This is a genomic window from Stenotrophomonas aracearum, assembly GCF_031834615.1.
GTDB lineage: Bacteria > Pseudomonadota > Gammaproteobacteria > Xanthomonadales > Xanthomonadaceae > Stenotrophomonas > Stenotrophomonas aracearum.
The window spans coordinates 2723988-2781658 of sequence record NZ_CP115543.1; the positions used below are offsets into that span (position 1 = coordinate 2723988).

Genomic DNA, 57671 nt, shown 5'->3' on the forward strand with positions numbered 1-57671 from the left:
TGGCGGTCAGCAGCAATATCATCCAGGCTCTGGAAGAACGCGAATGGATCCGCGTGATCGGCCACCGCGACGTACCCGGCAAGCCGGCCCTGTTCGGTACCACCAAGGGCTTCCTGGATTACTTCGGGCTCAAGCGCCTGGACGAACTGCCGCCGTTGTCGGAACTGCGCGACCTGGGCGAACTGGAACCGCAGCTGCCGCTGGACACCGACGGCCAGCCGGCCGGCCGGATCACCGCAGGTGCAGCGACTCCAGACGCCGAAGGTGACACCGACGTAGAGCCGGGCTCTTCCCGGCTGCCGGACGCCGACCAACCTTCCGACGCCGATTCCGAACCGGAACCGCCGCTGGACCCCAACGCGGCCCGTGCCGCCGCCCGTGCCGCCCTGATGTCGGCCCGACTGGCGGAACAGGACGACACGCAGGACAATAGCGACGCGCCCGCACCTGCGGAAGTCGCCGACCATGCTTCACCCGCCAGCGATGGCGAGCCCGATTCCGTGCCGGTAGACCGCACGGCGCACCATCCAGAAACCGAAGACAACGCCGTCGCGACGACGACCGTGGCTGTTGACGAAGCCGATCCCGAACCAGAGGCCGACGAAACGTCGCCGGCCGGAGCCAAGTAGATGAGTGACACCCCCCGCAAGCTGTCGTTGAACAAGCTTTCGCTCAAGCGCGAAACCGCCACCGAACAGCCCAAGCTCGAAGAGCGCCTGCACAAGGTGCTGGCCCAGGCCGGCCTCGGTTCGCGCCGCGCGCTGGAACAGCGCATCGCCGACGGCCTGGTCAAGGTCAATGGCGAAGTGGCCAAGACCGGCCAGTCGATCAAGAGCGGCGACAAGGTCGACCTGGACGGCCGTGGCTTCGTTGCCACCGCGCTGACCGAGACCTCGCGCGTGCTGGCCTACAACAAGCCCGAAGGCGAAGTGACCACGCGCGAAGATCCCGAAGGTCGCCCGACCGTGTTCGAAGCGCTGCCGGCCCTGAAGGGCGCGCGCTGGATCGCGATCGGCCGCCTGGACATCAACACCACCGGCCTGCTGCTGGCGACCACCGACGGTGAGCTGGCCAACGCGATGATGCACCCCTCCTACGAGGTCGAACGCGAATACGTGGTGCGCGTGCGCGCCCCGGAAGGCGAAGAGAAGGTGCCCGACAACATCGTCGACCGCCTCGCCCGTGGCGTGGCGCTGGAAGACGGCCCGGCCAAGTTCGACGAGATCGAACGCATTGGCGGCACCGATTCGCACGACTGGTTCCGCGTGGTGGTCAAGGAAGGCCGCAACCGCGAAGTGCGCCGCCTGTGGGAATCGCAGGGCTGCCAGGTCAGCCGCCTGAAGCGTACCCGCTACGGCAAGATCACCCTGCCGCGCGAACTGCTGCGCGGTCAGTCGCAGGAACTCACCGCCAAGCAGGTCGAGCAGCTGCGCGCCGAACTCAAGCTGGAAGAAGGCGCGCCGTCGGCGCTGACCCTGCAGCCGGTGATCGGCCAGCGCCGCGCCGCCAAGACGACCGTGCGCGTTTCGCGCGAAGGTGGCCGTGGCAATGCCTACGTCAACGGCCACAACCAGGCCGATGAAGGCCGCGAGCTGCGTCGTTTCGACAACGTGCGCGAAGAGCGCGGCCGCGGTCGCGGTGGCAAGGGCGGCGGTTTCAAGGGTGGCCTGACGGTCACCGGCGAAGCGGCGGCCAAGCAGTCGCAGCGTCCGTTCAAGCAGCGTCCCGATAAGGGCAACCGCGCGCTTCCCGAAGGCAACCCGGCCGCGTTCCGCAGCTGGTACGTGCCCGATGGCGTGAGCACTGGCCCGAGCAACCACCGCAATGCCGGTCCGGGCGCTGCCCGTGGCCCGGGCGCGCGCGGTCCGGGTGCCGGCGCCGGCGGCCAGGGGCGTCCGTACGGCAAGCCGAAGGGTCCGGGCGGCGCAGGCGGCCAGGGCCGTGGTGCGTACGGTGAGCGCAGCGGCGGCGGTTTCGGTGGCGAAGGCCGTGGCGGCGAAGGTCGCGGCGGCTTCGGCGGCCAGGGTCGTCCGGCCCGTGCTGGCGCGGGCAACCGCGGTGGCCAGGGCGCACAGCGCCATCCCTACGGTCACCCGGGCAATGCCCCGAGCTTCCCGTCCGACCATGCCAACCCGGGCGCCAACCCCTACGGCAATGCGCGCCCGAGCGGCCGTCCTGCGGGCAACCGCGGTCCGGGCGGCCCGGGTGGCAACCGTGGCCCGGGTGGTCCCGGCGGCAATCGCGGCCCCGGTGGTCCGGGTGCGCGCGGTCCGGGCGGTCGCCCCGGCGGCGCCCGTCCGGGCGGCAACCGCGGCCCCGGCGGCGGTGGCCATCGTGGCGGCGGTCCGCGTGGCGGCTGAGTGAAGTGAAAAAACCCGGTCATTGATCGGGTTTTTTCGTTTGGAACATGCGTTTTTCGTTATCGGCGTTCGATCGTGAATCGGCTGCCGGCCACGCCCAGGTCCCACCCTTTACCGGTGCCGGCCAGGGCCAGTGAGACGTCGCCCTTGGTGACGACCTGCGCGCTGCTGGATTTGTCGGCGCCGGCATGCGCCTCCACCGACGCGTACGAGCCGATCAGGTCGTTGAGCGAATAGGCGCCACTGAATCTGCCCTTGCCGTCGGTGATCTTCGACTTGCCCACGGTGAGGCCGCCGCCCTTGACGGTGATCTTGACCGGAATACGCGCGCCGTTGTCGCAGGTGATGGTGCCGGTGCCGGAGGCGGTCTTGTAGAACACCGACCACCCGGCCAGGTTGTACTGCAGTTCGCAGTCGATGTTGCCGGCCGCCTGGGCGGCCGGAACCGCGCCCAGGCTGGCCAGCCCGATCAGAACCAGGAAACGCTTCTTCATTGCGGTGACCCCATGCCGGTGGATGATGAGGGCGAATCTAGCTCATTTGGCGGGCTCCTCGTCCAGGCGGCGGTTCATCGTTTCAGCGGTCAGCAAGGTAGACGCCAGCTTGCGCACGTCGCCATCCGTCAGCAGCGTGTCGCGCGCCTTCGACACCGTCTTCAGGCTGGACTTGTCCGGCCGCGCGCCCATCGCGTAGCGATAGAAGCCGCTGGCCAGGCACATCATCGCCTCCCGGTTGTCGGCGACGTGCTCGGCAATGCCGCGCACATCGTCGATGTGGTCCACCCAGTTGCCACCGGAGGTGTCGATGAACTCTCCGGAGGCGTCGATGGGCACCTCCTGGTCGGTGTAGCCCTCATTGATGCCCAGCTCGGTATCGCGAAGCTTCGCAAGCTGGTCGAAGTGCTCCATCGACGCGCCGGTGTCGTTGAAGAACTTATGGCAGGTCCAGCAGGTGCCTTCCGATGCGGTTGGGCCGGTGTTGATATGCCACTTTTCGCGCTCGCCGATCGGCCGGTCCGGGTACGGATCCGGGTCGGGACGAATGGCGTTGGATGCAAAGGTCTGGCAGAAGAGGCTGTTGCGGATCACGAAGCCGCGCATCACCAGCGCGGTGGAATGGTTGTTGGCATATTTGACCGGGAATAGAGCGGCGTTGAGCACGCCACCGCGCCAATGCGCCTGCTCGGCCGTCAGCGGGATCTTTTTCAACGCGCTGCCGGTGACCCCGCCGATTTCATAGTGGCTGGCCAGCGCCTCGTTGAGGTACGTGTAGCCCGGGTTGAACGCCTCGCGCACGGTGCCGGAACCTTCGCGGAAATTGTCTTCCAGGGTCATCCGGAACTCATCGCGCATCGCCGCGATCATCGTTGCGTCCAGGCCGGGGCGCGGCGATACCGGAATACCCGGGGCCAGGCCCGCGTAGAACGAGATGAATCGCGTCAGCTGCTGCGCCGATCGCGGGTCGGCCACATGCTGTCGATCACCGCCTGCACCTGCGGCGCCGTTTCCAGTTCGCCATTGCCCGCCTTGTCCAGCAGCGCCGCATCCGGCGTGGTGCCCAGCAGCGTGAACGACAACGCGGTGGCCCGCTCATACGGGGTCAGGGTGAACAGCGCATCGTCCGCGTCCTTGGTGCCCATCTCCGAGCGGTACAGGAAATACGGCGAGGCCAGCATCGCCAGCGCCACGCCCCGTGCGCCACCCTCCGGCTCGCCGTACACGGTTTCGTAGCGGGTTTTCTCGGTGGCGGACAACGGGCGCCGGAACAGCTCGCGCCCGAGGTTCGCCACGAAATCGGCCGCCGTGCTGCCAAAGCGCGTGGCCAGCGCGGCCTCGTCGATCGCGCCGCCCACCTTCAACGAGGTGTCGTAGTACTTGCGCACGTCCTCGGCGGTGAAGGTGCTGGCAATGGCCTCGACCGGGTAGATGAAGTCCGGGCCGTCGGCCTTGTTGTCGGGCAGGTCTTCCGGATCCACCGTCACCCCCAGCACGTCGTGCACCGCGTTCGCATACTCGGTGCGGGCCAGCATGCGCAGCTGGCGCGGACCGGCCTGCGGACCGGGATTGCTGTATTCGCGCCACACCGTGTTCATCAGGTAATCCGAAATTTCAGACGCGCAGATGCCATCGCAGTGGGTGCCGTTGGCGGTCATGTTGGTGCTCATGCCGATGATCTTCTCTTTCAGCGCATCGACGTTCTCCACCCAGCGCATCGCCTTGACCGGGTCGTTCCAGCTGGTGGCGGAGTGGCAGCCCACGCAGCCGTTGGGGTCGTCCAGCAGCACCTGCTTGCCCAGGTCCTCCACCACCGTGTAGGCGGTCGTGCGGGTCATCGGCGCGGTGTCGTAGTCCACCTGGATGCGTTCGCGCATCGGCTCGGGATACGCTGTTTCGGTATACGGGTAATGCACCACGTAATCCCCATACTCCAGCGCCACCTTGGCCTCCCCACCCCAGGCCACGTCCACCGGCACCCAGCCCTGGTTGCCCTTGCGCAGCTGCACCTGCCAGGTCTCGGCCAGCGCGCCGGCCGGCTTGGCCGGGGCCTGCAGGGTGAGCTCGACGTTGACCTCGGGCCGTTCGATATAGGCGGCAGCGACCTCGGCGTCCGGCGCCCCTGCGCCGAGCGTGGCCTGCATCTCACGCTGTTCGGGCACCCACTCGTCGAACGGCTTCCATTCCACCTTGTAGTCGCCGTGTGGCAGGCCGGTGAGCACCAGCCTCTTGCCCCAGGCGAGGCCGAAATCGCGACGATCCCCGTCCGGGCCGGTCAGGAAGCCGACCACCTGCTGGCCGGCAACGTCCGCCGAAGGCGCGGCCGGCGCCCTCAGCGTCAGCGTGGTGGCCGGCAATCCGTCGGTGACATACGTGAGCCGATAGATGTTGCCCGAGATGTCGTCGCTGACCAGCAGTGAGCCGTCCGGCATCGGCAGGAACTCCACCGGGCTGCCGATACAGCCGTTCTCCTGCATGCAGCCCGAGGGCGTGGTCGGGCCGGTGCCACGCCAGCCCTGCACCAGCGGAATGGACGCTTCCACGGTGTCGCCCTCCAGCGTGAACACCGTGATGTTCATGCCCGGGCGCTCGTCGCTGCCCTTGCTGTGCACGGCGGCCAGCAGGTACTGGCGTCCGCGCTGCGGCGCGTAGGTCTTCCAGAAGCGGATACCCAGCGGCGCGAAGTTGCTGCCGAAATCGAAGGCGGGCGGCGAGAAGTGCAGCGTATTGATGTCCGAAGGCGCCTTGTCGCTGAGGATGGCGCCCTGTGGAATCCGCAGCGCATCCAGCTCCTCGCGGCGCTCCCACTCCGAGTCGGTGATGCCGACGGTGTCGCGGCCGAAGACGTAGGGTGCCCCGTAGTGCCGCGGCGCGCGCATCATGTTGAACACGTTCAACTCATCGGGATTGTCGTAGCCGTCGCGGTTGTTGTCGCCCGACCAGACCGTGCCGGTGGCCGGCTGCCAGTCCATGCCGACCGCGTTGCGTATGCCGCGCGCCAGCACTTCGGACGCGCCGGTGGCCGGGTTGACGCGCAGGATGGTGCCGTAGCGCGTGTCCTTGGTGGTGATGCACACGTTGCACGGAATGCCCACGTCCGTGTAGATCCACTCGTCGGTGGGGTCGAAGGTGTTGAAGTGCAGCGAGTGCTTCTGGTGGTACCACCGCCACGGCGGTACGTCCGGCATCGGGAAGGCGGTGTCGTCGGCAGGGAATTTCCAGACCTCGGTGCCGATCAGCGCACCCGTGCGGTACTTGCTGTCGATGTCGTCGATGCGCCGCAGGCTGCCGCTGGTCGCGTAGTACAGCGTGCCGTTGCGATAGGCGACGCCGTGCGGCTCCTCCAGTCCGGTACCGATCACGTAGGTGGCCGAGGTCCCGGTCTTCTGTGCGTTCAATTCCAGCGCGTACAGCACCTGGGCGCGACGATTGGCGGTACTGCCCTCGCCCACCGGCACGTCCGCCCAGTGCGGAATGGCACTGCTGCCGACGTACACCACGGTGCCCGCGTCGTTGAGCGCCATCTGCCGCGGCTGATCCAGGCCCGAGGCGAACAGTTCGACCTTGATCCCCGGTAGTCCTTTGAGGCGGGTCACGTCGGGCAGCCGGCGGAAGCGCGGTTTGAAGATGACGTTCTGGCCGGACGGCTCGGTGATGCGGAGGATGCGGCCGGTATCCATCGACGCGCCGGTGCTGTTGCTGTCGAGGATCAGCACGTAGTTGCACTGCTTCAGCTCCTCGATGGCGACGGTCCGGCCCCAGCTGCCCTGGATCGGGTGGACGTCCTCGCCGCACTGGAGCTTGCCGGTGATCTCACCGGTGGCCTCGCCGCTGCCGTATTCGATGTTCGACGGCAGTTCGAGGGTGATGCGGTTTCCCTGCGGGTCAGGATCGGGATCGGGGCCCATGCAGGCGCCCAAATGTTCCCAGGTTTCCTCCCAGGGGCCGCCACTCACCCCATTGGGTTCGTAGGCAGCCTGGTTGCACCAGCCAGCCGCCTTGAAACATTGGTACCGCTGGCCCAGGTTCTGCACCGTGTCCCCGATCGCGTAGCCGCTGTCGGCCGCCCACTGAGGGTCATCGCAGGCCATCCTGACGGAACCGGACCCGTCTTCCTCCCGGCGGCATCCACCCAATGCAAGCGCCATCATCAGCGCAACCACCGCGATCCCGGCTTTCATCGGAGGTCCCCAATGTGTGAATTCGACCCCCGTTGAATTCATGCTGCAAGCCGCACCCGCACCCGCACCCGCACCCGCAGCCTGTCACAGCACTCAGCCGATGCCTCTGAAAATCCCACTGATCGGCGTGTTGAGCCCGTAATCGCACTGCACGCCCATCGACTGCGCCACCGTCGCCCATATCCGCTCGATACTGACCTTCTTGCCCATATAGTCCTCTCTGTCGCCTTGATCCCCGGCATGCAGGAAGCGACCGGTGTTGCTGTTGCCTACGTTCAAGCCATGCGACTTGGTGCCACCGATCATCACCATCGGCAGGTCATGACTCGTCTCGGGCCGGCCGTCGGCCAACTCACTGGTGACCACTACCAGGGTATGGTCAAGCAGCGAATCTTCCGGAACGTCCGGATCCTGGTGGCGCGCCAGATCGTCCAGCAGCGCCTTCAGACGATTCACATACCAGATCCGCGACTGCTGCCACAGGATTCGCTTTTCCACCGGACCGCTGCCGCGATTCAGATGCGCAGCCTCATGCGCGTTGTCGGTGAACTTCGGTCCGGTGCCGTCGCCGTAAGGGTCGAAGTAGATTGCCTGGTTTTCCGAACTGGCACCGATCTGGAAGGTCGCCACCCGCGTCGCACCGCAGGCCAATGCCGTCGCCAGTACGCTTGACGTGGCAGCCAGCACGTCGGCCCTTCGGCTGTAATCCGGGAGCCACGCCTCATCGAACTCGGGCAGTGTGGGATCGCAGCCGGGACCCGGCTCCACCGGGCCGCTGTCCAGATCGTTCTGCACCTGCTCGATGGCATCCAGATGCGACTCCAGCTTCTGCCGCTCGCGTGGAGACATGCCTTCCCTCAGTTCGCGCAGATCGGCCAGCGCCGGGTCGAACACGTGCTTTCCACCGCTTCTGCTTCGGCCGGCCTGGTCTGGGAACAAGCTCGCGAACAGCCGGTGCGGATTACTCTGCATGTCCCTGATCGACGTGCCTCCACCGGAGTAGGAGACCCGAAAATTGGGGTTATGCGTGATATGGCCACAGAACACCGCCTTCTGCGTGGCCGTATAGTTCGGAAGGCCCTGCCCGATGATGTGGTCGATGCTGGCGTGTTTCATCTGGCCATCGCGCAGAATGCTGGTCCACCCGTTATGCGCGATGAAGTTCGCGCTCAGCGCAGCACTGCGGATGTACAGCGAACGCGAACGATAGGCCTCCAGTTCGCTGCTTACCATCGCCAGCAATGGGTTCTCAACGTCCAGCCCCGGAAAACCGTAGCTTTCCTTGCCGACTTCTTCATGCCATGGATGCCAGAGCTGTCGGTCGGCTGGATCGGCGGCGTCGTGGCCCGGTTCTTCGCCAGTGGTTTTCATCGTTCCCAGCCCATCGGCCAGGATCGCAAACACCACCTTGGGCTTTCCGCCCTGCAGCGCACCCTTCAACTCGCGACCGTCCACCGCCCAGCGCGCCAACGATGCACGATTGAGGTAATACGCGCCTGCGCCCAAGGCGCCCAGGCCGCCTGCGGCAGCAAGCCCCAGCAATAATCTACGGCGGGAAATTGAGATGCTCATCGGGCGTTCTCCTGCTCCACCCTGCAGGAAATAACCACTGCGGTGTACAGGTTCTCAAACGCCGACGGAATGGCCGCTGCGCAGGTCTTCATGGGAGGTCCCCAACGTGAATTCGACCCCCGTTGAATTCAAATTCCACTGGCCGTGCACCGGCGCAGTGGAATTGGCCGCAGGTTGCGCCCGGTCCTATTAAGACCGGGTGAAGTCAGCCCTGCAGGTTGGGACCACCCAGGGTGAACGCATCGGCATCCAGCATCGCCGGGAAGCGTGCGCGGTGCGCGGCCAGTGCTGCAGCAGACACCGTAGTGGTCACCACCTGCTCGGTGCTGCGCACTTCGAGCTGCGGCTGGCCCAGGAAGTCGATCACCGCGCTGTCGCCGTCGTAGTGCAGCTCGTTGCCGTCCACGCCCACGCGGTTCACCGCTGCGACGTAGCACAGGTTTTCGATGGCGCGCGCACGCAGCAGCGTGCGCCACGGATACGCACGCGCCGAGGGCCAGTTGGCCACGAAGATCTGCAGGTCGAAGTCCAGGTCGTCGGCGCGTTCGACGTTGTAGCGATTGCGGCAGAACACCGGGAAGCGCAGGTCGTAGCAGACCAGCGGATTGATCCGCCAGCCTTTCCATTCCACGGTTAGGCGTTCGCTGCCGGCGGCGTAGCGCAGGTGCTCGTCGCCGTAGCGGAACAGGTGGCGCTTGTCGTAGTACTGCAGTTCGCCGTCCGGGGTCGCCCACAGCAGGCGGTTGTACACGCCCTCGCCTACCCGCAGCTGCACGCTGCCGGTCACTGCGGCGCCCAGCCGCGCGGCCTGCTCTCGGATCCAGGCCACGGTGGGGCCGTCCATGCCTTCGGCACGGAAGATGGCGTCGTTGGAGAACCCACTGGTGAAGGTCTCCGGCAGGATCACCACATCGGTTTGGCCTGCCAGCGGCGCCAGCAACGCGGCGTAGTGTTCGCGGTTGCCTTCCGGGTCGTGCCAGCGCGTGTTGCCCTGGACCAGGGTGATGCGCAGGTCGGGGCGGAGCTCGGCGGTCATCAGAGCACCTTCAGGCGTTCGATCGCCGCGTCCATGGTGGCATCGTTCTTGGCAAAGCACAGTCGCACGATGCGCTGGCCCTGCGGCGGCGTTTCATAGAACGGCGACAGCGGAATCGCGGCCACGCCCTTTTCGATGGTCAGCCACTTCACGAACTCATGGTCCGGCAGGTCGCTGACGTCCGAATAATCGACCAGCTGGAAGTATCCGCCCGGCACCGGCAACGGTTTCAGCCGGGTGCCCAGCAGCTGCTCGCGGAAGCGGTCGCGCTTGGCCTGGTAGAACGCGCCCAGCTCGAGATGGTGTTCCGGTTCGTCGCGGATCATTGCGGCGAACCCGTACTGGGCCGGGCCGAAGCTGGTGAAGGTGTTGTACTGGTGCACCTTGCGGAACTCGGCGCTCAGCGCCGGCGGCGCCACCGCGTAGCCGATCTTCCAGCCGGTGCAGTGGTAGGTCTTGCCGAAGCTGGAGATGACGAAGGTGCGCTCGCGCAGTTCCGGGTAGCGCAGCGCCGACTCGTGGCGGCGGCCGTCGTAGATGATGTGTTCGTACACTTCATCGGAGATCAGGTAGATGCCGGTGCCGCGCAGCAGGTCGATGATGGCCTGCATGTCGTCGGCGTCGAGCATCGCGCCGGACGGGTTGTGCGGGGTGTTGACCATCAGCAGGCGGGTCTTCGGGGTGATCGCCGCGCGCACGCGGTCCCAGTCGACGCGGAAGCTCTGCGGGTCCAGCGGCACGTGCACGGCACGCGCGCCGGCCAGGTCGATGGCCGGCTCGTAGCAGTCGTAGGCCGGGTCCAGCACGATCACTTCCTCGCCCGGGCGCACCACGGCGTGGATGGCGTTGAAGATCGCTTCGGTGGCGCCGCTGGTGACGGTGATTTCGGTGTCCGGATCGACCTGCGCGCCGTACAGGTCCAGCGACTTCTGCGCGATGGCCTGGCGCAGTGGGGCCACCCCGGTCATCGGCGGATACTGGTTCAGCCCGCCCTGCATGGCCTTGATGGTTTCATCGATGAGCCGCTGCGGCGCGGAAAAGTCCGGGAAGCCCTGGCCCAGGTTCACGGCGCCGTGCTCGGCGGCCAGCTGGGACATCACGGTGAAAATGGTGGTGCCCACCTTGGGCAGCTTGGTCTGGATGGTCATTCGGACAGTCTAAACCGTACACTGGCGGGCATGCTCAATTCCCCGAATACCCCGCCGTTGCTGGTTGCCTCCGGCCTCGCCTTCAGCCGCAACGATGAACCGGTGTTCGGACCGCTCGACCTGCAGGTCGATGCGGGCGAGGCGCTGCTGGTGCAGGGCGACAACGGCGCCGGCAAGACCACCCTGCTGCGGGTGCTGGCCGGGCTGCTGCGGCCCGGCAGCGGGCAGATCCAGATCGACGGGCGCCCGGCCGGGCGTGCCGAGCGGGCCCGGTTCGTGGCCTACCTGAGCCACCTGCCCGGCCTGAAGCCGGACCTGGACACGCTGGAGAACCTGAACTTCCTGTGCGGCCTGCATGGCCGCCGCGCGCGGCAGATGCCGGGCAACGCGCTGGCCATCGTGGGCCTGGCCGGGTACGAGAACACCTTGGTCCGGCAACTGTCGGCGGGTCAGAAGCGACGTCTGGCGCTGGCCCGGATCTGGCTGTCGCCGGCCCCGTTGTGGCTGCTGGACGAGCCGTACGCCAATCTCGACCTGGATGGGATCAACCTGGTGAACCGGATGATTTCCGCGCACCTGCGCGGTGGTGGGGCGGCGCTGGTGACCACCCATGGGGCGTATGCGGCGCCGCCGGTGCGGACGCGCTTGCTCCAGCTGGGAGTGGCCGGGCAGCTTGCGGGCGATGACACGGCCGGGCAGAGCCCGGCGCCACGGGGGAATGCATGATCGCACCGGGTACCCAGCCGGGCCTGTGGCAGACCGCGCGCGCCTTGGCCGTGCGCGACCTGCGCCTGCTGTGGCGGCGCCGTGGCGATGCGCTGCAGCCATTGCTGTTCGCGCTGCTGGTGGTGGTGCTGTTCGCACTCGCGCTGGGCCGCGACCCGCCGCTGATGGCCAAGGTGGCCGCCGCCGTGCTGTGGCTGGCCGTGCTGCTGGCCGGGCAGCTCGCGCTGGACAGCCTGTTCCGCAGCGATGCCGAAGACGGCTCGCTCGAACAGTGGCTGCTGGCGCCGGTGCCGCTGGCCTGGCTGGTGCTGGTACGGGTGCTGGTGCACTGGGCCACCACCGCCCTGCCGATGATCGTGGTGAGCCCGCTTCTTGCCGAAATGCTGCATCTGCCACATGACCAATTGCCGATACTGCTGGCATCGTTGCTGCTCGGCACGCCGCTGCTCAGCCTGATCGGCGGCGTGGTTGCGGGGCTGACGGTGAGCATTCGGCGCTCTGGTATTCTCGTTGCGCTGCTTGCATTGCCGCTGTTCGTACCGGTGCTGGTGTTTGGTGCAGGCAGCGTGGCCGCCGCCGCGCGCGGACAGGATCCGGTCGGCGCGCTGCTGCTGCTCGGCGCCGGGCTGGTGGTCGCGCTGGTGCTGGCCCCGTTGGCCACCGCCGCTGCGATACGGATTTCGTTGAGTTGAGTTGTGTTTGCCGGTTCATAGCCCTCCGCTGGATAGCCATCGCCGCATGAATGCCCTCGTTCGCTGGTTCCATCAACTCGGTTCGCCGCCCACCTTCGACCGCTTCGCCTCGCGCTGGTCGCGGGTGTTCTACCTCGCTGCGATCCCGGTGCTGCTGATCGGCATGTGGCAGGGGCTGTGGGTGGTACCGGCCGAGCAGAACCAGAACGACGCCTTCCGCATCATCTACATCCATGTGCCCAGCGCGTGGATGAGCCTGTTCGTGTTCGCGCTGATGGCGCTGTATTCGGCCATCGCACTGGTCTGGCGGATCAAGATCTGCGAGATCCTGGCGATGGCGTGCGCGCCGATGGGCGCCGGGTTCACCCTGATCACCCTGCTCACCGGCAGCATCTGGGGCAAGGGCACCTGGGGCACCTGGTGGGACTGGGACCCGCGCATGACCAGCGAGCTGATCCTGCTGTTCCTGTACCTGGGCGTGATCGGCCTGTACCACGCCATTGAAGACCGCCGCAGCGCCGCGCGCGCGGCCGGCCTGCTGGCCATCGTCGGCGTGGGCCTGCTGCCGATCATCCGCTACTCGGTGGACTGGTGGGGCGGCCTGCACCAGCGCCAGTCGATCAACGTGTTCGGCGACAACGCGGTGCGCTCGGAACTGATCGCGCCCCTGTGGTGGATGGTGGTGGCTACCAAACTGTGGTTCGTCGGCTCGCTGCTGGGCAAGGCCCGCGCCGACAACCTCGCACGCGAGGCCGGCAAGGCCTGGGTGGCCGAACGCCTCGGCACTGCCGAAGGCACCGCACTGCAGGAGCCGTCCCGATGACCCATGTGCCCTTCCTGATCGCCGCCTATGCGGTGTTCGTGCTGGTCCTGGCCGCCGACCTGCTGGGTTCGCGGCTGCGCCTGCACGCGGCGCGCAAGCAGGCCCTGCAACGCCAGCAGCGGCAGCAGGCGCGCGACAGTCGCGGTACGACCGCCCCGTTGGGCACGGAGCTGAGCCGATGACCCCCGTGCAACGGCGCCGGCTGGTGTGGGTGCTGCTGGTGCTGCTCGCCTCCGGGCTGGCTACCACGCTGGTGGCCTTCGCGCTCCAGCGCAACATCGCCTACCTGTACACGCCCTCGGAAGTGCTGCGCGGCGAGCATGGTACGCAGTCCAACTTCCGCCTTGGCGGCATGGTGGTCAAGGGATCGTTCCAGCGCGCGGAAGGCTCGTTGGACGCGCACTTCGTGGTCACCGACGGCGACGCCACCCTGCCGGTGAGCACCTCGCGGATCCTGCCGGACATGTTCCGCGAAGATTCTGCCGTGGTGGCCTTGGGTCGCCTGCAGGACGGCGTGTTCGTCGCTGACGAAGTGCTGGCCAAGCACGACGAGAACTACATTCCCAAGGAAGTGGCCGACAAGATGGGCAAGGCGCACACCAAGCACGACGTACCGATGCCCGCCGTGGAGACCCGCTGAGTGCTGCCGGAACTGGGGCAGGTATTGCTGCTGTGCGCACTGCTGGCCGCCCTGCTGCAGGCGGTACTGCCGCTGTGGGGCGCGCAGCGCGGGCAGGCGGCGTGGATGGCGGTGGCCCGCCCGGCCGCCTTCGCCCAGCTGGTGCTGATCGCCGGCGCGTTCGTGCTGCTCACCGTCGCCTTCGTGCAGCAGGACTTCTCGGTGGCCTACGTGGCCGAGAATTCCAACAGCCTGCTGCCGCTGGCCTATCGCTATTCGGCGGTGTGGGGCGCGCACGAAGGCTCGCTGCTGCTGTGGGTGCTGGTGTTGGCGCTGTGGGGCGGCGCGGTCGCGCTGTGGTCCAAGCGCCTGCCCGACACCGTGCGCGCGCGCGTGCTAGGGGTGATGGGCGTCATCAGCCTGGGCTTCATCGCGTTCCTGTTCTTCACCTCCAACCCGTTCGCGCGCCTGCTGCCGGCACCGCTGGAAGGGCGTGACCTCAACCCGCTGCTGCAGGACCCCGGGCTGATCATCCACCCGCCAATGCTGTACGTGGGTTACGTGGGCTTTGCGGTGCCGTTCGCGTTCGCCATCGCCGCGCTGCTCGACGGCCGCGTGGATGCACGCTGGCTGCGCTGGACCCGGCCGTGGACAAACGTGGCCTGGGGCTTTCTCACCCTCGGCATCGCACTGGGCAGCTGGTGGGCGTATTACGAACTGGGCTGGGGCGGCTGGTGGTTCTGGGACCCGGTTGAGAACGCGAGCTTCATGCCGTGGCTGGCCGGTGCGGCATTGATCCATTCGCAGGCGGTCACCGAAAAGCGCGGCAGCTTCGCCAGCTGGACCCTGCTGCTGGCCATCGCCGCGTTCGCGCTGTCGCTTCTCGGCGCGTTCCTGGTGCGCTCGGGCGTGCTGACCAGCGTGCATTCGTTCGCGGCCGATCCCTCGCGCGGTGCTTTCATCCTGGTGTTCCTTGCCCTGGTGGTCGGCGCGGCGCTGCTGCTGTACGCGTTGCGCGCCGGTGCACTGGGCAGCGACGATCCGCGCAGCGGCTTCATGCCCACCTCGCGCGAAACCCTGCTGCTGGCCAACAACCTGCTGCTGGCCGGCGCCTGCGCGATGGTGCTGCTGGGCACCCTGTACCCGCTGCTGGCCGACGCGCTGGGACTGGGCAAGGTTTCGGTGGGACCGCCCTACTTCGGCACGCTGTTCATCGTATTGATGGCGCCGCTGGTGGCGCTGCTGCCGTTCGGGCCGCTGGTCAGCTGGCAGCGCGACCAGGCCTCGAAACGACTGGCGCTGCTCGCGCCGTGGGCCGTGTTTGCCCTGCTGCTCGGCGTGCTGGCCTGGTTCATGGCCCCGCAGGGCAAGCTGAAAGCCGCTGCAGGTGTTGCGGCGGCGGCCTGGGTTGCATTCGGCACTGCACGCTTTGTGTGGACGCGCCTGCGCGGCAATGGCCGCTTCAATGCGGAAATGGTCGGCATGCTGCTCGCGCACAGCGGCGTGGCGGTGTTCCTGGTCGGCGCGTTGCTGGTGGAAGCATTGAACGTGCAGCGCGAAGTCGCGCTGGCGCCCGGCCAGACCCTGGAAGTGAGTGGCTACACCCTGCGCTTCGAGGGCGTGGACCACCAGCAGGGCCCCAACTACGTCGCCGACCGTGGCCATGTGCGCGTACTGCACGGCGGCCGCGAGCTGGCGCTGTTGCATCCGGAAAAGCGCGCGTATGCCAGCGGCGGCCAGGTGATGACCGAGGCCGGCATCCATGCACGTGTGCGCGGCGACGTCTACGTAGCGCTGGGCGAGCCACTGGGCAACAATGCCTGGGCCGTCCGCGTCCATGTCAAACCGTTCGTGCGCTGGGTCTGGTTCGGTGCCCTGCTGATGGCACTGGGTGGCTTCGTCACCGCCGCCGACCGCCGCTTCCGTCGTTTCCAGGAGTAGTTCCGTGTCCGATCCCCGCCCCGCCTCCCGCCCGCTGCCGCCCGTGGCCATAGTCATCGGCGTGCTGTTCTTCTTCGGGCTGCTCGGGTTGATGGTGTACGGGGTGATGAAGTCCGGCGCGCCGGACCGCGACATCCTGCCTTCGGCGTTGATCGGAAAGCCGGCCCCTGCCTTCGATCTGCCGGTACTGCACGATCCCGACATCAAGGTCAGCAGCAACGAACTGCGCGGCGCGCCGTACGTGCTCAACGTGTGGGGCAGCTGGTGCGCGGCCTGCCGGGAAGAACACCCGATCCTGACCCGCTTCGCCGAAACCAAACGCGTGCGCGTGATCGGCTACAACTGGAAGGACGAACCGGCCGACGCGCTGCGCTGGCTGGAACAGCTGGGCAACCCGTTCGTGCTGGTGCTGACCGACATCGAAGGCCGCACTGCGATCGACTGGGGCGTGACCGCCGCGCCGGAGACTTTCCTGGTCGATGCCAGCGGCGTGGTGCGCTGGAAGTACAGCGGCGCGCTGAGCCAGCGCGTGATCGATACGCAGTTGTTGCCGGAACTGGACAAACTGGAGCGAGCGCATGCTCAGCCGCGTACTACGCCGCCGCCTGCGGAGTGATTCCGACGCTGCGTGCCGCACGACCAGCGGTCGTGCGCTACCGGTGTGGGTTGTCGCATTTTTCTTGATGGCGCCGCTGTTGGCGCTGGCGCAGGCCGTGTCCGACCCGACCCCGCTGCAATACCGCGATGCCGCGGAGGAAGCGCGCTTCCATGCGCTGGCCGCCGAGCTGCGCTGCGTGCAGTGCCAGAACCAGTCGCTGGCCGACTCCAACGCGCAGATCGCGCACGACCTGCGTCGTGAAGTGCTGACGCTGATGCAGCAGGGCCGGAGCGACGCAGAGATCAAGCAGTTCCTGGTGGATCGCTACGGCGAGTTCGTGCTGTACCGCCCGTTGATGGACACCCGCAACAGCGTGCTGTGGTTCGGGCCACTCGTGCTGGTGCTGGCCGGTGCCGGCGTGCTGTTCTGGGTGGTGCGGCGTCGCAGCCGCCAGGTACAACCGATGGGCGACAGCGAGGAACGCTGGTGAGCGCGTGGATGCAGGTGATTGCCGGGCTGTGCGCCGCAGTGGTGGCCATGGTGGTGCTGTGGCCGTTGCGCCGCAGTGGTCGGCGTGGACCGTTCCTGGCCGCGGTGATCGCCCTCGGCGTGGCCGGGGTGGCGCTGTACATGCTGGTGGGCACGCCGAAGGCGATGGATGCCGTGGCCGAACCGGGCCCCGCATCGCTGGAACAGGGCGTGCGCGAGCTGGAAGCCGCGTTGGCGCGCGAACCGCAGCGTGCCGATGGCTGGGCCCTGCTGGGTCGCTCGGAACTGGCGCTGGGCAACACGGAAAAGGCCAACCAGGCGTTCGCGCGTGCGGTGGGCCTGGCGCCGGATGAAGTGCCATTGCTGGTGGAAGCCGCGCAGGCGCGCGCCCAGGCTGACCCGTCGAAACGTTTCGACGATGTGGCCCTGCAATGGCTGCGCCATGCCCAGCAGGTCGATCCGAGCAGCGAGCGCGCCGGTTGGTTGATCGGCATCGCGCAGCGCCAGCGTGGGCAGGATGCGGAAGCGGCGGCGACGTGGGAAGCGTTGCTGCCGCGCCTGGAACCGGCTGCGGCGAACGCGCTTCGGGAGCAGATTGCGGTTGCGCGGAGCAAGGCGGGAGACTCGCCTGCCCCGGTGCCGGCCGAACCCCGCGCCAAGGCATTGAACATCTCGGTGACGCTGGGCAAAGGCATCGACAAGGCCACGTTGCCGGCGGACGCCACCGTATTCGTCATCGCCCGCATGCCCAACGGCCCACCGATGCCGGTAGCGGTGCAGAAGCACCGGCTGGCCGACCTGCCGCTGCAGGTCACCCTGGGCGACGGCGACAGCCCGATGCCGACGGCGAAACTGTCGTGGCTGGAGGAGGTCGAAGTGTTCGCCCGGATCTCCGCCAGCGGCCAGGCGAACCGGCAGGAGGGAGATATCGATTCGCCGGTAGTGCGAGTGAAGCTGCCGCATGACGGCAGGGTCGAGATAACCCTGTAGAGACACGCCATGCGTGTCCCACGTGGTGCCGGATACCCCTTGGGACACGCATGGCGTGTCGCTACGCGCCTGCACACACCATTCCAACCGCCCGCACGGCACCCCCACCCACCCCGGGTAGAATGCCCGCATGACCGAATTCATCCCGCCCGGCACCCGTTACCACGCCCTGCCCTCGCCGTTCGCGTTCAAGCGCGGCGGGGAACTGCTCGGCGGGCACGTGGCCTTCGAAACCTGGGGCACGCTCAACGCCGATGCCAGCAATGCCGTCCTTATCGTCACCGGCCTCTCGCCCGACGCGCATGCGGCGGCCAATGATGCCAACCCGGCACCGGGCTGGTGGGAAGGCATGCTCGGCCCGGGCAAGGCGATCGACACCGACCGCTGGTTCGTGGTGTGCGTGAACTCGTTGGGCAGCTGCAAGGGCTCCACCGGGCCGGCCACGGTCAACCCGGCCACCGGCGAGCTGTACCGCCTGCAGTTCCCGGAACTCTCCATCGAAGACGGCGCACGCGCCGCTGTGGACGTGGTGCGTGCATTGGGCATTACCCGGCTGGCCTGCGTGATCGGCAATTCCATGGGCGGCATGACCGCGCTGGCGGTATTGCTGCTGCACCCGGGCATCGCCCGCAGCCACGTCAACATCTCCGGCAGCGCGCAGGCGTTGCCGTTCTCCATCGCGATCCGCTCGCTGCAGCGCGAAGCGATCCGGCTGGACCCGCAGTGGAACGGCGGCCGCTACAGCGACGAGCATTACCCGGAATCGGGGATGCGCATGGCGCGCAAGCTGGGCGTCATCACCTACCGCTCCGCGCTGGAATGGGACGGCCGCTTTGGCCGCGTGCGACTGGATTCGGACCAGACCGACGACGATCCGTTCGGGCTGGAGTTCCAGGTGGAAAGCTACCTTGAAGGCCATGCGCGTCGCTTCGTACGCTTCTTCGATCCCAACTGCTATCTGTACCTCAGCCGCTCGATGGACTGGTTCGACCTGGCCGAATACGCCGACGGCGACGTGATGGCCGGGCTCGCCACCATCAAGGTGGAGAAAGCACTCGCCATAGGCGCCAACACCGACATCCTGTTCCCGGTACAGCAGCAACAGCAGATCGCCGACGGCCTGCGTGCCGGCGGTGCCGACGCACAGTTCATCGGGCTGGACTCGCCGCAGGGCCACGACGCCTTCCTGGTCGATTTCGAGCGCTTCGGCCCCGCCGTGCGCACGTTCCTGGACGCGCTCTGAGCCATGCGCCAGCAGGGGAAGCTATGCGAGTGGAACGATGCGCGCGGCTTCGGCTTCGTGTGGTGGGTGTGCATCCTGCGGTAGGGTCGCATCCCAATCGACCACCGACACCTGATCCGCGTTCTGTTGTGGCATGAACATCGGCGGGGAATGCGCTCTCTTTGACGAAGGTCATGCGTTACAGAACGTTGCACCGCTATCGGCGGTCGTTTGGGAACCGACCCTACCGATGATTGCGTGCTTCACTGCGGGCCGGTGTCGATGCGCCGTGATCCGTGGCCCGCGCCCAACCTCCTGCCTACTCCCGTCCCCCTCTGCACATGACGAGCACACGGCGGGGCCGCGACCTTTACCAATGCTTCGGCACAGTGGAACCTCCCTGATGCAACGGAGTTCCCGCCGATGGCCGTGCCCAATTACCCCAAGCCGCCGTTCAAGACCCAACAGCAGACCTTCCCCGGCAAGACCGACAAAATGGATCCGCGCCCGGATCACGGCGAAGACAGCTACGAAGGCCACGGCCTGCTCAAGGGCAAGAAGGCACTGATTACCGGCGGCGACAGTGGCATCGGCGCAGCAGTGGCCATCGCCTACGCCCGCGAAGGTGCGGACGTCGCCATCGCTTTCCTGAAGGGCGAAGAGAAGGACGCGGCCTCCATCGGTGCACTGATCGAGAAGGCGGGCCAGAAGGCCGTGCTCGTCCCCTGCGACATCAGCGACGACGCGCAGGCGAAGGCGCTGATCGAAAAGGTGGTCGCCGAACTCGGCGGCCTCGACATCCTGGTCAACAACGCCGCCTACCAGCGCTACTACGAGTCGTTCGATGACATCACCCTGGATGACTGGCGCAAGACCTTCGAAACCAATGTCCACGCGGTGTTCAACCTCACCCGACTGAGCGTGCCGCACCTGGAGGACGGCGGTTCGGTGATCAACACCGCGTCGGTGAATTCGAAGAAGCCCACGCCGAACATCCTGCCCTACTCCGCCACCAAGGGCGCGCTGGCCAATCTCACCATCGGCCTGGCCGGCCTGCTGGCCGAGAAGGGCATCCGCGTGAACGCCGTCCTGCCGGGTCCGATCTGGACCCCGTTCATCCCCGCCGGCATGGCGGCCGAGGAAGTCGCACAATTCGGCAGCCAGACCCCGTTTGGCCGCCCGGGCCAGCCCGCCGAGCTCGCCTCGGCTTATGTGATGCTTGCCGCCGACGGCGCCAGTTACACCTCGGGTGCGCTGCTGACGATTTCCGGCGGCGCGGTCACCCTATAGGGCGTGTTGATGCCTGTGCCCGCTGAACAGATCTCTTCCGGGCGCGATGCCGAAGGGTACGCGCCCATCCATTCCTATGCGGCCATCGGCGATGGTCGCTCCAGCGCGTTGATCGCACCGGACGGCAGCATCGACTGGTGGTGCGCGCCGTGCATGGACGCACCGCCGTTGTTCGACCGGTTGCTGGACGCCCCGCATGGCGGACGCTTCGTGCTGCAGGCAAACCATGTGACGTCGATCAGGCGCCGCTACCTGCAGGACAGCAACGTACTGGAGACCGAAGTAATAACGGCGGCTGGACGCGCCCGCATCACTGAGTCGTTGAACAGCGGTCCGGCTGGGCGCCTGCCGTGGTCCGAGCTCGCGCGACGGGTGGAGGGACTGGAGGGTGAGGTGGTGTTTGACCTGCTTTACCAGCCGGGCACCCGCGCGGGCACCTGCTCACCGTGGATGAGCGACACCCCCAATGGCTGCGTGCACCATGTCGGGCCGGTGATGACGATGCTGCGCTACCCGGAACGCACCCGCATCGCCGTATGCGACGACCGCGAGGTGCGCGGCACGCTGCGCGTGCAGGCCGGCGACCGTGAGCTGGTCGCGTTGCTTGCCTCCCAGGATGAAGTGCTGCCTGTTCCGCCTTTGATCGACATCGACACCCGCATCGACCGCTCGCATCGCGAGTGGCAGCAGTGGGTGGACGACCTGGACTGCGGCGCCACCCGCCGCAGCGAGGTGATCTGCTCGGCACTGGCCCTCAAGTTCCTCTGGTTCGCCCCCACCGGCGCAATTGCCGCAGCGGTCAGCGCATCGCTGCCGGAGCGCATCGGCGGGGACAAGAACTGGGACTACCGCTACGCCTGGGTACGCGATGCCGCGTACGTCATCAAGACCTTCCTGCGGGTGGGCGCCCTGCCCGACGCCAAGGCCGGCTTCAGCTGGCTTATGACCACCATCGGCAAACACCGGCCCGGCGTTGCGCCCTGCTACACCCTGCGCGGCGAACGGGTAGAGGAAGAGCGCTGCGTCGACGTGCCGGGCTACCGCAACAGCCAGCCGGTGCGGGTCGGGAACACCGCGACCGACCAGCTGCAGACCTGCGCTTACGGCGACATACTGGAAATGGCCAGCCGCATGATCGAAGCCGGGCACATCCTCGATCCCAACACCGCCCGCCTGTTGTTCGAACTTGCCGACGAGTGCGCGGACAGTTGGATGCGCAAGGACAACGGGTTCTGGGAGCTGGAGGACCTGCAGCACTACACCATGTCCAAGGTGGAATGCTGGATGGCGCTGCGCCGCGCCTGCGAGCTGGCCGAGAAGGGCCACCTCACCACCGCGCGCCTGCCGCGTTGGCAACGCGAGCGCGATCGGATCCTGGAATGGATCGATTGCCACTGCTGGGACGACGCCCGCCAGGCGTACCTCATGCACCCCGGCAGCGACCGGTTGGACGCCAGCCTGATGCTGGCCTCGCGCTTCGGCTTGGCCGAGGCACGGCCGGAGCGCTTTGTCGCGACCCGCGAGGCGATCCGGCAGGAGCTGAGCGACGCCACGGGCGACCTGCTATGGCGCTACAGCGGCATGCAGGACTGCGAAGGCACCTTCATAAGCTGTGCGTTCTGGATGGTGGAGGCGTACGGTCTGCTGGGTGAACGCGATGAGGCTGCACGCCTGTTCGACCGGCTGCTGGCCAGGGTCCGGAACGACGTCGGGTTGATGCCCGAGGTGTGGGACCCCCACACCGATTCCGGACTGGGCAACACGCCGCAGGGATTGAGCCACCTGGCATTGGTGCATGCAGCGCTTTCATTGGATGGCGACTGATTCCCTGCGCCTGTCTACATTATCCACCGACGACAGGCTATGGAAACGTCCGACAAAATGACGTATCCAGTCGAGAAACATTTTTACATGGTATTTACAACAGTAGAACTACGGTAGCGCGAATCCAGGGAGGATTCGCGTGAGCCAGCCGTCGTGCCCCAAAGCCGCCCTGAATGACGAGTCCCGGCAGTTCGCACTCCTGGTCAACTCCGTCACCGACTACGCCATCTACATGCTGGACACGCGTGGGATGATCCGCACCTGGAATCCGGGTGGCCAGCGGATCAAGGGCTACCGGGCCGACGAGGTGATCGGCACCAACTTTTCCCGCTTCTATCTGCCCGAGGACGCCGCAGCTGGCGTTCCGCAGCGGAACCTGCACACCGCTGCGGTGGAAGGCCGCTGCATCGAGGAAGGCTGGCGGCTGCGCCAGGACGGCTCGCGCTTCCTGGCCAGCGTGGTAATCGACCCGATCTGGGACGACGGCGAGCTGATCGGCTTCGCGAAAGTGACCCGGGATATCACCGAGCGACACAGGGCACAGGAGCGCTACCAGAAACTGCAGGCCAACCTGTTGCAGGCGCAGAAGATGGAGGCCATCGGCAAGCTCACGCTGGGCTTGGCGCATGACTTCAACAACCTGCTGACCATCATCGTCAACTGCCTTGAACTGATTGGCACGCGGGTGAAGGACGGCGCGGTGGCCAAATTGATTGAGACCGCAATGCGCGCCGCCGAGCGTGGCGCCCTGCTCTCGCGCCAGCTGCTGACCTTCGGACGCGGCCAGACGTTGTCGCCGGAGCGGGTGAACCTTGCTGATGCGATGCGCGAGTGCCAGGAGCTGCTGCAGCGCTCAGCGGGCGACCGGGTCACGGTCGTCTTTGCGCTGCAGGACAAGCTGCCGCACGTGTCGGTCGACAAGGCACAGCTGGAGGCCGCAGTGCTCAACCTGGTCTGCAACAGCCGCGACGCGATGCCCAATGGCGGCACCATCACCATTACCGCGAGTGCCAAAAAGACGCATGACCCGGCGGCCGACGCCCAGGCAGCGGCCCCGCATGTCTGCCTGAGCGTGGAAGACGATGGCGAAGGCATTCCGCTGGCCGACCAGGCCCGGGTGTTCGAGCCGTTCTTCACCACCAAGGCGGTGGGGCGCGGCAGCGGGCTGGGGTTGAGCCAGGTGTTCGGGTTCACTACCCAGTCCGGCGGCTTCCCGCAGTTGAGCAGCGTGCCGGGGCAAGGAACCCGCGTCGCGCTTTGCTTCCCGGCCAGTGAGGGCTGACATGGCGATCACCCTGTTGCTTGTGGATGACGAAGAGGACCTGCGTGCGGTGATGACCGAGGGCCTGTCGCTCTACGGCTTCGACGTCACCACCGCCAGCGATGGAAGCGAAGCGCTGGTCCAGCTGCGCGGGGACACGCAGTTTGCGGTGGTGGTCACCGACGTCAGCATGCCGGGCGATGTGTCTGGCCTCCAGGTGGCCGCCGAAGCGACCGCCCTGCAGCCCGAAGCGCTTGTGATGGTGGTGTCCGGCCTGCAACGTTCGCAGCTGCCGCCGATGCCGCCGTCCGTGGAGTACGTTTCCAAACCCTATCGGCTGAAGAACCTCGTCGATCTCATACGCAAGCAGCTGACGTGAGGCGGAGCGGCCGGGCAGAGCCCGGCGCTACGCTGCCTGCTGGCCGGGCAAGGTCCGGCGCAATCCCGGCATCACGACGCCTGCAGGCGCTCGCGTTCGAGGCGTGCGAGCTGCAGGCGGCCCATCTTGCGGACCTTTGGGACGTCCGGCTTCGGCGGCTCCAGCAGGGTGAGCATGACGCAGCCGCGTTTGACGTGGACCTTCAGGCGCGCGCCTATGTCCAGGCCGGCGGCGGAGAGCCACATGCCGCGTACCTTGACGCAGGGGATGGGGTCTTCGCCGAGGTCTTCCCGGCTGCCCGGGTAGCCGAAGGGCTCCACGCGGAGCGTGTCAGGTTGGCGGATGTAGTATTGGCGGTTCGGCGGATTCGACTTCAGGCAATGTGGTTTGCATGTTGGACCTCCGATGGAAGTCTCCTTCACCGGATGGTGAGGGAGTCGGGAGGTTGAAAACCGTAGAGAGGAACCGGCGTGGCGTATTTCCGCGAGGGTGTTGTATTGACCACCCTCCCGACATTGAGCGTCCAACTTGCTGATCCTCTCTGGAGTTTTCAAGCTCCTGCGAAGACCATGCGCCATCTTGGCAGACAGTGGAAGTTGATTGTTTCTTTCGATATGGAGGGTTTGGTTGGCGGTGCCTATGATTGTCGCGAATGGCTTCGGCCGGGTTTACGTGGGACACGCATGGCGTGTCGCTACGCGTAAGGAGCCAACGATTCGCAGGCAAAGCCGGCACATCCCACGTAGCGACACGCCATGCGTGTCCCACGCAACGCCGGTAACGCTACGCCAACCCCAACGCACCCTCATGCAACCGATAACTCCGATGCACAATCCCATCGGGCAACGCGTCATGCGTAATCATCACCAGGCTACGGCCATTCAACGCCGCGACCATGTCACGCAACAACGCATGCGCGGTATCCACATCCAGCCCTTCGGTAGGTTCATCCAGCAACAGGATCGGTGAGCCACGCAGCAACGCACGCGCCAGCGCCAGCCGTCGCGCCTGACCGGCCGACATGGTGGCGCCGTTCTCGCCCACCCAGGCCTGCAGGCCGCCCAGCCGTTCGGCCCAGGCGTGCAGACGCACGTCCGCCAGCACCTGCCACAGCTGTTCGTCGCTGGCCTGCGCGTCACCCAGCCGCAGGTTGTCGGCAATGCTGCCTGCGAACACCGGCGCGTTCTGCGGCAACCATGCAATCTGCCGGTGCCAGTCGGCCTGCGCCAAGCTGCGGATGTCCTGCCCGCCGTACAGCACGCGCCCGGCGTCCGGGTCCCACAGGCGCAGCAGCAGCGACGACAACGTGGTCTTGCCGCTGCCGCTGTCACCGCGAATGGCCATGCGTTCGCCCGGTTCGAGCCGCAGCTCCACGCCATCCAGCAGCGCGCGCGCCTGCCCCGGCCAGCGGAAGCTGACGCGTTCGAACGTCAACGTTGCCGGCTGCGCTGGAACCGCCACCGGCACCTCGGCGTCGGCCACGCCCGCAGGCTGGTCGACAATGGCCTCCAGCCGTGCGGCGGCAACGCGCCCGGACAACCAGGACTGCCACGCCAACCCGATCCCGGCCCACAGTTCGATCAGGGCGACAGTGAGGAACACCAGCGCCGCCGCCAGCGCCGCATCGATCGCGCCACGTTCGAATCCATGCAGCGCCACCCACAGCATGCCGACCAGGCCGCCCCCGGCGCATACGCCGTGCAGCGCATTGCCAGCCACCAGCCGCCACCGGCGGCGACGATCGCGCGAGCGCAGCTGCTTGGCGGCCACCAGCACGCGCAGGTTCCAGTCTTCACGGGCGTGCAGCGCGGTCAGGTCCGCCGCGCCTTCCAGCCCTTCGAACGACTGCGCCCGCAGCTGCGCGCGATGCAGCGCGCGGTCGCGCTCATGGGCACCGGCGCCACGCACCGTGAGCCACGGCACGCCCACGCCGATCACCAATGCGAGCACGGCCAGCAGCAGTGCGGCGGGCGGGTAGATCAGCCACGACGAGAGCACCGCCACCAGCGACACCCCGCCCAGCGCCAGCAGCGGCCCGATGGCGCGCACCAGCAGGCCGTCCACTTCGCCGATGTCCGACATCAACCGGGCCAGCAGCTCACCGGTGCGCACCCCCGCCAACCGCGCCGGCGCCAGTGGCAGCGCGCGACGGAAGAACCACACACGCAGGTCGCGGGCGATGCGCAGGGTGACGTCATGGCCGACCAGCTTCTCGAAATAGCGCGAGACGATGCGCGCCATGGTCAGGCCCCGGATACCGGCCGAGGGCGAGAAGAAGTTGAAACCGCTGCCCAGCCCGGCCGCACCGGCCAGCGCGGCGGCGGTCAGGAAGCCGCCGGACAGGCCGAGCAGCGCGGTGCCCGCCAGCATGGTGGTCCACAGCAGCAGCACGGTCAGCAGCAGGCGGCCGCGATGGCGGGTGAACACCTGTTTCAGGGAATCGTCGCGCACGTCGTTCATGCCGGCTCCTCCGTGACCTGCGTGCGCCCGGCCGAAGTCAGCACCAGCCGCGTGTCGGCCCAGCGCATCGCGGTCTCGCTATGCGTGGCAATCACCACCGCGCGGTCACGCGCGAACGCGGCCAGGGTCTGCAGCAGGGCGGCCTCGGTGTCCGGATCAAGGAAGGCGGTCGGCTCGTCCAGCAGCAGCAGCTGCGGGTCGCGCAGCAGCAGGCGGGCCAGGCCGATACGGCGCGCTTCGCCTCCGGACAGTCCGAACCCGCGCTCGCCGATCACCGTGTCCAGGCCCTGCGGCAGGTGCGCGGCAAAGCGCATCACCTGTGCCGCTTCGGCCACCGCGCGCAGGCGCGCATCGCTCACGCCGGGGTCGGCCAGGCGCAGGTTGTCGGCGATGCTGCCGTGGAACAGGTACGGGCGCTGCCCGGCGTAGCCCACCTCCAGCCCGGGACGCAGCACGATGCTGCCCGAACGCGGCGGCAACCAGCCGGCCAATGCTTCCAGCAGGGTGCTCTTGCCGCTGCCACTGGGACCGACCAACGCCAGGCGCTGGCCCGCTTCAATCTGGAACGAGAGCTGCTGCACCACGTCGTGATCAGCGCCCAGCGGACGCAGGACCAGATCCCGCACCACCACCGGCGGCGCATGCTGTTCCAGCAGCTCGGGCGCGCGTGCCGGTTGGGAAAACACATCGGCCGCGTCCCCCTGCTCCGGCAGCTCGCCCAGCAGGCGCTCCACCTCGGCCGCCGCCGCAAGCGCATTGGCGCGGTCGTGGTAATGCGCCGCCAGGCGGCGCAGCGGCGCATAGAACTCCGGCGCCAGCAGCAGGCAGAACATGCCGGCGCCCAACGTGGGCACCGCCGCATGCAGCGACATCAGCCCCAGATAGCTCAGGCCCAGGTACAGGGCGACCATGGCCACGCTGACCGAAGCGAAGAACTCCAGCACTGTGGACGACAGGAAGGCGATGCGCAGCACCTTCATCGTCCGCTCGCGCACGCCTTCGGCCGCAGCCGCGACGCCTTCCAGCTCGGCCTCGCCCCGCCCGTACAGGCGCAGCAGGCCCAGGCCCTTGATGCGGTCGGCGAAATGCCCGCTCATGCGCGCCAGTTCGCCGAGCTGGGCGCGGCCGGCCGCTTCCGCGCCCCAGCCCACCAGCATCATGAAGAACGGCACCAGCGGCGCGGTGAACAGCAGGATCAGCGCCACCACCCAGTCCACGCAGGCCACCGCCAGCAGGATCAGCAGCGGCACCACCACCACTTCGATGCGCACCGGCTGGTAACCCGCGTAGTAGCTCTCCACCGCATCGGCATGGGCCAGCATCAGTTCGCCGAGCTCGCCGCTGCGCTGCTGGCGCAGCCACAACGGGCCGCGCCCGAGCAGGCGGCGGTACACCCGTTCGCGCAGGGCCAACCGGGCGGTATCGGCCACATCGCCCGCCGCCGCTTGGGTAAAACTACTGAGCAACGCGCGTACGATCAGTATTAGCATGAGTCCCAGCAGCACCCCGGTGGCTTCGGCCAACGGGCGGCGCGCCACCAGCACGGCCTGGATGAGCCAGGCAATGGCGGCCGCCTGCCCGATCAGCAGGGCGCCCGACGTGCAGATGGACAGCGCGGCCAGGCGCTGGCGACCACGTGCGCCAACGGCGAGGCTGTCCAGCCAGCGCAGGCGCTGGCGACGCAGGTCGGGGGTTTCAACCGCAAGCACGTCCGGGGGCTGGCTCAAGAGGATTCACTGGCGCCACAGAAGAGATGCCTGACATTGTAATGGCTGCCGACGTACCCTTCCGGTGCGGCGCACGGTCGCAGGGGGAGGTCGTACGATGCCTCCCATCACCGCCACCTACATTGATCTGAATCAAGGCTGTTTGAAGTTGCAGGTCACAGAATTCATCCCGTAGACCCCCCTTCCCGCCACCTGAAACGGCAGAACCCCACGAGGTAGCCAGGCCATGATCGATTCGACAGTCGTAGAACTGTCGCGGCTGCAGTTCGCTTTGACCGCGATGTACCACTTCCTTTTCGTCCCCCTCACGCTTGGCCTCTCGTTCCTGGTGGCCATCATGGAAAGCGTGTACGTGATGACCCGCAAACAGGTCTGGCGGCAGATGACCCTGTTCTGGGGCACGCTGTTCGGGATCAATTTCGCCATCGGCGTGGCCACCGGCCTGGTGATGGAATTCCAGTTCGGCATGAACTGGTCGTACTACAGCCACTACGTGGGCGACATCTTCGGTGCGCCGCTGGCCATTGAAGGGCTGATGGCGTTCTTCCTGGAAGCCACCCTGATCGGCCTGTTCTTCTTCGGCTGGAAGCGGCTGAGCCCGGTCAAGCACCTGGCGGTGACCTGGTTCATGGCGCTGGGCACCAATCTGTCGGCGGTTTGGATCCTGATCGCCAACGGCTGGATGCAGAACCCCACCGGTGCGGTGTTCAACCCGGACACCATGCGCATGGAGGTGGTGGACTTCGCCGCGGTGCTGTTCAACCCGGTGGCGCAGGCCAAGTTCGTGCACACGGTGAGCGCGGGCTACGTGACCGGCGCGATCTTCGTGATGGGCATCAGCGCGTTCTACCTGCTGCGCAACAAGCACCAGGACATGGCGCGGCGTTCGTTCGCGGTGGCGGCTGCGTTCGGCCTGCTGTCGTCGCTGTCGGTGGTGGTGCTGGGCGATGAGAGCGGTTATGCCGCCAGCGAGCACCAGAAGATGAAGCTCGCCGCCATTGAAGCGATGTGGGAAACCGAGCGCGCGCCGGCCGACTTCACCGCGTTCGGCATTCCGAACCAGCAGACCCAGCAGAACGACTTCGCGATCCGGATTCCGTACCTGATGGGCCTGATCGCCACGCGTTCGTTCAACCAGCCGATCCCGGGCATCCTGGAACTGGTGGACCGCGCCGAGCACCGCATCAAGGGTGGGCAGCTGGCCTACGGTGCGCTGGAACGCGTGCGCAAGGACAAGAACGACGTGGAAGCGCGCGAGATGTTCGACCGCCACTGGCAGGACCTGGGCCACGGCCTGCTGCTGAAGCGCTACCGCGACGACATCCTCAATGCCACGCCCGAGGAAATTTCCCAGGCGGCGATGGATACCGTGCCGCGCGTGGCCCCGCTGTTCTGGACCTTCCGGATCATGGCCGGGCTGGGCTTCTACCTGATCGCGTTCTTCGCGGTGGCCTTCTACTTCTCCTGCCGCAACAACTTCCAGGACAAGCGCTGGTTCCTGCGCCTGGCGGTGTGGTCGATGCCGGCGCCGTGGATCGCGATCGAATGCGGCTGGTTCGTGGCCGAGTACGGCCGCCAGCCGTGGGCGGTGGACGGCGTGCTGCCCACCTTCTACGCAGCCTCGGGCCTGGCCCTGCATGAAATCCTGACCACGCTGGCGGTGTTCACCGCGCTGTACACGGTGCTGCTGATCATCGAGGTCAAGCTGATGCTCAAGGCGATCCGCACCGGCCCGGCCGACATTCTTCCGTCGCTGCAGCCCGCGCGAAAGCCGCTTCCCCACACTGCCGCCCCGGCTCCCGGTCAGGCATAAGGCAGGAGAAACCACATGGACATTCTTGGACTCGATTACACCACCCTGCGCGTGATCTGGTGGCTGCTGCTGGGCATCCTGCTGGTCGGCTGGGCGGTGATGGACGGCTTCGACCTGGGCGTGGGCACCCTGCTCCCGTTCGTGGCGAAGACCGATGAGGAACGCCGGCTGGTGATCAACACCGTGGGCCCGGTGTGGGAAGGCAACCAGGTGTGGCTGGTGCTGGGTGGCGGTGCGATCTTCGCCGCGTGGCCGCCGCTGTATGCGGTGAGCTTCTCCGGCTTCTACCTGGCGATCTTCGCGATGCTGTTCGGGCTGATCCTGCGCCCGGTCGGTTTCAAGTACCGCAGCAAGATGCCGAGTGCGCGCTGGCGGAATACGTGGGACTGGGTGCTGTTCGTGGGTGGGCTGCTACCGGCGTTGATTGCCAGCGTGGCGGTGGGCAACGTGCTGCTCGGCGTGCCGTACCACTTCGACGACAGCATGCGCATCTTCTACACTGGTTCGTTCTTCGGCCTGCTCACCCCGTTCGCACTGCTGGCCGGCCTGGTTGGCGTGGCGATGATGGTGTCGCACGGTGCTGCGATGCTGGTGTTGAAGACCGACGGCCCGGTGGCCGAGCGGTCGGCGCGTTACGGCAGCATTGCCGCGCTGGTGAGCTTCGTGCTGTTTGCTGCCGGTGGTGCGTGGGTGGCGTTCGGCCTGCCGGGCTATGAGATCACCTCGCAGGTGGTCACCGACGGCCCGACCAATCCGCTGCTGAAGACCGCTGCGGTGGGTGCTGCTGCCGGTGGCTGGCTGCGCAACTACAGCAGCATGCCGCTGACCCTGGTGTTCCCGCTGGTCGGCCTGGCCGGTGCACTGGCCAGCTTCGTGCTGCTGCGGGCACGACGTGGCATGGCGGCATTCCTCGCCTCGGGCGCGTCGATCGCCGGCATCATCCTCACCGTGGGCTTTGCGATCTTCCCGTTCCTGCTGCCCTCTTCCAGCCAGCCCAGCGGCAGCCTGACCGTATGGGACGCCTCGTCCAGCCAGCTCACGCTGTTCATCATGCTGGTGGCGACAGTGATCTTCCTGCCGATCATCCTGGCCTACACCAGCTGGGTGTACCGGGTGATGCGCGGCAAGACCACGTCGGAAGACATGGCCGACAACCCCAACGCATATTGATAGGAGACAACCATGTGGTACTTCGCCTGGATTCTCGGCACCGGCCTGGCTTCGGCCGCAGCCATCCTCAACGGCATGTGGTTCGAGGCGCGCGAACAGACGCTCGCAGACCGCAACGCCGGACGCTAAAAAAAGGTTGCCGATACTCTCTTCACACCGTATCCTTGTCGGCTCCTTCGGGGTGTAGCTCAGTCTGGTAGAGCGCTACGTTCGGGACGTAGAGGTCGCAGGTTCGAATCCTGTCTCCCCGACCACTCCGGTGGTCGCATTGAAGCCTGGAATCTTCATTTCCAGGCTTTTTTGTCCCCGAAGGTGAACAACGGTCCCCCTTGCCGCCGAAGGGTGGGATCGATACAATAGGCGGCTCCTTACGGGGTGTAGCTCAGTCTGGTAGAGCGCTACGTTCGGGACGTAGAGGTCGCAGGTTCGAATCCTGTCTCCCCGACCATACAAGTGGTCACATTGAAGCCTGGAAGACGCATGTCCTCCGGGCTTTTTTGTATTTTCATTCCAGAGGCCCCCATGTCTCCCAGCTCTGCCGATTCCACCTCCATGCTTCGCGGCCGCGTGCTGGCGTTCAGCGCCATCCTGCTGGCCGCGCTCAACCTGCGCACGGCGGTGACCTCGGTCACGCCGCTGCTGGACCAGCTGGGCCAGACCTTCGGCTTCGGCACCACCATGACCGGCGTGCTGGGCATGCTGCCGACTGCGTCGTTCGCGCTGTTCGGGGTGACCACGCCGATGGTGGCGCGCCGCATCGGGCTGGAGCGCACCGCGCTGCTGGCCATGCTGCTGGCGGCGGTGGGCCTGCTGCTGCGTTCGATGGCCGGCGGCGTGGGCAGCCTGCTGTTCGGTTCGGTGGTGGCGCTGGCCGGCATGGGCATCGGCAACGTGGTGGTGCCGCCGCTGGTGAAGCGCTACTTCGCCAACCGCGTGGGCACGGTAAGCACGCTTTATATAACGGTGCTGCAGCTGGGCACGATGGTGCCGGCGCTGCTGGCGGTGCCGCTGGCCGAACAGGCCGGTTGGCGCGTGTCCCTGGGGATCTGGGCGATCCTGGCAGTGGCTGCCGCCCTGCCCTGGATCGCGCTGGCCCGCCGCCGCCCGCATCCGGACCCGCTGGACACCGCCGCCGATCCGGCCGCGCAGCCGCACGGCAAGGTGTGGCGCACGCCGCTGGCCTGGGGCATGGCGCTGATGTTCGGCATGACCTCGCTGATGACCTATTCGATGTTCACCTGGCTGCCGCGCATCGTGGTGGAAGCCGGGGCCACGCCGGCGTTCGGCGGGGTGATGGTGGCGATCTTCGCCGCGCTGGGGCTGGTGCCGTCGTTGACGATGCCGGCGCTGGCAGTGCGCCTGCGCAATCCGTTCCCGCTGGTGGTTGTCGGTTTCAGCGCGTTCTTGATTGCGTTCGCGGGGCTGTTGTTCGCGCCGATGAAGGCACCGTGGTTGTGGGCGGTGCTGTTGGGCATTGGGCCTTCCACGTTCCCGTTGGCGCTGACGCTGATCAACCTGCGCACGCGTACGCCGGCCGGGTCGGCCGCGCTGTCGGGGTTCATGCAGGGTGTCGGGTATGCCTTCAGCTGCCTGGGACCGTTCCTGTTTGGTTGGCTGCATGCGATCAGCGGTGCGTGGTACCTGCCGTTCGGGTTCCTGCTGGTGTGTGCGCTGGTGTTGATCAGTGCCTCGTGGGTGGCGTGCAAGCCGCAGAAGCTTGAGGACGTCTGGTAACACCAAATTTCGCACCTGCGTCACACACCGTGCGCATCTTGTGACGTAGCGTGTCGGAAAATGACCTGTAACCAGATCGGGTCGTTGGAAGTGGTTCCCGCTCGCATCCCGCGCCCGGGTTCCATGAACCGTTTCAGGGTGTACAGACCCCCGGAACATCGCCGTGGCGGCGGCCGGATGGTCTTTGAAATCAATAAGTTGAAGTATTGATCGCGCCTGTTTCCACAGCTGCGGAGGCCATCGTGCGTCTTAACAATTTGTCAACAAACCGCCCTTCGGGCACCATTGGCATGTGATGTGCGTCACGTTTTGCGCACAAACAGACATTTTTGAAGGGATGCTCCCGGGGGTTCCATGTACAACCACAGGCCGCTGGCGCTCTGCGTCAGCCTGGCATGCGCCACGCTTTGCTTGACGGTTCCGGCCGCTTTTGCCGCCACCTCGCGAGCGGACCATCTGGCTGAAATCAGCACCTACCGCGACCAGGCCCGCTGGCTGGACGCGCTTGCCGCGATCGAACGCGCCCAGGTGGACGTGCCCAATGACGACCTGCTGTACCGCCTGCAGGTACTGACCCTGTCGGACATCGGCAACGCGCACCGTGCGTGGCAGCTGTACCAGGCGCGCCCGGAGCTGTTCGACGACGCCCAGAAGCAGCGCTTCGAAGCCAACTACCTGGCCAAGCGGGTCGGCTGGAGCCTGGCCTATGGCGCCAGCGAAGACACCCGCCTGGACGAAGCCGAGAACGCCTTGGCGGAGATGGAACGCATCCTGCAGCGCGACGGCCAGACCGTGCAGACCGCGCCGCTGCGCATCCGCTACGACCGCCTGATCCTGCTCAACCGCCTGGGCCGGCACGAGCAGGTGCGCTCCGAGTACCGGCAACTGCTGGCCGAAGGCCACGAGGTGCCGGCCTACCTGATGGCCCCGGTCGGCGATTCGCTGATGGCCAGCCAGCATCCGGATGAAGCGATCCCGGTCCTGGAAGCCGCGCTCAAGGCCGACCCCGGCCGTTCCGAAGTGCATTCGGAGCTGGCCTACGCGCACCTGGAAAGCGAGGAGGCCGATACGGCCATTGGCGTGCTTACCCAGTGGCAGAAGCAGGAACCGGCCTGGCGCTGGGCCAACGGTGCGCGTGCACCGTATGCGAACTGGCCGCGTTACGAAGCCGACCTCAACCTGGCGATGATCCGCGCCTACAGCGGCGACCTGCCCACCGCGCAGCGCGAGCTGGAACACATGGTGGCGATCGCCCCGGCCAATGGCGGCACCCAGTCCTCGCTGGGCAACATCTACATGATGCGTGGCTGGCCCCGGAAGGCGCTGGAGCGCTACAGCATGGCCAACACGCTGGACCCGCGCGACGTCTCGGCGCGCCTGGGCCAGTACGACGCCTACGTGCAACTGCAGCGCGACGACCTGGCCCGGCCGATCCACGACACCCTGCTGGAACGCTACCCGAACCAGCCGTCGGTGCAGCGCATGGACCGCAGCTGGAAGGCGCACCGCGGCTGGCAGCTGCATGCCTACGCCGAAGGCGGCCGCAGCGAAGGCGGCGGCGGTACCTCGCCGCTGGGCAACGACGACGGCCGCTATGGCGTGGAAGTGCAGTCGCCGGTGATCGACGACCGCTGGCGCGTGGTGGGCTTCGCCGACCGCCGCAGCGTGGATTTCCAGGAGCAGACCATCCGCCCGCTGTGGGTGGGCCTGGGTACGCGCTATCGGTTCGGCCGCGCCGATGCCGAAGCATTTGTGTACCGCGCCAATGACGATGTCGGCGAGACCGGACTGAGCGCGGGCTTCGGCTGGCAGTTCAGCGACACCTGGCATGCCGGGGTCACCGCCGCACGCAACGCCGCCGATGCCTCGCTGCAGGCGCGCGTGTCGGGCATCACCGCCGACAGCGTGGCGCTGGCGGTGGACTACCGGCGCAACGAGCTGACCCACTGGAGCGCCGGGCTCAGCCAGTTCCGCTACGACGACGGCAACCGCCGCGACACCTTCACCACCGGTATCGAGCAGCGCCTGCTGACCCGCCCCACCCTGCTGCTGGACGGCCTGGGCACGCTGTACGCCAGCCGTGGCAGCCGCGACGACGTGCCCTACTTCAATCCGAGCGAAGACCGTTCGGCGGAGATCGGCCTGCGCGTGGACCAGCAACTGTGGCGCCACTACGAACGCCACTTCCGCCATCGCCTGACGGTGTCGCTCGGCAACTACTGGCAGCAGGGCTTCGGCAGTGCGCTGGTGCCTTCGGCCGAATACCGCCACGAGTGGCAGCTGGCCGACGGCCGGATCTTCGAATACGGAATCAGCTGGTCGCGACCGGTCTACGACGGCAACCGCGAACGCCATATCGGCCTTGATGCCGGCCTGCGCTGGGGACAATGAGATGCGACACATGGATTTGAAGCGCTTCACCACCTGGCTGCTGCTGGCCCTGGTCGCCGCGTGCGGCACTGTCTTCGCGGCCGCACCGCCGGAACCGGATGCGGCCGACAATGGCCTGCTGGTGCTCAGCTACCACGACATCCGCGACGACGTGGCCACCAAGGGCGACCCGGACGCCTATGCGGTGAGCACGCAGAACTTCGCCGCGCACCTGGACTGGCTGTCGGCGCATGGTTACCACCCGGTGTCGCTGTCGCAGCTGATCGCCGCCTCCCAGGGCGGCGCGCCGCTGCCGCCCAAGCCGGTGCTGCTGACCTTCGATGACGGCCTGCGCAGCGTGTACAGCAAGGTGTTCCCGCTGCTGCGCGCCTACAACTACCCGGCGCTGGTGGCGGTGATCACCGACTACGTGGACCTGCCGGCCGAGCGCAAGGTGGACTACGGCTACCGTCCGTTCACCCACGACGACTTCCTGACCTGGGACCAGATCCGCGAAATGCAGCGCAGCGGCCTGGTCGAACTGGCCAGCCACACCGACAACCTGCACCACGGCGTGCAGTCCAACCCGCAGGGCAATTCGACCCCGGCGGTGATCACCCGTGCCTACGATCCGGCCACGCAGCAGTACGAAACCGAGGCGCAGTACCAGGCGCGCCTGCGTGCGGACCTGGCGCTGAGCGTGAAGCGCATCCAGGACAACGTCGGCGTGAGCCCGAAGGCGATCGTGTGGCCGTACGCGGCCTACAACGCGATGAGCAACCGCATTGCCGAAGACCTGGGCATGCCGGTGTCGTTCGACCTGGAAGGCCGCAGCACCCCGGTGACGCGCGACCTGCACGGGCTCGCCCGCCTGCTGGTGACCGGCAACCCGGCGGTGACCCAGCTGGCCTATGAGCTGCGCCGCGACGTGGAACGCGACGGCATGCGCGCGTTGCAGATCGACCTGGACGCGGTGTATGACACCGATCCAGTACAGCAGGCCAAAAACCTGGACGCGCTGATCGACCGGGTCAAGAAGATCGGCCCCACCCATGTGTTCCTGCAGGCCTTCGCCGACCCGGACGGCAATGGCTCGGCCGACGCGCTGTACTTCCCGAACCGGCACCTGCCGATGCGCGCGGACCTGTTCAACCGCGTGGCCTGGCAGCTCAAGACCCGCGCCGGGGTCAAGGTGTTTGCCTGGCTGCCGGTGCTCGGCTTCGAGCTCAAGGACCCGAAGATCCGCAGCGCGCTGGCGATCGAGAGCCCCGAAAGCGACGGCATCTTCCGCCTGGACTTCACCAACCCCAAGGTGCGTCACATCATCGACGACATCTACGAAGACCTGGCGATCAACTCGTACTTCGAGGGCCTGCTGTTCCACGACGACGCCTACCTGCGCGACACCGAGCTGGCCAACCTGCCGCAGGAAGGCAGCGACGGCGCGCGCACCCAGGCGCTGATCGACTTCACCCTGGAGCTGCGCAACGCCGCGCAGCGCTGGCGCCCGAAGCTGGCCACGGTGCGCAACCTCTACGCGCAGCCGGTGCTGCAGCCGCAGAGCGCGAGCTGGTTCGCGCAGCGCCTGGACCTGTTCAACAAGGCCTATGACCACACCGCGCTGATGGCGATGCCGTGGATGGAAGGCAGCCGCAACCCGGAGAAGTGGCTGGACCGGCTGGTGGTGGCCGTGCGCGCGCACGACCCGCAGCTGTCGCAGACGATGTTCGAGCTGCAGACGGTGGACTGGCGCACGCAGAAGCCGATTCCCGGCGACCGCCTGCGTGCGCAGATCCGTCGCCTGCAGGCGCAGGGCGTGCGCCATTTCGCCTGGTACCCGGACGACTTCATTGCCGGCCGGCCCTCCACCCAGGACGCGCGCGCCGCGATGTCGGCGCGCACATTCCCGTACGAGGAAAAGTGAGGCCGCCATGCATCCGTTCCTTTACGCACTGTTCCAGTTTGCCTTCTTCTACCCGATGGTGATGGCGTTCTTCTGGATGTCCGGCGGGCTGTATTACTTCTTCCGGCGCGAGCGCAAGGCGCGCCTGCGCGACGACCCGCCGCCGATGCAGGAGTACCCGTTCGCCTCGATCCTGATTCCGTGCCACAACGAAGCGGACAACCTGGCCGACACGCTGGGCGCGGCGCTGGCACAGAACTACCCGGACTTCGAAGTGATCGCCATCAACGATGGCAGCCGCGACGACACCGGGGCGCGACTGGATGCGATGGCCGCGCAGCACCCGCGCCTGCGCGTGGTGCACCTGGACCGCAACCTGGGCAAGGCCAATGCGCTGCGCATGGGTGCCCTTGCCGCACGTTCGGAGTACCTGATCTGCATCGACGGCGACGCGATGCTGGAAGAGCACGCCACGCACTGGATGGTCTGGCACCTGACCTCGGGCCCGCGCGTAGGCGCGGTGACCGGCAACCCGCGCATCCGCAACCGCTCCACCCTGCTGGGCCGGCTGCAGGTGGCCGAGTTCTCCTCGATCATCGGCATGATCAAGCGCGCGCAGCGCGTGTACGGGCGAATCTTCACCATTTCCGGGGTGATCGCCGGCTTCCGCCGCACCGCGCTGCACCGCATCGGCTACTGGTCCGATGACATGATCACCGAGGACATCGACATCAGCTGGCGGCTGCAGCTGGACCATTGGGACATCCGTTACGAGCCCAACGCGCTGTGCTTCATCCTGATGCCGGAAACGCTGAAGGGGCTGTGGCGGCAGCGCCTGCGCTGGGCCCAGGGCGGCGTGGAGGTACTGCTGCGGCATGGTCGCTCGCTGTTCGACTGGCGCAAGCGGCGGATGTGGGGGGTGTTGCTGGAGTATGTGTTCAGCGTGCTGTGGGCCTACACCATGCTGACCATCATCGTGCTCTGGGCGCTCGGCAAGTTCATGCCGTTGCCGCAGGAGCTGTACATCGACACACTGCTGCCGCAGTGGCATGGAGTGATCCTGGCGCTGGTCTGCCTGCTGCAGTTCGCCAGCAGCCTGATCATCGACCGTCGTTATGAAACGCATATTGGCCGTAACTACTTCTGGGTGATCTGGTACCCGATGGCGTACTGGCTCATCAGCCTGTTCACGACCCTGGTGGCCCTGCCCAAGACGCTGTTGAAGCGTCGCGGCAAGCGGGCGATCTGGGTCAGTCCTGACCGGGGTATCCGATGAACGCCGCCAAGCCGAACCGCCGCTACGACTCCCGCCTGATCCGCAAGACGCGCCAGCAGCCCAGGTTGCAGCGCACGGCGTGGGGGTTCGTCACCATTGCCTTCTGGGGTTTCTACTTCTACCTGTGGGCGCCACTGATCACCGCACTGTCGTGGTTGCTGGGCGGTCGGTTGGCGTTCCTGCAGCTGTATGAGTACAAGCAGAAGGTCGATCCCTTCATCGTCATCGCGCTGCCGGTGATGCTGGTGTGCTGCTCGCTGCTGCTGATCACCTGGGCCGAGTACAACCGCATGCGCTTTGCCGGCAAGGACCGGCGCAACCCGCGCCAGGACGTGTCGCTGGAAGAGATCGCGCACAACCTGGGGGCGACCCCGGCGCTGGCGCAGCAGTTGTCTGCCGGCAAGTCGGTAACCCTGCACATGGACGATCACGCACGCCCGATCGGGTTGACGGAACAGCGGTTGGAGTGATGTGAAATACCCTTCACATCGCTGACCCCGCCGAGGCGTACGCTCCGCTTCGGAGACATCCCGCACATTCATTTGTGAGGGGATACGACATGTCGACGTTCGATACGGTGGTCCAGCAGATCGCCAAGGCCACTGGCCTTGGTGAGGGGGCGCAGCAGTTCATCAAAGTACTGGCCGGTTACATCTTCAAACAGTCCGGCGGCGTTTCAGGGTTGCTGCAAAAGTTCGACAACGCGGGGTTGGGGGACATCGCCAAATCCTGGACGGCAGGCAACGGCACCCTGCGATCGATTGATGCCAACCAGATCCGCAGTGTCATCGGCAACGAGGCACTGGAGGAAATGGGACAGAAGTCCGGGGTCAAACAGGGACTGGTCGCCACTTATGCAGCATCCGCGCTGCCGCTGCTGGTACGCTCCCTCACCTCCGACGGGGCCATGCCCGCGACCATGCCCGCCAGCTTCGCCGGCTTGATCAACGCAGCCCCACGCCGGAAAAAGACGTTCCATCTGTGGCGTTGGCTGCTGCCGCTGCTCGCCCTGCTCGCCCTGGCGTACTGCGGCTGGCAGAAACGCAACCTGCTCACGCCGCCGCCGGTGGCCACGCCGAGCGCGAGCCTGGCGCCTGCCGTGACGGTGCCCTCGCTTTCGTTCAAGAACACCGGCGGCAAGGTCGATCTGAGTGGTGCGGTGAGCACCGCCGCGGAAAAGGCCGGTGCCATCGGCGCCCTCGCCGGCGTGTTCGGGCAGAAGAACGTCACCGCCAATGTCGCCGTCAATCCCGATCTCGCGCCAGCGACGTGGATGGACTCACTCAAGGCGGTCGTCTCCGCGCCGGCAGTGAAAGCCGATGGCCTCGCGTTCAAGTTCAACGGCGACAAGCTCGATCTGGATACCTCCAAACTGCCAACCGACGTGCGCACCCAGGTCAGTGAGCTGTTCCAGAATCGCTTCAGCAATGTGGAAATCGCGGGTCTTTACCAACCCGGCCTGGAGGCGTTGGGTGAACTCCAGCCTGGCTTTGGGGCAAATGACCTGACCAAGGCGCTGAACCAGACGTCGATCACCTTCACCAACAACTCGGACGCCATCTCCACCAGCAGCCTGGCGGTTGTTGCGGGGGCCGCCAAGGCGATCAAGGCTGCGCCGTCGGGCATGAAGATCGATGTCGGCGGGTACACCGACAGCAACGGCCCGGACGCGGCAAACCTGGCACTCAGCGAACGCCGCGCCAAGGCGGTGGTGGCGGCGCTGGTGGCCAACGGCGTGTCGGCGGGGCAGCTGAAGGCCACCGGACACGGCGAAAGCAATCCAGTCGCCGACAACAGCACCGAAGCAGGTCGGGCCGCCAACCGGCGGACCGTCTATACGGTGTATTGAACGGGCAGGCAGGTGTGGCGGTTCAGCGCCGCACCTGCCCCTGCCCCCGCACCACGAACCGTTCCACCGTCAGCGCTTCGAGCCCCATCGGGCCGTAGGCGTGCAGGCGCGTGGTGGAGATGCCGATCTCCGCACCGAGGCCGAGCTCGCCGCCGTCGGAGAAGCGCGAGGACGCGTTGACCATCACCACGGCGGAGCTCAGGGCCTGCACGAAGCGTTCGGCTGCGCCCGGATCTTCGGTGACGATAACTTCGGTGTGGTCGGAACTGTACTGCTGGATGTGGGCCAGCGCCTGCTCCAGGTCGTCAACCATGCGCACGGCGAGGATCAGGTCCAGGTACTCGGCGGCGTAGTCGTCGTCTGTTGCCGCAGTGGCGTCAGGCAGCCACTGGCGTGCGCGGTCGTCGGCGCGTAGTTCGACGCCGCGCTCGCGCAGCGCCGCTGCCGCCTGCGGCAGGAACGTGGCCGCGACGTCGACGTGCACCAGCAGCGTTTCCAGCGAATTGCAGGCGGCAGGCCGGCTGGTCTTGCCGTCCACCAGCAGGGCAACGGCTTTATCCAGGTCGGCAGCACGGTCCACGTACAGGTGGCACACGCCTTTGTAGTGCTTGATGACCGGTACGCGCGCGTGTTCGGCGACGAAGCGGATCAGCCCTTCCCCGCCGCGTGGAATGGCCAGGTCGACCAGGTCGCTGAGCTGCAGCAGCGCCAGCATGGTCTCGCGGCGCAGGTCTTCGACCAGGGTCAACGCGGCATCGGGCACGCCGGCATCGCGCAGCGCGCGCTTGAGCGCATGGGCGATGGCGGTGTTCGAGTGGATGGCTTCGGACCCGCCGCGCAGGATCACCGCGTTGCCGGCCTTGATGCAGAGTGCGGCGGCGTCGGCAGTCACGTTCGGGCGCGCTTCGTAGATCATCGCGATCACGCCGAGCGGTACGCGCACCTTCTGCACGCGGATGCCGTTGGGGCGGATGTCGTCGCGGGTGACGGTGCCGACCGGGTCGGGAAGCGTGGCGACCTCGCGCAGGGCGGCGCTGACCGCGGCCAGGCGGGCCGGGTTGAGCGCGAGACGGTCGAGCATGGCGGTGCCGGTGCCTTTTTCCTGCGCGGCGGCGAGATCGCGGGCGTTGGCGGCCAGGATCGGTTCCGCGTCAGCATCCAAGGCATCAGCCATGCCGAGCAGGAGCGCGGTTTTGGCCTTGGGGGAAAGTTGGGCGAGGACCTGCGCGGCGGCGCGGCAGTGTTGGGCGTGTTCGCGGATGTCCATGTTTGGGTTCCTTGCCTGAGGGGTGTTACGTGGCGATCAGCGATCCGTGGGACACGCGTGGCGTGTCGCTACGCGGGTATGCAGGGTCCGGTGGATCATGGGGTAGCGACACGCCATGCGTGTCCCACGCACCGCCCGAACGAAACCGAACACATCACACCAGCACCAGATCATCCCGGTGGATCACGTTGCCACCGTAGTTGTACCCCAGCACGCTTTCGATGTCGCGCGAATGACGACCGGCGACGCGGCGGATGTCGCTGGCGGAATACTGGCTGACGCCGCGCGCCAACGTGACCTCGCCGTTGGCACCGCGCACGCGCACCTGCACCATGTCGCCGCGACGGAACTCGCCTTCGGCACCGGTGACGCCACCGGGCAGCAACGAGGCGCCCTTGTCGCGCAATGCAGCGGCCGCCCCTTCGTCCACCAGGATCGCGCCCGCCTCCAGCGGTGCATGCCGCAGCCAATACTTGCGCGCCGCATCGCGGGTCTGCCCGGCGTGGATGCGGGTGCCAAACAACCGGCCCTGTGCGAGCGCGCGCACCACATCACCATCGCGGCCGTTGAACAGGCAGGTGTCGATGCCCACGCGCCCGGCCTTGGCCGCTGCTTCGAGCTTGGTGTGCATGCCGCCGGTGCCGGCGCCACTGCCGGCACCGCCGGCCATGGCCAGCACCTCGAGGCTGAGCTCGGGCACGTCGTGGATCGGACGGGCCTGCGGGTCGCGGCGCGGGTCGGCGCTGTACAGGCCGTCGATATCGGTGGCGATGAACAGGATGTCCGCGTCGATCAGCGCGGCCACGGTGGCGGCCAGGTTGTCGTTGTCGCCGAGCTTGAGCTCATCCACGGACACGGTGTCGTTCTCGTTCACCACCGGCAATGCGCCCAGCCGCAGCAGCTCGTTGAGCGTGGCCCGTGCGTTGAGGTACCGGCGGCGGTTGCGCAGGTCGTCGTGGGTCAGCAGTACCTGCGCCACCGGGCGCTCGAAGAACCGCTGCCACAGGCCGATCAGCTGCGCCTGGCCGAGCGCGGCCAGCGCCTGGCGTGCGGCCATTGCCGCACCGGCTTCAATCGCGCGCGGTACGATGGCACGGCCGGCGGCAACGGCGCCGGAGGAGACGATCACCACCTCACGCCCCGCCAGCACATGGGCGGACACGAACTGGGCCAGGCCGAGCGCATGACGCGGCGACAACCCGCCGCCATCGGCTGCCAGCAGGCTGCTGCCAACCTTGAGCACGGCACGTTTCCAGTGCGGCAACGGCTGTTCGGGGAACGGGGACTGCACGCGGGTGGCGGTCATCGCGGGGTTCGCCTCAGCGGGTGGACCATTCGTGGACGGTGGCGGTCGCGCTGCCCAGCACCAGCAGCGGATCGGCGTCGACGATAGCCTGCGCCGCAGCGCGGTCGGCCACGTTGTGCAGCACGTACGCGCCGCCGGTTTTATCGGTGAAGCCACCGGTGATCAGCAGCTGGTCACGCGCACGCACCTCATCGAGGAAGCGCACGTGTTCGGTGGCCGCGTGGTCGGTGAAGTTGGCGGTGCGGGCGACCAGTACGAGATAGCAGATCTTCATGGGGAGTCCGTGTGCAGGGAGATCGACACATGCGAAAACGGCGGCCATTGGCCGCCGTTCCCGGTTACACCAGCGCAGCCCAGCGGGCGCGCAGTTCGTCCAGCCGCAGGTCGGCGGCCGCGCCGGGCGAGACGCGCGCGGCCAGGCTGCCTTCGGGGGTGCGCCCCTGCCCGGCGGTGTCCGACGCCGCCGCTGCGGCCTTGTAGGCCTCGCGGAACGGCACGCCGGCCACGGCCGCTTCCACCGCGACGTCGGTGGCGTACATGCCCGAGTCGATCGCCGCGCGCAGCTTGTCTTCGCGCCATTCCAGGTTGGCCAGCAGCGCCGGCAGCAGTTCCAGCGCGGCCAGGCCACGGCCGAAGCCGTGGAAGATGGCGCCCTTGCTGCCCTGCAGGTCGCGGTGGTAGCCCGACGGCAGCGACAGCAGCTGCTCGATCTCGGTACGCGCGGCGGCCACGCTGGCGTGGGTGGCGCGCATCAGTTCGATCACGTCCGGGTTGCGCTTGTTCGGCATGATCGAGCTGCCGGTGGTGTACTGCGCCGGCAACGCGACGAAGCTGTACTCGCCGCTGGTGAACAGCGACAGGTCCCAGGCCAGCCGGCGCAGGTCGAGGGTGGCTCCGCCCAGCGCTTCCAGTGCGGCCAGTTCGAACTTGCCGCGCGAGAGCTGCGCGTAGATCGGCGAGATCTGCATGCGCGCGAAGCCCAGCGCCTGGGTGGTATGGGCGCGGTCCAGCGGCAGGTTCACGCCATAGCCGGCGGCGGTGCCGAGCGGGTTGGCGTCGACCAGCGCGAAGGTGTCGTGCGCACGCACCGCGTTGTCGATGAAGGCCTCGGCCCAGCCGGCCCACCACATGCCCGCCGAGGACACCACGGCGCGCTGGATATGGGTGTAGCCCGGCACCGGCAGGTGCTGTTCGGCTTCGGCACGGTCCAGCGCGACCTTGGCCACTTCGCGGCTCAGCGCGGACACCTGCAGCAGCTTGTCCTTCAGCCACAGGCGGGTGGCGACCAGGATCTGGTCGTTGCGGCTGCGGCCGGTGTGGATCTTGCGGCCGGCGTCGCCGAGGCGCTCGGTGAGGCGCGCTTCGATCGCCGAATGGCAGTCTTCGAAGCGCTCATCCAGCACGAACGCGCCGCTGCGGAAATCGTCGGCCAGCACGTCCAGCTCGCGCTGCAGCGCTTCGCGCTCGGCGCCGTCGAGGATGCCGATGTTCTCCAGGCCCTGCGCGTGGGCCTTGCTGGCCTGCACGTCGTACAGGAAGAACTCGCGGTCGAGGATGACGTCATCGCCGGCCAGGAAGGTCTGGATCTTTGCGTCTACCGCGACGCCGGGCTTCTGCCACAGAAGGTCAGCCATGGGGTGCTCCAATCAATGCGGAATCGAGGTCAGTTCGTCCAGGCCCAGGGCCAGGTTGAGGTTCTGCATGGCCTGGGTGGCCGCGCCCTTGAGCAGGTTGTCCAGGGTCGCCACCACCACCACGCGCTTGCCGCCCGGGGCGACGGTGAAGCCACCGATCTGCACGCCATGGCGACCGGCAATGCGGCTCACCCACGGCGCTTCGTCGATCACTTCGACCAGCGCTTCGTCGGCGTAGAAGCGGCGGTAGGCGTCCACGATCTGCTCGCGGGTCATCTGCTGCTGCAGCCACAGGTTGACGGTCATGGTGATACCACGGAAATGCGGGGCCACGTGCGGCATGAACTCCACCGGCACGCGCAGGTGCGCGCTCACTTCGCGTTCGTGCACGTGGTTGGTGAGCGCGTACGGCATCAGGTTGTCGCGCAGCAGCTCGGGGTTGTTCTTGTCCGACGGGGTGGTGCCGGCGCCGGAGTAGCCGGACACGCCGAAGCACTGCGGCGGGCCGGCCAGCTGCTCGAGCAGCGGGCTGATCGCCAGCTGCATCGCGGTCGCGTAGCAGCCCGGGTTGCTGATGTGCTTCTGGCCGGTGTAGTCGCCACGGGTCAGTTCAGGCAGGCCGTAATACCAGCTGCCTTCGAAGCGATGGTCGGCCGAGAGGTCGACGATCACCGTGTCCGGGCGCGCGGCGTCCAGCGCAGTGACGAACGGCGCGGACAGGTCGTTGGGCAGCGCGAGGATCACCGCATCCATGCCCTTGGCGGCAACGGCGTCCGCATCGAGGTTTTCGAACAGCTGGTCGCCAGTGATCTCAGGGTAATGCGCGGCAACCGGCTGCCCAGCCAACTCACGCGAGGACACGAAGCCCAGCTCCAGCCGTGGGTGCGCGGCGATCAGCTTGACCAGCTCGGCGCCGGTATGGCCACGGGCGCCGACGATGCCGACAGTGAAGGTCTTGGTGCTCATGCGCTCAGCCCTCCAGGCTCGGTTTACGCGCGGCGCAGTGGTCCACATAGCTGCGGATGCGCTCGAAGCCGTCGGCGCCGAACCAGAACACCTTCCAGTGATCCTGCTTGTAGCAGCCGTCGGACTCGGCGTAGTAGAAATGGTTGATCGGGTTGCCGTGGCGCGAGCGCCAGAACAGCTGCGGGGTTTCCTCCAGCATCACGTTCCACACGGCACGGCCCAGGCCTTCGCCCTGTGCGTCGTCGAGCACGGCGAACTTGTCCAGGTACACGCCTTCGGCCTCATCGGTGAGGATTACCGCGGCGCGGTAGTTCTCACTGACGTAGGCGCGCAGCAGCTTGGTCTTCTCGAAGTAATCCGGCACCAACACGCGGCCGAAGCTGGATTCGATCAGGCCCTTCAGGCGCGGCAGGTCCAGTTCGCTCCAACGGGTGGCGCGCAGCACCTTCTCGCCCCGGCGCACCAGCGTGCCCGAGCCCTTGTGGGTGAACAGTTCCTTGGCCAGGTCGGCCGGGCGCGTGATCGACACCGACGACTCCAGCGGCAGCCGGTCCAGCAGGTCCTTGATCTGTTCGATCTTGACCCGCATGCCGCCGTGGATCCACGGCTGCTGCATCAGCTGGTCGTACTCGGTGGACAGGTTGATCGAGTCGATCACCGTGCCCTCTTCGTCGAGCAGGCCGCCGGTGCCGGTGAGGAAGATGATCTTGTACGGCTGCAGCTCCTGCACCAGTTCGTTGGCGGCAAAATCCGCGTTGACGTTGAGGATCTGCCCGCAACGGGTTTCACCCAGGCTGGTGATCACCGGAATGGAACCGGCGCGCAGGCTGGCTTCGATCGGGGCCAGGTTGACCTTCTTCACTTCGCCGACCAGCCCGTAGGTGGCCTGGTCCAGGTACTCGGCTTCGAACACGCCACCGGTGATCGAGGTCGCGCGTGCACCGTTCTGCTGCAGTGCTTCGACCAGCTGCAGGTTGGAGGCCTGGAACACCCGGCGCACGATCGCCAGCCCTTCCGGCGAGGTCACGCGCAGGCCGTTGACGGTCTGCTTGACGATGCCCGCCGCCGACAGCTCGGCGTCCAGCTGCGGGCCCGCACCGTGCAGCACGATCGGGGTGAGCCCGACTTCCTGCAGGAACGACAGCGACGAGGTCAGCGCCTCGAGATCGTCGCGCAGCACGGCGCCGCCGACCTTGACCACGGCGAAGCGCTTGGCGTCCACCTGCGAGAAGCGCTTGAGGTACTGGCTGATCTCCTTCGCGCTGGCCATGCTGGAAAGCAGGCGCACGATGGTCTGGCGGGTCTGGCGGTGGGGCTGGAGGGAAGAAGGCATTTCGGTTTCGTCACAGGCGGCCGCGGCCGCGATGGAAGGTCCGTCAGTGGAAGGCCACGACGGCGTCATTCGGTCAGGCGCCGGCGCTGATGATGCGGTGCACGGCGTCGGTGTAGCGCTGCAGCTGCTCCAGCGTCACGAACTCGTCGGCGGTGTGGGCCTGGGCGATGTCGCCCGGGCCGTACACCAGGGTGGTGTAGCCGCCGGCCGAGAACAGCGAGGCTTCGGTCCAGAAGTCCACCGCATTGCCGATCGGCAGGTCCAGCGCGTCGGCCACGTCGCGCGCGGCAAGGCGGCGGTTTTCGGCTTCGGCAATGTCCCCGGCCGGCAGGCTGGGGCCACGGAAGGTTTCAGTGAAGCTGGCCGCAGCCGGTTCGGCGAACCCGGCAAAGGTCGCCAGCAGCGCGTCGATGTCCATCGACGGCAGCGGGCGGAACCCGAAGCGCAGCTCGGCGGCCGGGGCGATCATGTTGGCCTTGATCCCACCTTCGACCCGGCCGATGTTGAAGCGCAGGCCGGTCAGCCCGCCGAAGCGCGCGTGGGCCAGCGATTCCACATGGTCCAGCGCGCGGTTGCCCCAGCGCATGGCCTGGTGCAGCGCGCTGGCGGCAGCGTCCTGCTTGCCGGAGGCGTGCCCTGCCCGCCCGGCGAAATGCATCAGCACCGAGCTGATGCCCCGGTGCGCGAGCACCGCTTCGCTCATGGTCGGTTCGGCTACCAGCACTGCCTCGTACGGGATGCCCCGGGCGAGGAAGGCGGCGATGCAGCGCGGGTCGTTGGCTTCTTCGTCACTGGAGAACAGGAACGCGGCATCGCCATCGCTGGCATTGGCCGCGGCCACCAGTGCGGCGGCCGCGCCCTTGATGTCGCACACGCCCAACCCGATCACCCGGTCATCGGTGCGCCGCATCGCATGCGGGTCGGCGCTCCAGTGCGGGGAATCGGGCACGGTGTCCAGGTGCACGTTGAACAGGTACCTGGGCGTACCGCGCACCGCATACAGGCTGACCGCGCCATCGCCATGGTCGATCACCTCCACGTTGAACCCGGGCAGGTTCGCGCGCAGGTAATCGAAGATGCCACCGGTGGTGATCGCACGCGGCGGGTTGCGGGTGTCGAACGACACCAGCGCCTGCAGGTGGGTGAGCGTTTGTTCAAGCATCTCAGCGGTTTACCTGGGCATACAGGGTGGAGCTCATGCCGAAGAGCTTGATGAAGCCTTCCGCTTCCTCCACGCCCCAGTCGGCCGACTGCGCGTAGGTGGCGCCCTTGGTGTTGAGCAGGTGCGGCGACTTCACCGCCACCGCGTCGACGCGGCCGCCACGGGTCTCCAGCACCACTTCGCCGTTGACCTTGGCCTGCGAGGACTTCAGGAACGCTTCGATGTTGGTCTTCAGCGGGTCGTGGTAGAAGCCTTCATACACCAGCTCCACCCACTTGCGCGCCACGTCCGGCTTGAAGCGGTTCTGCTGCTTGGTCAGCACCGCGTCTTCCAGCGCGCGGTGCGCGGTCAGCAGCGAGACCAGGCCCGGCGCTTCGAACACGATGCGACCCTTCAGGCCGATCACGGTGTCGCCGGTGTACACGCCACGGCCCACGCCGTACGGCGCGAACAGCTTGTTGAGCTGGGCCAGGATCTGCTCGCCCGGCAGCGCCTGGCCGTTCAGTTCAACCGCTTCGCCTTCGACGAACTTCAGGGTGACGTTCAGCGCCGCTTCCGGCCACTCGCTGCGCGGTGCGCACCAGCCACGCGCGCCTTCGCCCGGGGCTTCCCAACGGTCGATCTCGCCGCCGGACATGGTCAGGCCGAGCAGGTTTTCGTTGATGGTGTAGGCCTGCTGCTTGGCGCGCACGCCGAAGCCGCGCTCTTCCAGGTACTTCTGCTCGTAGGCGCGGGTCTGGGTGTGTTCCTTCTGGATTTCACGGATCGGCGCGACGATCTGGTAGTCGCCCAGCGCCTTCACGGCGAGGTCGAAACGAACCTGGTCGTTGCCCATGCCGGTGCAGCCGTGGGCGATGATATTGGTGCCCAGTTCGGCGGCGCGCTTCAGCGCGGCGTCGACGATCAGGTAACGGTCGGACACCAGCAGCGGGTACTGGCCCTGGTAGCCTTCGCCGGCCCACACGAACGGCTTGACGAAGCCGGCCCAGATGGCCGGGCCACCGTTGACGGTGACGTGGCTGGTGACGCCCAGTTCGGCGGCGCGCTTTTCGATGAAGTCGCGTTCTTCGTCATCCACGCCGCCGGTGTCGGCGAACACGGTGTGCACGTTGTAGCCGCGCTCCTGCAGGTAGGGCACGCAGAAGCTGGTGTCGAGGCCGCCGGAGAAGGCGAGGACGATGTCTTTGTTGGTCATGGGGGTGTGGCTCTAATGGATGGAATGTGGGATTGCGTGGGCCGGGCAGAGCCCGGCGCTACCGGTAGTGCCGGGCTCTGCCCGGCAACCGTAGAAAATCAGCGGCCTGCTACTGCGGCCATGATGGCTTTCTGCACGTGCAGGCGGTTTTCGGCTTCGTTGATCGCGATGCACTGCGGCGAGTCCATCACCGCGTCGGTGGCCTTGACGTTGCGGCGCAGCGGCAGGCAGTGGCTGAACACGCCGTTGTTGGTCAGCGCCATCTTTTCTTCGTCGACGATGAAGTGCTTGTACTGGTCGCGGATGGGCTTTTCCGGTTCCCAGTTGCCGAAGAACGGCAGCGCGCCCCAGCTCTTGGCGTAGACCACGTCGGCACCGCTGTAGGCGCTGGCGATGTCATGGCTGATCTTCAGCGAACCGCCGTTCTCGGCGACGTTCTGCTCGGCCCAGCCCATGTAGCGGTCGTCGAGGATGTAGTCGGCGGTCGGGCACAGCAGGGTCACGTCCATGCCCATGCGGGTGGCGATGGTGAGCGCCGAGTTGGCCACGGCGGTGTTCAGCGGCTTGGGGTGGTAGGTCCAGGTCAGCACGTACTTCTTGCCGCGCAGGTCCTGGGTACCGAAGTGTTCCTGCAGCGCCATCACGTGGGCCAGTTCCTGGCACGGGTGGGTGATGGTTTCCATGTTGATCACCGGCACCGGCGAGTACTTCGCGAAGCTGTTGAGCACGATGTCCTGGCGGTCGTAGGCCCAGTCCACGAACTTGGGGAAGGCACGCACGGCGATGATGTCGCAGTAGCGGCCCAGCACCTTGGCCACTTCGGCGATGTGCTCTTCGGTGTCGCCGTCCATCACGGTACCCAGGTTGAACTCGATCGGCCACGCGTCCTTGCCCGGCTGCAGCACCACCGCGTGCGCGCCCAGCTGGAACGCGCCCAGCTCGAAGCTGGTGCGGGTGCGCATGGACGGGTTGAAGAACACCAGGGCAATGGACTTGCCCTTGAGCTGATCGCCCAGCTTGTTGCGCTTGAACAATGCGGCCTGGGTCAGCAGGGCATCGAGTTCGGGGCGGCTCCAGTCCTGGGTGTTCAGGAAGTGCTTCAGGGACATCGGGTGATCCTTTGAGGCGGGCGTTTAGAGGGAAAGGGCAAGCTGAAAAACGTACAGATGAAACTTTTCAGAACGTAGAAACGAAAAAACCCAGCCGGGAGGCTGGGTTTTCCGAACAGACAGCACGAAGCTCCGGTTACCCAGCGAAAATGTGGGGTTCCGGTCGGCGGGCACGCGACGTCATGCCCGTAGCCATACGGGCGGCGCTGGTGTCGTGCTGGAAGTCGGTGAGTTTCATGGCCGCCCATCTTTGCATGCGAGGGGGGTGGGTGCAAGACCCGGGGTCACGGATTGGCAGCGCTGGCCTGCTCGGGGCCGACCCAGGGGGTGATGGACACCCGGATCTTGAGCCGGTTACCCGGGTCTTCGGGCAGCCGCGAGCGGTACTTGGTGCCCTTGTAGACGTAATCGACGTCATAGGCGATCGGCCGGCGGAACTCGCGCCCGACCGGGATGATCCGGCAGTCGCGGGTCAGCAGCGGGCCGTTGTTGCTGGCCGGGGCCTCGGCCACGGGGGCCATCTCTTCCTCGACGCTGCCGTCTTCACGCTTGAAGATCGAGCGGACCGAATCCATGAAGCGGCCGAACCGGCCCTTCTCTTCCTGCGGCTCTTCGCCGGTGACGTTGACCGGGGCCAGGGTCCGGGTCGAGACCGGCTCGCAGTGTTCTTCGGTGCGGGTGGCCCGCAGGGTCTGGAACACCGGTTCCACGTTGAGCACCTGTGCGTAGTCGAACTTGACGTTCTCCACGATCACCACCCGGTTACGGACCTCGGCTTCCTGGGCGCACGCCACGGAGGCGGCGCTACCCAACAGGCAGGTCAGGGTCAGCAACGAAGCGGATTTCATTGGCAACAGGATTGGGGACAAGGGGGATAGTGTAGGCAGTGACAGGCACAAGGGGCTGAACATTACCCGTCCGCGACGCATCTGCCCATCCCGGAGGGACCGATTCCGACCCGGGCCGGGTGCAGGAGCGCCGCAGGCGGTCGATGTGATCTAAAATCGAAGGCTTGCCCCCTACTCCCCCCGGCCCTACGCCCCCATGACCCTGCGCCTGCACAACACCCTGACACGCCAGCTCGAACCGTTCACCCCGCTCGATCCGACCTGTCCGACCCTGTATGTGTGCGGCCCCACGGTCTACAACTACGTGCACATCGGCAACGCGCGCGGGCCGGTGGTGTTCGGGGTGCTGGCCGACCTGCTGCGGCGCCGCTTCGGCGGGCTGCGCTACGCCCGCAACATCACCGACGTGGACGACAAGATCAACACGGCCGCGCGCGAGCAGGCGGTGCCGATCTCGACGATCACCGACCGCTTTGCCGCCGCCTACCGGGAAGACATGGCCGCGCTGGGCGTGGTGCCGCCGGACATCGAGCCGGAAGCCACCGCGCACATTCCGCAGATCATCGCGATGATCGAGCAGCTGATCGCGGCCGACCACGCCTACGCGGCCGAGGGCCACGTGCTGTTCGCGGTGGCCTCGTTCGAAGGCTACGGCAAGCTCTCCAACCGCGACCCGGAGGAAATGCTGGCCGGGGCCCGGGTGGACGTGGCGCCGTACAAGCGCGACCCGGGCGATTTCGTGCTATGGAAGCCCTCCAGCGACGACCTGCCGGGCTGGGAGTCGCCCTGGGGCCGGGGCCGTCCGGGCTGGCACATCGAGTGCTCGGCCATGGCCGCGGCCCACCTGGGCCCGACCATCGACATCCATGCCGGCGGGGTGGACCTGCAGTTCCCGCACCATGAGAACGAGATCGCGCAGAGCGAGTGCGCGCACGGCGGGCAGACCTGCGCCCGGTTCTGGCTGCACAACGGCATGCTCAACTTCGGCGGCGCCAAGATGAGCAAGTCGATCGGCAATATCGAGCGGGTCCACGATCTGGTCCGCCAGCATGCGCCGGAAGCGCTGCGCTATGCGCTGCTGTCGGCGCATTATCGGCAGCCGCTGGACTGGTCGGACGCGCTGATCGAGCAGTCGGTGCGCACCCTCGACCGGCTGTACGGCACGCTGCGCGACCTGGCCGACGTGGCCGCGACCCCGGCCATTCCGGCCGAGGTCGAGGCGGCGCTGGACGACGATCTGAACACGCCGCAGGCGCTGGCCGAACTGGCCCGGCTGGCGGGTGAGGCGCGCCGCGCCGAGGGCGCCGACAAGGCCGCGTTGAAGTCGGCCCTGCTGGGCGCCGGGCAAGCGCTGGGGCTGCTGCAGCAGGACCCGGCCGCGTGGTTCGGCACCAGTGGCGGCAACGCCGACGATGACGCCCGCATCCAGGCGCTGATCGACGAGCGCACTGCGGCCAAGGCGGCGCGCGATTTCGCCCGGGCCGACGCGCTGCGCCGGCAGCTGGACGAGGAAGGCATCGTGCTGGAAGACACCGCGCAGGGCGTGCGCTGGTCGCGTAAACGATAAGAAGTCACCCGACCAGCGGTCGGGTGTTACACACTATTTTGAGAATGATGTGATCGACTCCCCGTTCCCGATTGAACCCACTGCTGCCGAGGCGCAGGCCGCCATTGCCGAGGAATTCGCGTTCTTCGGCGACTGGTCGGAGCGTTACCAGTACCTGATCGACCTGGGCCGCAAGCTGCCCGCCTTCCCGGACGAATGGAAGACGGAGGAGCACCGGCTGCTCGGCTGCCAGTCGATGGTGTGGATCGTGCCGGAGGGCAACGCCGATGCGCTGCGGTTCCACGCGATCAGCGATTCGGCGATCGTGTCGGGCCTGATCTACCTGGCGCTTCGGGTGTACTCGGGGCGTTCGGCGGCGGAGATCCTGGCCACGGAGCCGACCTACATCCAGGACATCGGGCTGTCGCGCCACCTGTCGCCGACCCGCAGCAACGGGGTGGCGGCGATGCTGGCCTTCATCCGTGAGACCGCAGTGGCGCAGTCGGCGTCGTGAGTGCCCCTGCCCCGTCCGAGCCCGCCGAGAGCGCGCTGGGCCTGTTGCGCCGCCCAGGTTTCTCGCTGCTGCTGGCGTACCGGATCCTGGCGATGCTGTCGTACCAGATCGTGGCGGTGACGGTCGGCTGGCATATCTACGAAGTCACCCGCAATCCATTCTCGCTGGGCCTGGTCGGGCTGGCCGAGGTGCTGCCGTTCTTCTGCGTGGCGCCGTTCGCGGGCTACCTGGTGGACCACCTGCCGCGTCGGAAGCTGGGCATGGTGGCGTGCAGCGGGCTGGTGCTGACGGCGGTGGTGCTGACGGCGGTGGCGGAGGGCTGGCTGCCGTTCAACGGGGTGTGGCCGATCTATGCGGCGGTGGCGATGACGGGCATGGTCCGGGCGTTTCTGTCGCCGATCTACAACGCGTTGTTTGCGCGGGTGCTGGAACGGCACCAGTTCGCGCGCGGTGCGGGGCTGGGGTCGGTGGTGTTCCAGGCGGGCATGGTGGTGGGCCCGGCGCTGGGCGGGCTGCTGGTGGCCTGGGGCGGCAAGAGTCTGTCGTACGGGGTGGCGGTGGTAGCGGCGCTGGCGGCACTGGGCTGCCTGGCGACGCTGCGGGTTTCCGAGCCGGTGCACATCGGTCCGGCGGCGCCGATCTTCAAGAGCATTGCGGAGGGCGGCCGCTTCGTGCTGGGCAACCGGATCATGGTCGGGGCGATGGCGCTGGACATGTTTTCAGTGCTGCTGGGCGGGGTGGTGGCGATGCTGCCGGCGTTCCTGCACGAGATCCTGCACCACGGCCCGGAAGGGCTGGGCATCCTGCGCGCGGCGCCGGCGCTGGGTTCGGTGTGCGTGGGCCTGTGGCTGGCGCGCCGGCCGCTGCAGCGCCATGCGGGGCGGGTGCTGTTGTTCGCGGTGGCGGGGTTCGGCCTGTGCGTGATCGGGTTCGGGCTGTCGCACAGCTTCTGGCTGTCGGCGGTGATCCTGCTGTTCTACGGGGCGTTCGACGGGGTGTCGGTGGTGATCCGCTCGACGATCCTGCAGTTGGCCACGCCGGAAGAAATGCGCGGGCGGGTGTCGTCGATCAACGGCATCTTCATCAGTTCGTCGAACGAACTGGGCGCGTTCTACGCGGGCACGATGGCCAAGCTTCTCGGCCTGGTCCCGGCGGTGGTGCTGGGCGGTTTCGCGGTGTTGAGCGTGGCCGGCATTACCGCCTGGAAGAACCCGACCCTGCGGCGGTTGAACCTGCGCGACCTGCAGTAACGCCAGCTGGAGCCCCATTTGCACCGGGTTGCAAACGATCCGCGGTAGAGCCGGGCCCTGCCCGGCTGCTGTTGGATTCAGGCGAACATCCTTGGGCTGCGGGGTCTCCCTGGTCAGGGCCGTCGGGTGCGGGTTTGTGGGGGACGCTGCAAGTACGTCCATGTAAGCTCATCGCCGCATCCATGCGGCTCGTGCCCCCTCAAACCCACCCCCGCCGACCCTCCGATAGTTGGCAGGTAGCCACGGGAAAACCTCAATTCCGCCGACGGACCATCCGCGTTGTGACACGCCATGCGTGTCCGCCGTTCCCAACCGCACACGACCATGTATGGGGGCGGCCGCCGGGTAGCCCCCGGAGGGACGCTAGAAAACATGGATGTTTTCTAGCAGCCCCCATGGATGGGTTCACGGCGTGTCCCGGAGCGGGGCTGCCCGGCGGCCGCCCCAGCACGTACGAATTGAAACGCTGCTTTTTGCGAGCAACAAAAAACCCGGCCAAGGCCGGGTTTCCTGTATGCATCAGCTCAGCGCAACAATCAGTCGCCCTGCTGCTTCTGCAGGTGCTCCCAACGTTCCTGGGCGTCGATGGTGCGTTCGGCGGTCAGGCGCGCTTCGAGACGGTCCAGGCCGATTTCTTCGCCGGTGTCGACGCAGTAGCCGTAGTCGCCCGCTTCAAGGCGCTTGAGCGTGCTTTCGATCTTGCCGATCAGCTTGCGGTAACGGTCGCGGGTGCGCAGTTCCAGCGAGTTTTCGGTTTCACGGGTAGCGCGCTCGGCTTCGTCGCCGATGTCGCGAACTTCTTCCTGCAGGTTCGCGATGGTCTGCTTGGATTCTTCGATCAGTTCGGCGCGCCAGTTGTGCAGACGCTGGCGGAAATACTCCAGCTGCAGCGGGCTCATGTACTCCTCTTCCGGGCTCGGCTTGTAGCCGGCCGGCAGGATCGGACGGCCAGTGGCCTCGTCGGTCTTGTATTCCACCACTTTCACCTTGGTGCGCGGGGCCGGTGCTGCCGAACGGGCGGCGACGGCCACGGCGACCTTGCCAACCGGACGCGACACGGGCTTGGGAGCGGATTCGGTTTTCACGGGAGTTTTTGCAGGCGATTTCGAAACGGGCACGGGATTCTTGTTTTGCGGGGCCTTCGGGGCGGGGGCGGCCGCTACTGGCTTCGGCGCGGCGGCCGGGGCAGGAGCAGGCTTGGCCGCGGCCTTGGCCGGGACAGACTTGGCCGGGGCCGGCGATGCCGGCTTCGGTGCGGACTTCACTACGGGTGCTGCAACCGGCTTGGCAGCCGGCTTGGTGGCGGCAGGCTTGCTGGCCGGCTTGGCCGGTGCAGGCTTGGCAGCCGCCTTTTTCACCGGCGCGGACTTGGCCGCCGGTGGGGTCGTTTTCTTGGCCGTGGTCTTGCTGGCGGGTGCGGCGGCCTTTTTCACCGGGGTCTTTGCGACCGGCTTTTTGGCTGCCGTGGACTTGGCGACGGCCTTCTTCGCTGCCGGCTTGGCAACGGGCTTCGGCGCTGCCTTCTTGACCGGCGCCTTGGCAACCGGCTTCTTGGCAACGGCCTTCTTCACCGCCTTGGCCGGCGCCTTGGCGGCCGACTTTTTCGCAGGTGCCGGCTTGGCCGCCGGTTTTTTGGCAACAGGCTTGGCCGCCAACTTCTTTACAACGGGCTTGGCGGTTTTCTTGGCGGCCTTGACGGCCTTCTTTGCAATTTTTTTAGCAGCCACGAAACGCTCTTCCTTGGTTTCCCCGGGGCCCGGGAAAGCGGGCCTTTATAGCCTACCCGACCAGCAGCAGCAACCTCTTCACCCGCTCCGTTCAGGCCTGGAGCATGGCGGGGGTTCCCGAGCTGCGCAGTTCGGAACCTGACCCGGCGATGGCGCCGGGGCGGCCCGCCGCGCCTACGCGCGGACGGGTCCAACACCCCATCCTGCGACAAATGCGGCCTTCATGCCAACTGCTCTAAGATTGGGGGGTGATCTCCCACCTGCTCATCGCCCTGTTGCGCTTCTACAAGCGCTTCATCAGCCCCCTGCTCGGGCCGCGCTGCCGGTTCGTGCCCAGTTGTTCTGAATACGCCATGCAGGCCATCGCCACGCATGGTCCCGCGCGCGGCAGCTGGCTGGCCGCGCGCCGGCTGGGGCGCTGCCATCCCTTCCATCCCGGTGGCGTGGACGAGGTGCCGCCGCGCACCGCGCACGCCGATTGCCGCTGCACAGGAAAACACTGAAATGCCCTCCACGCTCATCGTCAACGCCCGCATGGTCAACGAAGGCCGCGTCTTCAACGGCGACCTGCGCATCGAAAACGGCCGCATCGCGCAGATCGGCACCGGCCTGCAGCCGCAGGACGGCGACCAGGTGGTCGACGCGGCCGGGCGCTGGCTGCTGCCCGGGATGATCGACGACCAGGTCCATTTCCGCGAACCGGGCCTGACCCACAAGGGCGACATCGCCACCGAGTCGGCCGCGGCCGTGGCCGGGGGCTTGACCAGCTTCATGGACATGCCCAACACCAACCCGCCGACCCTCAACGCGGCGGCCCTGCAGGCCAAGTACGACTCCGCGGCTGGTCGCGCGCGTGCCAACTACGGCTTCTACATGGGCGCCAGCAATGACAACCTGGAAGACGTCAAGCGGATCGACCCGCTGACCACGCCGGGCGTCAAGGTGTTCATGGGCGCCTCCACCGGCAACATGCTGGTCGACAACCCCGAGACGCTGGACGCGATCTTCAAGTTCGCGCCGACCCCGATCATCACGCACTGCGAAGACACGCCGATGATCGACGCCAACGCCAAGGTGTACGCCGAGAAGTACGGCGATGCGCTGAGCGCGGAGCAGCACCCGGACATCCGTTCGCGCGAGGCCTGCCTGAAGTCGTCGGTGCTGGCCGTTTCGCTGGCGAAGAAGCACGGCACCCGCCTGCACGTGCTGCACATTTCCACCGCCGACGAGCTGTCGCTGTTCGAGAAGGGCCCGCTGGTACGCGCCGACGGCAGCCGCAAGCAGATCACTGCCGAAACCTGCATCCACTTCCTGCGTTTCGACCGCAGCGACTACGCGCGGCTGGGCAACCTGATCAAGTGCAACCCGGCGATCAAGGAAGCCAGCGACCGCGAGGCGCTGACCCGCGCGGTGGCCGAGGACGTGATCGACGTGCTCGCCACCGACCACGCCCCGCACACCTGGGAAGAGAAGCAGAAGCCGTACCCGCAGGCGCCGTCGGGCCTGCCGCTGGTGCAGTACGCGCTGGTGGCGGCACTGGAACTGGTGCATGAGGGCAAGCTGGAGATCACCCAGGTGGTGCAGAAGTTCGCGCACGCCCCGGCCCAGCTGTTCGACGTGAGCCAGCGCGGCTACCTGCGCGAAGGCTACTGGGCCGACCTGGTGCTGGTGGAAGACGTGCCGTTCACCGTGAAGCGCGAAGACGTGCTCTCCAAGTGCGGCTGGTCCCCGTTCGAGAGCATGACCTTCCGCTCGCGGATCGCCTCGACCTGGGTCAACGGCCAGCTGGCCTGGGACGGCACCCAGCTGGTGGGCGCGCCGAACGGCCAGCGCATGAGCTACGACCGCTGATGCGGGCACGTGTTCT

The 57671-nt window shown here is 67.0% G+C and carries 49 protein-coding genes, 2 tRNA genes and 2 pseudogenes (2 of these 53 cut by a window edge); 33 read left to right on the plus strand and 20 right to left on the minus strand.

The window, feature by feature from the left end:
• A pseudogene (scpB, locus tag PDM28_RS12390) lies at positions 1-637 on the plus strand (SMC-Scp complex subunit ScpB); it begins 349 nt to the left of the window's first position.
• Positions 630-2360, plus strand: coding sequence for a pseudouridine synthase (locus PDM28_RS12395; protein WP_311182248.1), 1731 nt, complete (start codon positions 630-632; stop codon positions 2358-2360). Before scpB ends, PDM28_RS12395 begins: the two are co-directional and overlap by 8 nt.
• A gap of 59 nt (positions 2361-2419) precedes the next feature.
• On the opposite strand, the gene PDM28_RS12400 is transcribed toward PDM28_RS12395, so the two are convergent.
• The 6 genes and pseudogenes from PDM28_RS12400 to PDM28_RS12425 form a co-directional block, all read right to left on the minus strand.
• Positions 2420-2854: a hypothetical protein gene (locus PDM28_RS12400; RefSeq protein WP_102944649.1), complete on the minus strand. Its 435-nt coding sequence runs from the start codon at positions 2852-2854 to the stop codon at positions 2420-2422.
• A gap of 42 nt (positions 2855-2896) precedes the next feature.
• Complete coding sequence (locus tag PDM28_RS12405; RefSeq protein WP_425507666.1) at positions 2897-3655, minus strand: DUF1588 domain-containing protein; 759 nt, start codon at positions 3653-3655, stop codon at positions 2897-2899.
• A pseudogene (locus PDM28_RS12410) lies at positions 3650-7077 on the minus strand (DUF1592 domain-containing protein); the annotation flags it as partial. The gene PDM28_RS12405 and the pseudogene PDM28_RS12410, both read right to left, overlap by 6 nt.
• A gap of 51 nt (positions 7078-7128) precedes the next feature.
• Positions 7129-8607, minus strand: coding sequence for a DUF1552 domain-containing protein (locus tag PDM28_RS12415; RefSeq protein WP_311182253.1), 1479 nt, complete (start codon positions 8605-8607; stop codon positions 7129-7131).
• 205 nt (positions 8608-8812) lie between these two features.
• Positions 8813-9643, minus strand: coding sequence for an amidohydrolase (locus PDM28_RS12420; RefSeq protein WP_311182254.1), 831 nt, complete (start codon positions 9641-9643; stop codon positions 8813-8815).
• Positions 9643-10791, minus strand: coding sequence for a pyridoxal phosphate-dependent aminotransferase (locus tag PDM28_RS12425; RefSeq protein WP_102944645.1), 1149 nt, complete (start codon positions 10789-10791; stop codon positions 9643-9645). Before PDM28_RS12425 ends, PDM28_RS12420 begins: the two co-directional genes overlap by 1 nt.
• A gap of 30 nt (positions 10792-10821) precedes the next feature.
• Here PDM28_RS12425 and ccmA point away from each other — a divergent pair, with 30 nt between their 5' ends.
• The 14 genes from ccmA to PDM28_RS12495 all read left to right on the plus strand — a co-directional run bounded on the left by ccmA (position 10822) and on the right by PDM28_RS12495 (position 23645).
• On the plus strand, positions 10822-11517 hold the full coding sequence (gene ccmA, locus PDM28_RS12430) for a heme ABC exporter ATP-binding protein CcmA (protein ID WP_311182255.1): 696 nt from the start codon (positions 10822-10824) through the stop codon (positions 11515-11517).
• Positions 11514-12209 carry a heme exporter protein CcmB gene (ccmB, locus tag PDM28_RS12435; RefSeq protein WP_311182256.1) on the plus strand — a complete coding sequence of 232 codons (696 nt, stop codon included), beginning with the start codon at positions 11514-11516 and terminating at the stop codon, positions 12207-12209. The genes ccmA and ccmB overlap by 4 nt, the downstream gene beginning before the upstream one ends.
• 46 nt (positions 12210-12255) lie before the next feature.
• The gene (gene ccmC / locus PDM28_RS12440; protein WP_311182257.1) at positions 12256-13032 is read left to right on the plus strand and encodes a heme ABC transporter permease CcmC; all 777 of its coding nucleotides are present in this window, start codon (positions 12256-12258) and stop codon (positions 13030-13032) included.
• Positions 13029-13214 carry a heme exporter protein CcmD gene (gene ccmD / locus PDM28_RS12445; protein WP_311182258.1) on the plus strand — a complete coding sequence of 62 codons (186 nt, stop codon included), beginning with the start codon at positions 13029-13031 and terminating at the stop codon, positions 13212-13214. Before ccmC ends, ccmD begins: the two co-directional genes overlap by 4 nt.
• On the plus strand, positions 13211-13672 hold the full coding sequence (ccmE, locus tag PDM28_RS12450; protein WP_311182259.1) for a cytochrome c maturation protein CcmE: 462 nt from the start codon (positions 13211-13213) through the stop codon (positions 13670-13672). Before ccmD ends, ccmE begins: the two co-directional genes overlap by 4 nt.
• On the plus strand, positions 13673-15592 hold the full coding sequence (locus PDM28_RS12455; protein WP_311182260.1) for a heme lyase CcmF/NrfE family subunit: 1920 nt from the start codon (positions 13673-13675) through the stop codon (positions 15590-15592). It abuts the gene before it with no gap.
• 34 nt (positions 15593-15626) lie between these two features.
• Entirely contained in the window at positions 15627-16208 is a 582-nt protein-coding gene (locus PDM28_RS12460; protein WP_425507667.1) for a DsbE family thiol:disulfide interchange protein, read from the plus strand.
• A 67-nt stretch (positions 16209-16275) separates the two neighbouring features.
• Entirely contained in the window at positions 16276-16680 is a 405-nt protein-coding gene (locus tag PDM28_RS12465; protein ID WP_311182262.1) for a cytochrome c-type biogenesis protein, read from the plus strand.
• Entirely contained in the window at positions 16674-17669 is a 996-nt protein-coding gene (locus PDM28_RS12470; protein ID WP_311184686.1) for a tetratricopeptide repeat protein, read from the plus strand. The genes PDM28_RS12465 and PDM28_RS12470 overlap by 7 nt, the downstream gene beginning before the upstream one ends.
• Before the next feature lie 130 nt (positions 17670-17799).
• Positions 17800-18912 (plus strand): homoserine O-acetyltransferase MetX, encoded by a 1113-nt coding sequence (gene metX, locus PDM28_RS12475; protein WP_311182264.1) that lies wholly within the window; start codon positions 17800-17802, stop codon positions 18910-18912.
• 402 nt (positions 18913-19314) lie between these two features.
• Entirely contained in the window at positions 19315-20181 is an 867-nt protein-coding gene (locus tag PDM28_RS12480; RefSeq protein WP_311182265.1) for an SDR family oxidoreductase, read from the plus strand.
• A 9-nt stretch (positions 20182-20190) separates the two neighbouring features.
• Positions 20191-22005: a glycoside hydrolase family 15 protein gene (locus PDM28_RS12485; protein ID WP_311182266.1), complete on the plus strand. Its 1815-nt coding sequence runs from the start codon at positions 20191-20193 to the stop codon at positions 22003-22005.
• A 139-nt stretch (positions 22006-22144) separates the two neighbouring features.
• The gene (locus PDM28_RS12490; protein ID WP_311182267.1) at positions 22145-23287 is read left to right on the plus strand and encodes a two-component system sensor histidine kinase NtrB; all 1143 of its coding nucleotides are present in this window, start codon (positions 22145-22147) and stop codon (positions 23285-23287) included.
• 1 nt (position 23288) lies between these two features.
• Positions 23289-23645, plus strand: coding sequence for a response regulator (locus tag PDM28_RS12495; protein WP_311182268.1), 357 nt, complete (start codon positions 23289-23291; stop codon positions 23643-23645).
• 71 nt (positions 23646-23716) lie between these two features.
• Here the strand turns inward: PDM28_RS12495 and PDM28_RS12500 are convergent, their stop codons facing one another.
• The 3 genes from PDM28_RS12500 to cydD all read right to left on the minus strand — a co-directional run bounded on the left by PDM28_RS12500 (position 23717) and on the right by cydD (position 27832).
• Positions 23717-24223 carry a SymE family type I addiction module toxin gene (locus PDM28_RS12500; protein ID WP_311182269.1) on the minus strand — a complete coding sequence of 169 codons (507 nt, stop codon included), beginning with the start codon at positions 24221-24223 and terminating at the stop codon, positions 23717-23719.
• Positions 24224-24428: 205 nt separating this feature from the next.
• On the minus strand, positions 24429-26105 hold the full coding sequence (gene cydC, locus PDM28_RS12505) for a thiol reductant ABC exporter subunit CydC (protein ID WP_311182270.1): 1677 nt from the start codon (positions 26103-26105) through the stop codon (positions 24429-24431).
• A complete protein-coding gene (cydD, locus tag PDM28_RS12510) occupies positions 26102-27832 on the minus strand; it encodes a thiol reductant ABC exporter subunit CydD (RefSeq protein WP_311182271.1) in 1731 nt (576 codons plus the stop codon). The genes cydC and cydD overlap by 4 nt, the downstream gene beginning before the upstream one ends.
• Positions 27833-28058: 226 nt before the next feature.
• Between cydD and PDM28_RS12515 the strand changes: the two genes are divergently transcribed.
• From PDM28_RS12515 to PDM28_RS12565, 11 genes are all read left to right on the plus strand, one after another.
• A complete protein-coding gene (locus PDM28_RS12515; protein ID WP_311182272.1) occupies positions 28059-29645 on the plus strand; it encodes a cytochrome ubiquinol oxidase subunit I in 1587 nt (528 codons plus the stop codon).
• A 15-nt stretch (positions 29646-29660) separates the two neighbouring features.
• Positions 29661-30815, plus strand: a complete 1155-nt coding sequence (gene cydB / locus PDM28_RS12520; RefSeq protein ID WP_311182273.1) for a cytochrome d ubiquinol oxidase subunit II — start codon at positions 29661-29663, stop codon at positions 30813-30815.
• 12 nt (positions 30816-30827) lie between these two features.
• Positions 30828-30944 carry a cytochrome bd-I oxidase subunit CydX gene (gene cydX / locus PDM28_RS12525; RefSeq protein ID WP_311182274.1) on the plus strand — a complete coding sequence of 39 codons (117 nt, stop codon included), beginning with the start codon at positions 30828-30830 and terminating at the stop codon, positions 30942-30944.
• Between the two features lie 48 nt (positions 30945-30992).
• Positions 30993-31069 (plus strand) — tRNA-Pro (locus PDM28_RS12530).
• Positions 31070-31186: 117 nt separating this feature from the next.
• Positions 31187-31263: transfer RNA gene (locus tag PDM28_RS12535), tRNA-Pro, on the plus strand.
• A 74-nt stretch (positions 31264-31337) separates the two neighbouring features.
• Positions 31338-32549 carry a CynX/NimT family MFS transporter gene (locus PDM28_RS12540; protein WP_311182275.1) on the plus strand — a complete coding sequence of 404 codons (1212 nt, stop codon included), beginning with the start codon at positions 31338-31340 and terminating at the stop codon, positions 32547-32549.
• A 354-nt stretch (positions 32550-32903) separates the two neighbouring features.
• Positions 32904-34940 carry a poly-beta-1,6 N-acetyl-D-glucosamine export porin PgaA gene (gene pgaA, locus PDM28_RS12545; RefSeq protein ID WP_311182276.1) on the plus strand — a complete coding sequence of 679 codons (2037 nt, stop codon included), beginning with the start codon at positions 32904-32906 and terminating at the stop codon, positions 34938-34940.
• A gap of 16 nt (positions 34941-34956) precedes the next feature.
• On the plus strand, positions 34957-36843 hold the full coding sequence (gene pgaB / locus PDM28_RS12550) for a poly-beta-1,6-N-acetyl-D-glucosamine N-deacetylase PgaB (RefSeq protein ID WP_425507668.1): 1887 nt from the start codon (positions 34957-34959) through the stop codon (positions 36841-36843).
• Positions 36844-36850: 7 nt separating this feature from the next.
• A complete protein-coding gene (gene pgaC / locus PDM28_RS12555; protein WP_102944623.1) occupies positions 36851-38098 on the plus strand; it encodes a poly-beta-1,6-N-acetyl-D-glucosamine synthase in 1248 nt (415 codons plus the stop codon).
• Positions 38095-38568, plus strand: coding sequence for a poly-beta-1,6-N-acetyl-D-glucosamine biosynthesis protein PgaD (gene pgaD, locus PDM28_RS12560; protein ID WP_311182278.1), 474 nt, complete (start codon positions 38095-38097; stop codon positions 38566-38568). Before pgaC ends, pgaD begins: the two co-directional genes overlap by 4 nt.
• An 89-nt stretch (positions 38569-38657) precedes the next feature.
• Positions 38658-39947 (plus strand): OmpA family protein, encoded by a 1290-nt coding sequence (locus PDM28_RS12565; RefSeq protein WP_311182279.1) that lies wholly within the window; start codon positions 38658-38660, stop codon positions 39945-39947.
• A 22-nt stretch (positions 39948-39969) separates the two neighbouring features.
• Here the strand turns inward: PDM28_RS12565 and PDM28_RS12570 are convergent, their stop codons facing one another.
• The 10 genes from PDM28_RS12570 to PDM28_RS12615 form a co-directional block, all read right to left on the minus strand.
• On the minus strand, positions 39970-41214 hold the full coding sequence (locus tag PDM28_RS12570; protein ID WP_311182280.1) for a glutamate-5-semialdehyde dehydrogenase: 1245 nt from the start codon (positions 41212-41214) through the stop codon (positions 39970-39972).
• A 154-nt stretch (positions 41215-41368) separates the two neighbouring features.
• Positions 41369-42520, minus strand: coding sequence for a glutamate 5-kinase (proB, locus tag PDM28_RS12575; RefSeq protein WP_311182281.1), 1152 nt, complete (start codon positions 42518-42520; stop codon positions 41369-41371).
• 13 nt (positions 42521-42533) lie between these two features.
• Entirely contained in the window at positions 42534-42794 is a 261-nt protein-coding gene (locus tag PDM28_RS12580; protein WP_311182282.1) for a YciI family protein, read from the minus strand.
• A gap of 64 nt (positions 42795-42858) precedes the next feature.
• Complete coding sequence (gene argH / locus PDM28_RS12585) at positions 42859-44154, minus strand: argininosuccinate lyase (protein WP_311182283.1); 1296 nt, start codon at positions 44152-44154, stop codon at positions 42859-42861.
• A 12-nt stretch (positions 44155-44166) separates the two neighbouring features.
• Positions 44167-45120 (minus strand): N-acetyl-gamma-glutamyl-phosphate reductase, encoded by a 954-nt coding sequence (argC, locus tag PDM28_RS12590; RefSeq protein WP_311182284.1) that lies wholly within the window; start codon positions 45118-45120, stop codon positions 44167-44169.
• A gap of 4 nt (positions 45121-45124) precedes the next feature.
• A complete protein-coding gene (locus tag PDM28_RS12595) occupies positions 45125-46453 on the minus strand; it encodes an acetylglutamate kinase (protein ID WP_311182285.1) in 1329 nt (442 codons plus the stop codon).
• Positions 46454-46526: 73 nt separating this feature from the next.
• A complete protein-coding gene (locus PDM28_RS12600; protein WP_311182286.1) occupies positions 46527-47615 on the minus strand; it encodes an acetylornithine deacetylase in 1089 nt (362 codons plus the stop codon).
• Between the two features lies 1 nt (position 47616).
• The gene (locus PDM28_RS12605) at positions 47617-48810 is read right to left on the minus strand and encodes an argininosuccinate synthase (protein WP_311182287.1); all 1194 of its coding nucleotides are present in this window, start codon (positions 48808-48810) and stop codon (positions 47617-47619) included.
• A gap of 98 nt (positions 48811-48908) precedes the next feature.
• Complete coding sequence (locus PDM28_RS12610) at positions 48909-49919, minus strand: N-acetylornithine carbamoyltransferase (protein WP_070209249.1); 1011 nt, start codon at positions 49917-49919, stop codon at positions 48909-48911.
• A gap of 284 nt (positions 49920-50203) precedes the next feature.
• Complete coding sequence (locus tag PDM28_RS12615; RefSeq protein WP_102944612.1) at positions 50204-50767, minus strand: hypothetical protein; 564 nt, start codon at positions 50765-50767, stop codon at positions 50204-50206.
• A 196-nt stretch (positions 50768-50963) separates the two neighbouring features.
• On the opposite strand from PDM28_RS12615, the gene cysS reads away from it, so the two are divergent.
• The 3 genes from cysS to PDM28_RS12630 are packed head-to-tail and all read left to right on the plus strand — an operon-like array spanning position 50964 to position 54077.
• Positions 50964-52334, plus strand: coding sequence for a cysteine--tRNA ligase (gene cysS / locus PDM28_RS12620; RefSeq protein WP_311182290.1), 1371 nt, complete (start codon positions 50964-50966; stop codon positions 52332-52334).
• 49 nt (positions 52335-52383) lie between these two features.
• The gene (locus tag PDM28_RS12625; protein ID WP_102944610.1) at positions 52384-52827 is read left to right on the plus strand and encodes a SufE family protein; all 444 of its coding nucleotides are present in this window, start codon (positions 52384-52386) and stop codon (positions 52825-52827) included.
• A complete protein-coding gene (locus PDM28_RS12630) occupies positions 52824-54077 on the plus strand; it encodes an MFS transporter (RefSeq protein ID WP_311182291.1) in 1254 nt (417 codons plus the stop codon). Before PDM28_RS12625 ends, PDM28_RS12630 begins: the two co-directional genes overlap by 4 nt.
• A 536-nt stretch (positions 54078-54613) precedes the next feature.
• On the opposite strand, the gene dksA is transcribed toward PDM28_RS12630, so the two are convergent.
• Positions 54614-55804: an RNA polymerase-binding protein DksA gene (gene dksA / locus PDM28_RS12635; RefSeq protein ID WP_311182292.1), complete on the minus strand. Its 1191-nt coding sequence runs from the start codon at positions 55802-55804 to the stop codon at positions 54614-54616.
• A gap of 248 nt (positions 55805-56052) precedes the next feature.
• Between dksA and yidD the strand changes: the two genes are divergently transcribed.
• The 3 genes in view from yidD to PDM28_RS12650 are tightly spaced (at most 1 nt apart) and all read left to right on the plus strand, a layout consistent with a single transcriptional unit that may run on beyond the window.
• Complete coding sequence (gene yidD / locus PDM28_RS12640; RefSeq protein WP_070209637.1) at positions 56053-56307, plus strand: membrane protein insertion efficiency factor YidD; 255 nt, start codon at positions 56053-56055, stop codon at positions 56305-56307.
• Position 56308: 1 nt separating this feature from the next.
• Complete coding sequence (locus PDM28_RS12645; RefSeq protein ID WP_311182293.1) at positions 56309-57655, plus strand: dihydroorotase; 1347 nt, start codon at positions 56309-56311, stop codon at positions 57653-57655.
• On the plus strand, positions 57655-57671 hold the 5' portion of the coding sequence (locus tag PDM28_RS12650; RefSeq protein WP_311182294.1) for a M23 family metallopeptidase. The gene runs 829 nt beyond the window's last position; 17 of the gene's 846 nt are visible here — the first part of the coding sequence; it begins with the start codon at positions 57655-57657; the stop codon falls past the right edge of the window. Before PDM28_RS12645 ends, PDM28_RS12650 begins: the two co-directional genes overlap by 1 nt.

Coding starts and splice junctions, on each gene's coding strand:
- PDM28_RS12395 (WP_311182248.1), top strand. CDS start 630: ATGAGTGACACCCCCCGCAAGCTGTCGTTGAACAAGCTTTCGCTCAAG.
- PDM28_RS12400 (WP_102944649.1), bottom strand. CDS start 2,854: ATGAAGAAGCGTTTCCTGGTTCTGATCGGGCTGGCCAGCCTGGGCGCG.
- PDM28_RS12415 (WP_311182253.1), bottom strand. CDS start 8,607: ATGAGCATCTCAATTTCCCGCCGTAGATTATTGCTGGGGCTTGCTGCC.
- PDM28_RS12420 (WP_311182254.1), bottom strand. CDS start 9,643: ATGACCGCCGAGCTCCGCCCCGACCTGCGCATCACCCTGGTCCAGGGC.
- PDM28_RS12425 (WP_102944645.1), bottom strand. CDS start 10,791: ATGACCATCCAGACCAAGCTGCCCAAGGTGGGCACCACCATTTTCACC.
- ccmA (WP_311182255.1), top strand. CDS start 10,822: ATGCTCAATTCCCCGAATACCCCGCCGTTGCTGGTTGCCTCCGGCCTC.
- ccmB (WP_311182256.1), top strand. CDS start 11,514: ATGATCGCACCGGGTACCCAGCCGGGCCTGTGGCAGACCGCGCGCGCC.
- ccmC (WP_311182257.1), top strand. CDS start 12,256: ATGAATGCCCTCGTTCGCTGGTTCCATCAACTCGGTTCGCCGCCCACC.
- ccmD (WP_311182258.1), top strand. CDS start 13,029: ATGACCCATGTGCCCTTCCTGATCGCCGCCTATGCGGTGTTCGTGCTG.
- ccmE (WP_311182259.1), top strand. CDS start 13,211: ATGACCCCCGTGCAACGGCGCCGGCTGGTGTGGGTGCTGCTGGTGCTG.
- PDM28_RS12465 (WP_311182262.1), top strand. CDS start 16,276: ATGGCGCCGCTGTTGGCGCTGGCGCAGGCCGTGTCCGACCCGACCCCG.
- metX (WP_311182264.1), top strand. CDS start 17,800: ATGACCGAATTCATCCCGCCCGGCACCCGTTACCACGCCCTGCCCTCG.
- PDM28_RS12480 (WP_311182265.1), top strand. CDS start 19,315: ATGGCCGTGCCCAATTACCCCAAGCCGCCGTTCAAGACCCAACAGCAG.
- PDM28_RS12485 (WP_311182266.1), top strand. CDS start 20,191: ATGCCTGTGCCCGCTGAACAGATCTCTTCCGGGCGCGATGCCGAAGGG.
- PDM28_RS12495 (WP_311182268.1), top strand. CDS start 23,289: ATGGCGATCACCCTGTTGCTTGTGGATGACGAAGAGGACCTGCGTGCG.
- PDM28_RS12500 (WP_311182269.1), bottom strand. CDS start 24,223: ATGGCGCATGGTCTTCGCAGGAGCTTGAAAACTCCAGAGAGGATCAGC.
- cydC (WP_311182270.1), bottom strand. CDS start 26,105: ATGAACGACGTGCGCGACGATTCCCTGAAACAGGTGTTCACCCGCCAT.
- PDM28_RS12515 (WP_311182272.1), top strand. CDS start 28,059: ATGATCGATTCGACAGTCGTAGAACTGTCGCGGCTGCAGTTCGCTTTG.
- cydB (WP_311182273.1), top strand. CDS start 29,661: ATGGACATTCTTGGACTCGATTACACCACCCTGCGCGTGATCTGGTGG.
- cydX (WP_311182274.1), top strand. CDS start 30,828: ATGTGGTACTTCGCCTGGATTCTCGGCACCGGCCTGGCTTCGGCCGCA.
- PDM28_RS12540 (WP_311182275.1), top strand. CDS start 31,338: ATGTCTCCCAGCTCTGCCGATTCCACCTCCATGCTTCGCGGCCGCGTG.
- pgaA (WP_311182276.1), top strand. CDS start 32,904: ATGTACAACCACAGGCCGCTGGCGCTCTGCGTCAGCCTGGCATGCGCC.
- pgaC (WP_102944623.1), top strand. CDS start 36,851: ATGCATCCGTTCCTTTACGCACTGTTCCAGTTTGCCTTCTTCTACCCG.
- pgaD (WP_311182278.1), top strand. CDS start 38,095: ATGAACGCCGCCAAGCCGAACCGCCGCTACGACTCCCGCCTGATCCGC.
- PDM28_RS12565 (WP_311182279.1), top strand. CDS start 38,658: ATGTCGACGTTCGATACGGTGGTCCAGCAGATCGCCAAGGCCACTGGC.
- PDM28_RS12570 (WP_311182280.1), bottom strand. CDS start 41,214: ATGGACATCCGCGAACACGCCCAACACTGCCGCGCCGCCGCGCAGGTC.
- proB (WP_311182281.1), bottom strand. CDS start 42,520: ATGACCGCCACCCGCGTGCAGTCCCCGTTCCCCGAACAGCCGTTGCCG.
- PDM28_RS12580 (WP_311182282.1), bottom strand. CDS start 42,794: ATGAAGATCTGCTATCTCGTACTGGTCGCCCGCACCGCCAACTTCACC.
- argH (WP_311182283.1), bottom strand. CDS start 44,154: ATGGCTGACCTTCTGTGGCAGAAGCCCGGCGTCGCGGTAGACGCAAAG.
- argC (WP_311182284.1), bottom strand. CDS start 45,120: ATGAGCACCAAGACCTTCACTGTCGGCATCGTCGGCGCCCGTGGCCAT.
- PDM28_RS12595 (WP_311182285.1), bottom strand. CDS start 46,453: ATGCCTTCTTCCCTCCAGCCCCACCGCCAGACCCGCCAGACCATCGTG.
- PDM28_RS12600 (WP_311182286.1), bottom strand. CDS start 47,615: ATGCTTGAACAAACGCTCACCCACCTGCAGGCGCTGGTGTCGTTCGAC.
- PDM28_RS12605 (WP_311182287.1), bottom strand. CDS start 48,810: ATGACCAACAAAGACATCGTCCTCGCCTTCTCCGGCGGCCTCGACACC.
- PDM28_RS12610 (WP_070209249.1), bottom strand. CDS start 49,919: ATGTCCCTGAAGCACTTCCTGAACACCCAGGACTGGAGCCGCCCCGAA.
- PDM28_RS12615 (WP_102944612.1), bottom strand. CDS start 50,767: ATGAAATCCGCTTCGTTGCTGACCCTGACCTGCCTGTTGGGTAGCGCC.
- cysS (WP_311182290.1), top strand. CDS start 50,964: ATGACCCTGCGCCTGCACAACACCCTGACACGCCAGCTCGAACCGTTC.
- PDM28_RS12645 (WP_311182293.1), top strand. CDS start 56,309: ATGCCCTCCACGCTCATCGTCAACGCCCGCATGGTCAACGAAGGCCGC.